Source organism: Streptomyces sp. NPDC079141, from assembly GCF_040686775.1.
GTDB lineage: Bacteria > Actinomycetota > Actinomycetes > Streptomycetales > Streptomycetaceae > Streptomyces.
Genome location: NZ_JBFBLP010000001.1, coordinates 736,718 through 791,145, shown reverse-complemented (window position 1 = coordinate 791,145; position 54,428 = coordinate 736,718). Strand labels below are relative to the sequence as shown.

General features: G+C 70.9%; 55 protein-coding genes and 4 pseudogenes (1 of these 59 cut by a window edge). 36 read left to right on the top strand and 23 right to left on the bottom strand.

The window, feature by feature from the left end; all coding sequences use genetic code 11:
- The first annotated feature begins 314 nt into the window (after positions 1-314).
- Positions 315-608, top strand: a complete 294-nt coding sequence (locus AB0Q90_RS03675) for a DUF1707 domain-containing protein (protein WP_363158794.1) — start codon at positions 315-317, stop codon at positions 606-608.
- Positions 609-629: 21 nt separating this feature from the next.
- Here the strand turns inward: AB0Q90_RS03675 and AB0Q90_RS03670 are convergent, their stop codons facing one another.
- Both AB0Q90_RS03670 and AB0Q90_RS03665 read right to left on the bottom strand, forming a co-directional pair.
- On the bottom strand, positions 630-1,322 hold the full coding sequence (locus AB0Q90_RS03670) for a hypothetical protein (protein ID WP_363158793.1): 693 nt from the start codon (positions 1,320-1,322) through the stop codon (positions 630-632).
- Positions 1,319-2,344 (bottom strand): DUF3179 domain-containing protein, encoded by a 1,026-nt coding sequence (locus tag AB0Q90_RS03665; RefSeq protein WP_363158792.1) that lies wholly within the window; start codon positions 2,342-2,344, stop codon positions 1,319-1,321. Before AB0Q90_RS03665 ends, AB0Q90_RS03670 begins: the two co-directional genes overlap by 4 nt.
- A gap of 146 nt (positions 2,345-2,490) precedes the next feature.
- Between AB0Q90_RS03665 and AB0Q90_RS03660 the strand changes: the two are divergent.
- The 6 genes and pseudogenes from AB0Q90_RS03660 to AB0Q90_RS03635 all read left to right on the top strand — a co-directional run.
- Positions 2,491-2,811 (top strand): annotated as a pseudogene (locus AB0Q90_RS03660) (MauE/DoxX family redox-associated membrane protein); the annotation flags it as partial.
- A 208-nt stretch (positions 2,812-3,019) separates the two neighbouring features.
- The gene (locus AB0Q90_RS03655; RefSeq protein ID WP_363158791.1) at positions 3,020-3,214 is read left to right on the top strand and encodes a helix-turn-helix domain-containing protein; all 195 of its coding nucleotides are present in this window, start codon (positions 3,020-3,022) and stop codon (positions 3,212-3,214) included.
- A gap of 32 nt (positions 3,215-3,246) precedes the next feature.
- Complete coding sequence (locus AB0Q90_RS03650; protein ID WP_363158790.1) at positions 3,247-3,816, top strand: redoxin domain-containing protein; 570 nt, start codon at positions 3,247-3,249, stop codon at positions 3,814-3,816.
- A 5-nt stretch (positions 3,817-3,821) separates the two neighbouring features.
- A complete protein-coding gene (locus AB0Q90_RS03645) occupies positions 3,822-4,724 on the top strand; it encodes a cytochrome c biogenesis CcdA family protein (protein ID WP_363158789.1) in 903 nt (300 codons plus the stop codon).
- Between the two features lie 754 nt (positions 4,725-5,478).
- A pseudogene (locus tag AB0Q90_RS03640) lies at positions 5,479-6,699 on the top strand (response regulator transcription factor); the annotation flags it as partial.
- 144 nt (positions 6,700-6,843) lie between these two features.
- Positions 6,844-7,143: pseudogene (locus tag AB0Q90_RS03635) on the top strand (winged helix-turn-helix domain-containing protein); the annotation flags it as partial.
- A gap of 194 nt (positions 7,144-7,337) precedes the next feature.
- On the opposite strand, the gene AB0Q90_RS03630 reads toward AB0Q90_RS03635, so the two are convergent.
- Positions 7,338-7,628 carry a hypothetical protein gene (locus AB0Q90_RS03630; protein WP_363158788.1) on the bottom strand — a complete coding sequence of 97 codons (291 nt, stop codon included), beginning with the start codon at positions 7,626-7,628 and terminating at the stop codon, positions 7,338-7,340.
- Between the two features lie 133 nt (positions 7,629-7,761).
- Here AB0Q90_RS03630 and AB0Q90_RS03625 point away from each other — a divergent pair, with 133 nt between their 5' ends.
- The 3 genes from AB0Q90_RS03625 to AB0Q90_RS03615 all read left to right on the top strand — a co-directional run bounded on the left by AB0Q90_RS03625 (position 7,762) and on the right by AB0Q90_RS03615 (position 11,339).
- Positions 7,762-9,183: a DHA2 family efflux MFS transporter permease subunit gene (locus tag AB0Q90_RS03625; protein ID WP_363158787.1), complete on the top strand. Its 1,422-nt coding sequence runs from the start codon at positions 7,762-7,764 to the stop codon at positions 9,181-9,183.
- A complete protein-coding gene (locus AB0Q90_RS03620) occupies positions 9,180-10,127 on the top strand; it encodes a sigma-70 family RNA polymerase sigma factor (protein ID WP_363158786.1) in 948 nt (315 codons plus the stop codon). The genes AB0Q90_RS03625 and AB0Q90_RS03620 overlap by 4 nt, the downstream gene beginning before the upstream one ends.
- 93 nt (positions 10,128-10,220) lie before the next feature.
- A complete protein-coding gene (locus AB0Q90_RS03615) occupies positions 10,221-11,339 on the top strand; it encodes a hypothetical protein (RefSeq protein WP_363158785.1) in 1,119 nt (372 codons plus the stop codon).
- 162 nt (positions 11,340-11,501) lie between these two features.
- On the opposite strand, the gene AB0Q90_RS03610 is transcribed toward AB0Q90_RS03615, so the two are convergent.
- On the bottom strand, positions 11,502-12,617 hold the full coding sequence (locus tag AB0Q90_RS03610) for a hypothetical protein (RefSeq protein ID WP_363158784.1): 1,116 nt from the start codon (positions 12,615-12,617) through the stop codon (positions 11,502-11,504).
- A 231-nt stretch (positions 12,618-12,848) separates the two neighbouring features.
- Between AB0Q90_RS03610 and AB0Q90_RS03605 the strand changes: the two genes are divergently transcribed.
- A complete protein-coding gene (locus tag AB0Q90_RS03605; RefSeq protein ID WP_012895409.1) occupies positions 12,849-13,226 on the top strand; it encodes a nuclear transport factor 2 family protein in 378 nt (125 codons plus the stop codon).
- Between the two features lie 41 nt (positions 13,227-13,267).
- On the opposite strand, the gene AB0Q90_RS03600 is transcribed toward AB0Q90_RS03605, so the two are convergent.
- Positions 13,268-14,941: a helix-turn-helix domain-containing protein gene (locus tag AB0Q90_RS03600; RefSeq protein ID WP_363158783.1), complete on the bottom strand. Its 1,674-nt coding sequence runs from the start codon at positions 14,939-14,941 to the stop codon at positions 13,268-13,270.
- A 263-nt stretch (positions 14,942-15,204) separates the two neighbouring features.
- On the opposite strand from AB0Q90_RS03600, the gene AB0Q90_RS03595 reads away from it, so the two are divergent.
- From AB0Q90_RS03595 to AB0Q90_RS03580, 4 genes are all read left to right on the top strand, one after another.
- Positions 15,205-15,690 (top strand): hypothetical protein, encoded by a 486-nt coding sequence (locus AB0Q90_RS03595; RefSeq protein ID WP_363158782.1) that lies wholly within the window; start codon positions 15,205-15,207, stop codon positions 15,688-15,690.
- Between the two features lie 29 nt (positions 15,691-15,719).
- Positions 15,720-17,018 (top strand): amidase domain-containing protein, encoded by a 1,299-nt coding sequence (locus AB0Q90_RS03590; protein ID WP_363158780.1) that lies wholly within the window; start codon positions 15,720-15,722, stop codon positions 17,016-17,018.
- Positions 17,019-17,191: 173 nt separating this feature from the next.
- The gene (locus tag AB0Q90_RS03585) at positions 17,192-18,202 is read left to right on the top strand and encodes a helix-turn-helix domain-containing protein (protein ID WP_363158779.1); all 1,011 of its coding nucleotides are present in this window, start codon (positions 17,192-17,194) and stop codon (positions 18,200-18,202) included.
- Positions 18,203-18,514: 312 nt separating this feature from the next.
- Positions 18,515-18,901: a DUF4440 domain-containing protein gene (locus tag AB0Q90_RS03580; RefSeq protein ID WP_363158778.1), complete on the top strand. Its 387-nt coding sequence runs from the start codon at positions 18,515-18,517 to the stop codon at positions 18,899-18,901.
- A gap of 81 nt (positions 18,902-18,982) precedes the next feature.
- On the opposite strand, the gene AB0Q90_RS03575 is transcribed toward AB0Q90_RS03580, so the two are convergent.
- Positions 18,983-19,513 carry an NUDIX domain-containing protein gene (locus AB0Q90_RS03575; RefSeq protein WP_363158777.1) on the bottom strand — a complete coding sequence of 177 codons (531 nt, stop codon included), beginning with the start codon at positions 19,511-19,513 and terminating at the stop codon, positions 18,983-18,985.
- Between the two features lie 61 nt (positions 19,514-19,574).
- A complete protein-coding gene (locus AB0Q90_RS03570) occupies positions 19,575-19,850 on the bottom strand; it encodes a hypothetical protein (RefSeq protein ID WP_363158776.1) in 276 nt (91 codons plus the stop codon).
- A gap of 102 nt (positions 19,851-19,952) precedes the next feature.
- Here AB0Q90_RS03570 and AB0Q90_RS03565 point away from each other — a divergent pair, with 102 nt between their 5' ends.
- The 4 genes and pseudogenes from AB0Q90_RS03565 to AB0Q90_RS03550 all read left to right on the top strand — a co-directional run bounded on the left by AB0Q90_RS03565 (position 19,953) and on the right by AB0Q90_RS03550 (position 22,198).
- The gene (locus tag AB0Q90_RS03565; RefSeq protein WP_363158775.1) at positions 19,953-20,411 is read left to right on the top strand and encodes a PLP-dependent transferase; all 459 of its coding nucleotides are present in this window, start codon (positions 19,953-19,955) and stop codon (positions 20,409-20,411) included.
- Complete coding sequence (locus tag AB0Q90_RS03560) at positions 20,408-20,605, top strand: hypothetical protein (RefSeq protein ID WP_363158774.1); 198 nt, start codon at positions 20,408-20,410, stop codon at positions 20,603-20,605. The genes AB0Q90_RS03565 and AB0Q90_RS03560 overlap by 4 nt, the downstream gene beginning before the upstream one ends.
- Positions 20,606-20,647: 42 nt before the next feature.
- Positions 20,648-21,697, top strand: a pseudogene (locus AB0Q90_RS03555) (amidohydrolase family protein); the annotation flags it as partial.
- A gap of 120 nt (positions 21,698-21,817) precedes the next feature.
- Complete coding sequence (locus tag AB0Q90_RS03550) at positions 21,818-22,198, top strand: nuclear transport factor 2 family protein (RefSeq protein ID WP_363158773.1); 381 nt, start codon at positions 21,818-21,820, stop codon at positions 22,196-22,198.
- Between the two features lie 27 nt (positions 22,199-22,225).
- Here AB0Q90_RS03550 and AB0Q90_RS03545 read toward each other — a convergent pair whose 3' ends face one another.
- From AB0Q90_RS03545 to AB0Q90_RS03525, 5 genes are all read right to left on the bottom strand, one after another.
- The gene (locus AB0Q90_RS03545; protein WP_363158772.1) at positions 22,226-23,503 is read right to left on the bottom strand and encodes a hypothetical protein; all 1,278 of its coding nucleotides are present in this window, start codon (positions 23,501-23,503) and stop codon (positions 22,226-22,228) included.
- A gap of 96 nt (positions 23,504-23,599) precedes the next feature.
- Positions 23,600-23,800 (bottom strand): hypothetical protein, encoded by a 201-nt coding sequence (locus AB0Q90_RS03540; RefSeq protein WP_363158771.1) that lies wholly within the window; start codon positions 23,798-23,800, stop codon positions 23,600-23,602.
- Entirely contained in the window at positions 23,797-24,390 is a 594-nt protein-coding gene (locus tag AB0Q90_RS03535; RefSeq protein ID WP_363158770.1) for a DUF6875 domain-containing protein, read from the bottom strand. The genes AB0Q90_RS03540 and AB0Q90_RS03535 overlap by 4 nt, the downstream gene beginning before the upstream one ends.
- A gap of 317 nt (positions 24,391-24,707) precedes the next feature.
- Positions 24,708-25,247, bottom strand: a complete 540-nt coding sequence (locus AB0Q90_RS03530; RefSeq protein ID WP_363158769.1) for an EF-hand domain-containing protein — start codon at positions 25,245-25,247, stop codon at positions 24,708-24,710.
- Between the two features lie 121 nt (positions 25,248-25,368).
- A complete protein-coding gene (locus AB0Q90_RS03525; protein WP_363158768.1) occupies positions 25,369-26,346 on the bottom strand; it encodes a zinc-binding dehydrogenase in 978 nt (325 codons plus the stop codon).
- Between the two features lie 138 nt (positions 26,347-26,484).
- On the opposite strand from AB0Q90_RS03525, the gene AB0Q90_RS03520 reads away from it, so the two are divergent.
- The gene (locus tag AB0Q90_RS03520; protein ID WP_363158767.1) at positions 26,485-26,829 is read left to right on the top strand and encodes a helix-turn-helix transcriptional regulator; all 345 of its coding nucleotides are present in this window, start codon (positions 26,485-26,487) and stop codon (positions 26,827-26,829) included.
- Between the two features lie 30 nt (positions 26,830-26,859).
- On the opposite strand, the gene AB0Q90_RS03515 is transcribed toward AB0Q90_RS03520, so the two are convergent.
- Positions 26,860-27,552: a CDP-alcohol phosphatidyltransferase family protein gene (locus AB0Q90_RS03515; RefSeq protein WP_363158766.1), complete on the bottom strand. Its 693-nt coding sequence runs from the start codon at positions 27,550-27,552 to the stop codon at positions 26,860-26,862.
- Between the two features lie 170 nt (positions 27,553-27,722).
- Here AB0Q90_RS03515 and AB0Q90_RS03510 point away from each other — a divergent pair, with 170 nt between their 5' ends.
- The 7 genes from AB0Q90_RS03510 to AB0Q90_RS03480 all read left to right on the top strand — a co-directional run bounded on the left by AB0Q90_RS03510 (position 27,723) and on the right by AB0Q90_RS03480 (position 32,937).
- Positions 27,723-28,298, top strand: coding sequence for an SRPBCC family protein (locus AB0Q90_RS03510; protein WP_363158765.1), 576 nt, complete (start codon positions 27,723-27,725; stop codon positions 28,296-28,298).
- A gap of 70 nt (positions 28,299-28,368) precedes the next feature.
- Positions 28,369-28,800, top strand: coding sequence for a MauE/DoxX family redox-associated membrane protein (locus AB0Q90_RS03505; RefSeq protein ID WP_363158764.1), 432 nt, complete (start codon positions 28,369-28,371; stop codon positions 28,798-28,800).
- Complete coding sequence (locus AB0Q90_RS03500; protein WP_363158763.1) at positions 28,797-30,359, top strand: radical SAM protein; 1,563 nt, start codon at positions 28,797-28,799, stop codon at positions 30,357-30,359. Before AB0Q90_RS03505 ends, AB0Q90_RS03500 begins: the two co-directional genes overlap by 4 nt.
- A complete protein-coding gene (locus tag AB0Q90_RS03495) occupies positions 30,346-31,143 on the top strand; it encodes a methyltransferase domain-containing protein (protein ID WP_363158762.1) in 798 nt (265 codons plus the stop codon). Before AB0Q90_RS03500 ends, AB0Q90_RS03495 begins: the two co-directional genes overlap by 14 nt.
- Before the next feature lie 91 nt (positions 31,144-31,234).
- On the top strand, positions 31,235-31,720 hold the full coding sequence (locus AB0Q90_RS03490; protein ID WP_363158761.1) for a hypothetical protein: 486 nt from the start codon (positions 31,235-31,237) through the stop codon (positions 31,718-31,720).
- Positions 31,717-32,619, top strand: coding sequence for a Crp/Fnr family transcriptional regulator (locus AB0Q90_RS03485; RefSeq protein WP_363158760.1), 903 nt, complete (start codon positions 31,717-31,719; stop codon positions 32,617-32,619). Before AB0Q90_RS03490 ends, AB0Q90_RS03485 begins: the two co-directional genes overlap by 4 nt.
- Positions 32,620-32,649: 30 nt before the next feature.
- The gene (locus AB0Q90_RS03480) at positions 32,650-32,937 is read left to right on the top strand and encodes a thioredoxin family protein (protein ID WP_363158759.1); all 288 of its coding nucleotides are present in this window, start codon (positions 32,650-32,652) and stop codon (positions 32,935-32,937) included.
- On the opposite strand, the gene AB0Q90_RS03475 is transcribed toward AB0Q90_RS03480, so the two are convergent.
- Together AB0Q90_RS03475 and AB0Q90_RS03470 are read right to left on the bottom strand one after the other, a co-directional pair.
- Positions 32,938-33,219: a hypothetical protein gene (locus AB0Q90_RS03475; protein ID WP_363158758.1), complete on the bottom strand. Its 282-nt coding sequence runs from the start codon at positions 33,217-33,219 to the stop codon at positions 32,938-32,940.
- A 217-nt stretch (positions 33,220-33,436) separates the two neighbouring features.
- Positions 33,437-34,093, bottom strand: a complete 657-nt coding sequence (locus AB0Q90_RS03470) for a peroxiredoxin-like family protein (protein WP_363158757.1) — start codon at positions 34,091-34,093, stop codon at positions 33,437-33,439.
- Between the two features lie 122 nt (positions 34,094-34,215).
- On the opposite strand from AB0Q90_RS03470, the gene AB0Q90_RS03465 reads away from it, so the two are divergent.
- A complete protein-coding gene (locus tag AB0Q90_RS03465; RefSeq protein ID WP_363158756.1) occupies positions 34,216-34,809 on the top strand; it encodes a TetR/AcrR family transcriptional regulator in 594 nt (197 codons plus the stop codon).
- 45 nt (positions 34,810-34,854) lie between these two features.
- On the opposite strand, the gene AB0Q90_RS03460 is transcribed toward AB0Q90_RS03465, so the two are convergent.
- Positions 34,855-35,481 (bottom strand): XRE family transcriptional regulator, encoded by a 627-nt coding sequence (locus tag AB0Q90_RS03460; protein WP_363158755.1) that lies wholly within the window; start codon positions 35,479-35,481, stop codon positions 34,855-34,857.
- 221 nt (positions 35,482-35,702) lie between these two features.
- On the opposite strand from AB0Q90_RS03460, the gene AB0Q90_RS03455 reads away from it, so the two are divergent.
- Positions 35,703-36,437, top strand: a complete 735-nt coding sequence (locus AB0Q90_RS03455; protein WP_363158754.1) for a translation initiation factor IF-2 — start codon at positions 35,703-35,705, stop codon at positions 36,435-36,437.
- A gap of 222 nt (positions 36,438-36,659) precedes the next feature.
- Here AB0Q90_RS03455 and AB0Q90_RS03450 read toward each other — a convergent pair whose 3' ends face one another.
- Positions 36,660-37,046 carry a hypothetical protein gene (locus AB0Q90_RS03450; protein WP_363158753.1) on the bottom strand — a complete coding sequence of 129 codons (387 nt, stop codon included), beginning with the start codon at positions 37,044-37,046 and terminating at the stop codon, positions 36,660-36,662.
- Positions 37,047-37,147: 101 nt separating this feature from the next.
- Between AB0Q90_RS03450 and AB0Q90_RS03445 the strand changes: the two genes are divergently transcribed.
- Positions 37,148-38,701, top strand: coding sequence for a hypothetical protein (locus AB0Q90_RS03445; RefSeq protein ID WP_363158752.1), 1,554 nt, complete (start codon positions 37,148-37,150; stop codon positions 38,699-38,701).
- Here AB0Q90_RS03445 and AB0Q90_RS03440 read toward each other — a convergent pair whose 3' ends face one another.
- Complete coding sequence (locus AB0Q90_RS03440) at positions 38,702-39,151, bottom strand: GNAT family N-acetyltransferase (RefSeq protein WP_363158751.1); 450 nt, start codon at positions 39,149-39,151, stop codon at positions 38,702-38,704.
- A gap of 18 nt (positions 39,152-39,169) precedes the next feature.
- Positions 39,170-39,940: a transglutaminase domain-containing protein gene (locus tag AB0Q90_RS03435; RefSeq protein ID WP_363158750.1), complete on the bottom strand. Its 771-nt coding sequence runs from the start codon at positions 39,938-39,940 to the stop codon at positions 39,170-39,172.
- A gap of 347 nt (positions 39,941-40,287) precedes the next feature.
- Here AB0Q90_RS03435 and AB0Q90_RS03430 point away from each other — a divergent pair, with 347 nt between their 5' ends.
- The 3 genes from AB0Q90_RS03430 (at position 40,288) to AB0Q90_RS03420 (ending at position 43,249) form a co-directional block, all read left to right on the top strand.
- A complete protein-coding gene (locus AB0Q90_RS03430) occupies positions 40,288-40,569 on the top strand; it encodes a hypothetical protein (protein WP_363158749.1) in 282 nt (93 codons plus the stop codon).
- Positions 40,570-40,648: 79 nt separating this feature from the next.
- Positions 40,649-40,951, top strand: coding sequence for an antibiotic biosynthesis monooxygenase (locus AB0Q90_RS03425; protein WP_363158748.1), 303 nt, complete (start codon positions 40,649-40,651; stop codon positions 40,949-40,951).
- A 522-nt stretch (positions 40,952-41,473) separates the two neighbouring features.
- Positions 41,474-43,249, top strand: coding sequence for a subtype B tannase (locus tag AB0Q90_RS03420; RefSeq protein WP_363158747.1), 1,776 nt, complete (start codon positions 41,474-41,476; stop codon positions 43,247-43,249).
- Positions 43,250-43,268: 19 nt separating this feature from the next.
- On the opposite strand, the gene AB0Q90_RS03415 is transcribed toward AB0Q90_RS03420, so the two are convergent.
- Genes AB0Q90_RS03415 through AB0Q90_RS03405 form a run of 3 tightly spaced genes read right to left on the bottom strand, consistent with a single transcriptional unit; the run spans position 43,269 to position 51,369 of the window.
- Positions 43,269-44,168, bottom strand: coding sequence for a hypothetical protein (locus AB0Q90_RS03415; protein ID WP_363158746.1), 900 nt, complete (start codon positions 44,166-44,168; stop codon positions 43,269-43,271).
- Between the two features lie 2 nt (positions 44,169-44,170).
- Positions 44,171-45,877, bottom strand: a complete 1,707-nt coding sequence (locus AB0Q90_RS03410) for a sulfite reductase flavoprotein subunit alpha (RefSeq protein WP_363159083.1) — start codon at positions 45,875-45,877, stop codon at positions 44,171-44,173.
- 5 nt (positions 45,878-45,882) lie between these two features.
- Positions 45,883-51,369 carry a glutamate synthase-related protein gene (locus AB0Q90_RS03405; protein ID WP_363158745.1) on the bottom strand — a complete coding sequence of 1,829 codons (5,487 nt, stop codon included), beginning with the start codon at positions 51,367-51,369 and terminating at the stop codon, positions 45,883-45,885.
- Positions 51,370-51,661: 292 nt separating this feature from the next.
- Here AB0Q90_RS03405 and AB0Q90_RS03400 point away from each other — a divergent pair, with 292 nt between their 5' ends.
- The 3 genes from AB0Q90_RS03400 to AB0Q90_RS03390 all read left to right on the top strand — a co-directional run bounded on the left by AB0Q90_RS03400 (position 51,662) and on the right by AB0Q90_RS03390 (position 54,002).
- Positions 51,662-51,823, top strand: coding sequence for a hypothetical protein (locus AB0Q90_RS03400; protein WP_363158744.1), 162 nt, complete (start codon positions 51,662-51,664; stop codon positions 51,821-51,823).
- On the top strand, positions 51,820-53,265 hold the full coding sequence (locus AB0Q90_RS03395) for a glycosyltransferase (RefSeq protein WP_363158743.1): 1,446 nt from the start codon (positions 51,820-51,822) through the stop codon (positions 53,263-53,265). Before AB0Q90_RS03400 ends, AB0Q90_RS03395 begins: the two co-directional genes overlap by 4 nt.
- 92 nt (positions 53,266-53,357) lie before the next feature.
- Positions 53,358-54,002 (top strand): glyoxalase, encoded by a 645-nt coding sequence (locus tag AB0Q90_RS03390; RefSeq protein WP_363158742.1) that lies wholly within the window; start codon positions 53,358-53,360, stop codon positions 54,000-54,002.
- 74 nt (positions 54,003-54,076) lie between these two features.
- Here AB0Q90_RS03390 and AB0Q90_RS03385 read toward each other — a convergent pair whose 3' ends face one another.
- Positions 54,077-54,428, bottom strand: the final stretch of a protein-coding gene (locus tag AB0Q90_RS03385; protein WP_363158741.1) for a phosphotransferase. 449 nt of this gene lie beyond the right edge of the window; the window shows 352 of its 801 coding nt (coding positions 450-801); its start codon lies beyond the right edge, outside the window; its stop codon occupies positions 54,077-54,079.

Sequence of the window (54,428 nt, the reverse complement as noted above, 5' to 3'; positions counted from 1 at the left end):
AGGCCGAGCGGGGTGGTGATCTGTCCGAGTGCCCGGAGGCGGCGGGCCGCCTGCCGTACCGACCGGTCCGCGGCCTGCCGCAGGAAACGTGCGACGGGGTGCGGTCTCCAGCGGTCCTGCTTCAGCGCCCCCCAGCAGGGCGTTGGTCGCGGCGCGGCTGTCGGTGAGGTCGGATACGGGCACGACGGCCGCCCCTTCTTCAGGTGAGGGATGCGGCTGCGCTCACGGTAGGCGGCCGGCCCACGGCCGGAACGTGAGCGCGCTCACCCAAGGGCCTGTGTACGGCGCAATATCCTGGAAGCAGGAGGCGCGCCATGTCGTCACTGCGCATCGGACACGCCGAACGGGAACAAGCCCTCGAACGCCTCAAGACGGCGTACGCCGAGGGCCGGTTGGACGAGGCGGAGTTCGAGGGCCGGGCGGAACGGGCCATGCGGGCTCGCTCGCAGGATGACCTGAGCCCACTGCTGGACGACCTGCCCGCGGACCCGGCCGAGCCCTCCGAGGTCGGCCCCGTGTCGCTGCGCGAGCGCGTCGGCGACCGGCTGGTCCGGGCGTTGCGGTGTGCGGTCTTCTGCTGGCTGCCGCCACCACGCGCCCGCGATTGATCCCCGGCGTGTCCCCGGTACTTACGGCTCCGGACGATCGCCGCCCTGCTCGGAGATGGGAGCTTTCCCTGCCCGGGCAGGGGCGGGGGGCGTGCCCAGCCGGGACGTACCCCACACCAGCGTGCCGATCAGCAGCACCAGCGTGAGCGGATAGAACACCGGGCGCAGCGGGATCAGCACCGGCAGGAGGGCCGCGGCGGTGCCGGTGCCGAGGACGAGCAGGAAGGTCGGTACGCAACAGGCGAAGCCGAGGAGGAACGCCGGGAGGACGCCGAGAAGCCGGGCGTATCGGGTGCGCCGGCAGGAGGCTGCCTGCCGTGCCGCGAGCCGGGCGACCGCGATGTTGCAGCCGACGAGCGCGGCGACGACCGCGCCGAGCAGCAGGTTGACCGGGCTGAGGAACACCGCCACGTGCGGGGTCGGATGCCAGGCGAGTACCGGTTCGAACAGGTACGGGGCACGCGCGTGGAAGAGCTTCCCGGGGGCGGACCGGAAGACAGGGACGCCGGTGAACCGGCCGGAGGCCGACACGGCGAGATCACCGATGGAGAACAGGTACCCCATCAGCACCAGCGCCGCAGCCGCGAACCCGACCCGCCGGTGACGGCGCACGGCGAGAGCGGCGCGTACCTGGCGCGGGGTGGCCGTGGTGGCGGCGAGGGTGGCGTCCCATGCATCGCCGGCCCTGGCGAGCGCGGTCACGAGCCTGCTCATTGCCGGACCTGGGTGTTCGGGTAGAACGCGTACCAGGCGAACCACATGGAGTCGAGGGAGTCGGCGGGCTCCCACTTCTCGCCGACGCGCTGGAGGACACGGGCCGTGGCGAGCCTCTCGTCCCAGCGCGCGACGACCTGCGTGCCCGCGACCTGGACGTGTACGGTCCCGGCCGTACGGACGAGTTCCTTGCGGATCGCCAGCCGCTGCTCGCCGACCCGCAGGCCGATCACGACGTCCTTGTCGGGGAAGCGGTCGCTGGTGACCAGTACCGGGAAGAACGGTCCTCCCTTGACGTAGTAGCCGCTGTGCCCCGGGTAGGAGCCGTAGGGATCGCTGCCGTAGCTGCGCAGGGCGCCGGTGTCGGTGGACAACACCTGGGTGTCGGGATGCGCGGCCCGCCAGTCCTTCCACGTGGTCCACACCAGGGGGACGGTGTCGAGCTTCGTGCCCTTGAGCGGGCCGCTGATCGCCTGGCCGAGCAGCTGGGGCCACTCGGAGCCGGTCTGCCGGTCGTACATCAGCAGGTTGGAGTTGACGAGCTTGCCGGTGGTGCCGAACGTCAGCTCCTGTGTGCCGGGCGGCGCGTTGAATCCGATCACCGTGCCGGTGAGCGGGCAGTAGGTGACCGCCAGCGGCTCGCCGCCGACGGTGTCGTTGACGATCTCGTGCCACACCAGCACCTGCTGCGGATAGGCCCTCACCTCGCCGCGGTACTCCAGACCGAACACCATCTCGTCGTCCGCGAGGAAGCCCGCCTCGCGCGCTGCGACGAACCGGGGCCGGTCGACGGAGGGGATCCCGTCCTTGCCCGGTCCGCCGGAGACCGCCGCATCGGCCAGCGTTTCCAGCGATGGATCCTGGTCCTGCTGCACTGCCGGCACCGTCTGGGACGGGCGGTCGGAGACAGCCTGCCAGCCCAGGACGCCCCCGCCCACGAGCAGAGCGGCAAGCCCCCCGATCACCCCGGCTCCCTTGATGACCTGCCGACGATCCGGCTTGGGCTTTGGCTGGGCGTTCACCGGGCATCACCCCTGACCACCCGGGATCCGCGCGATGTGCACTCGTCGAAGACGGGTCCCGTGCTGCTGATGTTCTCGCGCGTGGGGTGTCTGTTCGGTGAGCGCGCTTACAGTTCTCGGCTTCCGGCGCTACTTACGTTCAGATCATGGTGCTGCGGATCGTGCTGGGTGCGGTGTATATGGCGATGGCGGTCGGCCAGCTCGCTTCGTTCGGGCACATGCCCGGGATTCTGGACGCCTACGGGCTGGTCGACGGCGCCGCCGCGACCGCGCAGGCCGTGGCGCTGATCGCGGGCGAGCTGGTGTGCGGGGTCTGGTTTCTGGCCCGCCCGCGGTCGAAGGCGCTTGTTCCGGTGTGGGTGTTCACGGCCGTCTCGGTGCTGTGGACATTCCTCGCCGTGCAGGCGTACGCACGCGGCCTCACCGTGACCAACTGCGGCTGCTTCGGCAGCTACCTGTCCCAGCGGCTGAGCTGGTTCGTGCTCGCCCAGGACGCGTCGACGCTGCTCCACGCGGGGCTGCTGCTGCGCGGGGCCCGCCGGGCTCCTGCCTCGCCCGCCGGACGCGTCTGGCCGACGCCCGGATCTCCGCCCGCATCACCGCGATCCTCGGCCGCCGCTGTGGCCCGGCGCCCGTCACCCGCAGATCGCCCTCACCCACGAACAACTCGCCGCGATGGCCGGCAGCTCCCGCGAGACCTGCACCGAGGTCCTGCGCGACTTCGCCGACCACGGCCTGATCCGGCTCGCCCGCCGACGCATCACCGTCCTGGACCCCGAACGGCTCAAAGACGCATCCGGACAGCCGTCGGCGTCACACATTCGTAAGACCACGGCCCGGCAGCAGCGGCCGTCCATCGCTCTATCGTGAGAGCCCCCTTGAACCGCCGTCAGGAGCCCTGCATGCGTGCCCGCGTCCTCGCCGCAACCCTGCTCACCGCCACCGCGCTCACCCTGGCAGGCTGCGGCACGGACACCGGCGACACGGCATCCACCGGCCCGGCCGCCGACAGCAACACCACGGCGTCCGGCACTCCGGCCGATACCGCAACGGCGCCCGCCGCCGTGCCCGCGGCCCTGCGGTTCACCGCAACGACCACCGACGGCAAGCCCTTCGACGGGGCAACACTGACCGGAAAGCCCACCGTGCTGTGGTTCTGGGCCCCCTGGTGCCCCACCTGCCGTGGCCAGGCGGCGGAAACAGCCAAGGTCGCCGACCAGTTCGAGGGCAAAGCCCATGTCATCGGCGTGGCCGGACTCGACGAACAGGCGGCGATGAAGGACTTCGTTACCTCCACGAAGATCAGCGCCTTCCCCAACCTGTCCGACGAGCCCGGCGACATCTGGAAGAAGTTCGAGATCACCCAACAGAGCACCTACGTCCTGCTCGACAAGGACGGCAAGACCGTCTTCACCGGGGTCCTGCCCGGCGGCCAAGGACTGGCCGACAAACTCGCCGAACTCACCGGCTGACGCCCATGGCCGACCTGCCCCTCGCCCTTGCGCTGACCGCCGGCATGCTCGCCGCGGTCAACCCGTGCGGCTTCGCGCTGCTGCCCGCCTACCTCTCCCTGCTCGTCCTCGGCGACGACTCGCCCACCCGCCGTGCCGCCGTGGGCCGAGCCCTGGCCGCGACCGCCGCCATGACCGCCGGATTCACCGGCGTCTTCGCCCTCTTCGGCCTCGCCATCGCCCCCGTCGCCGGCCAGGTCCAGCAACACCTGCCATGGTTCACCATCGCCTTCGGTCTGCTGCTCGTCCTGGTCGGCACCTGGCTCCTCGCCGGCCGCACGCTGCCCGCCCTACTGCCCAAACTCCGCCGCGCCCCCGCCGTCACCCGGTCTGTGCCGTCCATGGCACTGTTCGGCGCCGCCTACGCCATCGCCTCGCTGGGCTGCACCATCGCCCCCTTCCTCGCCATCGTCGTCTCCGCGTTCCGCAGCGGCTCCACCGGCGACGGCGTGGTGCTGTTCACGGCGTACGCCGCCGGAATGGGCGTAATCGTCGGGGCCGCCGCCCTCTCGGTGGCACTCACCCGCACCGCCCGCGTCGGACGCCTGCGCCGCCTCGGCGCAGTCGCCTCCCGCCTCGGCGGCGGCCTGCTGCTCCTGGTCGGCGCGTATGTGGCGTACTACGGCTGGTACGAAATCCGCGTCCTGCGCGGATCACCCGCCGAAGACCCCGTCATCGACGCGACGAGCACCGTGCAGCGGTGGATCGCCGAAACCCTCGACGGCATCGGCGCACCCCTGATCGCGGCCCTGTTCGCAGGTCTGCTGCTCGCGGCACTGGCACTTCACCACCTCCGTCACAACCGGACGCAGGAACAGGCCGGAAACGACAACAGCCCCACGCCCCGGCGCGCTCAGCGAACCTCCTGAGTCCTGGGCCGGTAGGAGGCGCAGGCCCGGCCCTGGCACAGGACGCGATCGCAACTCGTCGCGGTGGTCGTGGCCCATCCGGTCAGCGCGGGGCGGTGTCGGCAACCTCACCGGGAAGAACCTGACGGACCGTGAACACTGCGCCCCGGGCCAGTCGCTCAGACACAGGGCATCGCCCCGCCCAAGGCGCGCGGCTCGGCCGTCGCCACGCACACCGGGTCATAGCCGGGCAGTTCCGGGGGCGCCCCAGCCGGGCACTCACGGTGGTGCTGGCGATCGCCTCGGCCGGCTCCGGGGTTCCCGACTGGCGCCGGCGCTACGTTGATTGCGCATCCTTGCCGGTGGGCGCCGTTCCAGGGGACGGTAAGCGAACCGCTTCAGGTGATGAGGACCCACACACCGCTCAGCTCCTCTCTTGCGATCCATCGGCGACTCGCGGATCCACCGCGTGCGCGTCGCGACAGCTCGCGATGGTCGCGGTCGCTGTCGAGAGGAGGTGGCCGATGTGCCGGACCTCGGAGCCGGACGATCCGGGCACGGACGCGGAGGGCGATGAACCCTCCTCGGCCGGTCCTGGAACGCCTATGAGGTGGCATCCGCGGAATGTGAGCTCGTGGTGGATGGGATTACGAGTCGTGCTTGTGGTCGTGGACACGGTGGCGGCCCTGAAACAGCACGAGGCCCTTGCCCATTGGGCAAGGGCTCTCATCGCGGTTGGTGACATGGTCGTCGACGCCGGCAAGCACGAGCGGCCATGAAACCCGGGGGCCTGATCGTCGGAAGGCGGTCAGGCCCTCTGTATCCAAGAGAACATGGACCGCTGAGCCCAGCCAAGGGGCGCTCTCCCAATTGCACCCAACAGCGCGTCACGAAAGCGGGTTTCGTGTCATGCTCGCGGTCCATACGAGGAGGAGACCGCGTCATGGGGATGACAGACCGGGAGTGCCGGGAGTGCGGCGGGCCGTTGCCGCCCGCCTCGGACACCGGTCGGCCACGCCGGTACTGCTCGGACCTCTGCAGATCGGCCGCTCGGCGATCCCGAAACCGGCAGAAGGAATCTGCCGGCGCTGCCGCTTCGCGCCAGTGCTCCACGGACATCGCCGGCCGCCGCTGCGACCGCAACGCCCGGCACACCTTGATGGTGGAAGGCACCCGAAGCCAAGTCTGCACCGAGTGCTACGACATGACCATGTCGTTCCTGATCAACGGCGGCGTACGGGCCTCCTCGGTCGAGGTTCGCCCGCTGCCCGAGGAAGTGGACGACTCCAAGGCTGACGACGGAGCGACGGCGGTCGCGCCGGCGCCGGCCACCGTCGTCCGCCGGCGAGTCGTTCTCCTCATCGAAGACGATCCGCACGTCGCCGCGGCGCTGAACGTGGTCCTGACCCGGAACCGCTACACCGTCATCCCCGAGAGGTCGGGATCGGCCGGCCTGCGTGCGGCATACGCTCGACGGCCCGACCTGGTACTGCTGGATCTCGGGCTCCCCGACACGGACGGCTACGACATCCTGACCCGGCTGCGGGCCGTCAGTGACGTGCCCGTCATCGTCGTGACGGCCCGCAGCGATGTCCGGTCACGTCTGCACGGATTCCACCTGGGGGCGGACGACTACCTCGTCAAGCCCTATGAGACCGCGGAACTCCTTGCCCGCATGGCGAGGTTGTTGCACCGCGCGTCGCCGCAGCGGTGGACGGAAGACGTCTACGACGACGGCCTACTACGGCTCGATTCCCGAAGCTTCGAGGCCAGCGTGGCCGATACGCCGCTGAAGCTGACGCCCATCGAGTTCCGCGTACTTGACCTGCTCGTACGTAACACGGGAGTCGTCCAGCGTTTCGACAAACTGCTCGCAAGAGCCTGGGACGACCCCACCGGGCGGGACACGGCAAAGGTCAAGTTCACCATCTCACGCCTGCGAGGAAAGCTGGAGTCAACCGCTGTCGGCAGCGCAGCGATCGTATCCGCCCGGGGCGAGGGCTACTTCTACCGAACGCCGGGGTCATCGGCGGCGGGCAACCCGGCGGTGCCCGACTCCTCATCGTCCCGGTCAGGCTACGGGCACGCGGGCAATGTGCTCGGCATCCTTCAGTCACAAGGCCCCGACAGCGCCGGCGGTGAGTCGGCTCTGCGCCTGGGCCCCGTGCGCATCGAGCCGGCCACCAGGCAGGTCAGCGTGAACGGATCGGTCGTCCCACTCACTGCCAGGGAGTGGGATCTGCTCGCCCTGCTGGCCCACCGCCCCGGCGTGGCCATCAGCCGCGAGCAGATCATCAGCGAGGTCTGGCACAGGAGTTGGGTGGCGCCCGGGCGGACCCTGGAGGTGCACGTCGCCTCCCTGCGCGCCAAGCTGCGCATGCCGACCCTGATCGAGACCGTACGCGGTGTCGGCTACCGTCTCGTCGCCCCGGACGCATAGCGGGGGCCGGAACGTCCGCTCCGAAGGTGAGGTGGCAGGGCGCATGAGCTGGTCCTTGCGCACTGCCGCCCCGCCTCAACCCCGCACGTGACCCAGGCATCGCACGCTGCGATCGCCGTCCCCGTGCGGACTCCTGACCGTGGGCGTGGGGAGTTGCCCGGTTCTCCTCGTTCCTCCTGCGGAAGACCAGGCGCTTATCGTCGCGAGCGATCGGGACGGTAGGAGCCGATCAGGGCGGCCTCCTCACGAGTGAGGTCGTCGGCGAGCCTGGTGCCGAGGTCGCGCTGGAACTCCTGGAAGGCGGCCAGCTCGGGCAGGCCCTCGCCGTCCACGACATGCACGAAGGTGACTCCGTCGGCCAGCCGGAAGCTGCTGTACCGCAGCCCGGCCGGGGCCGCCGCCAGTTCGGCGAAGACGTTCTCGATCAGTCGCTGGTTCTCGTCGGCCGATTCCGGTTTGGTCCGGTAGCGGATCACTGCGCTCATCGGGCTCTCCTCGGTGCGTTCGGTGCACTGTCACTGGTTCTGACAACGCGAACGCCCGCGAATCATCGGCGCGATGAGTCGGAGCCCTCTGGGTTGTCAGTACCAGTGACAGCGACTTATCGGAGGACCTCTCGTGGGCAGCAAGGACCGGACAACGGCCGGGCAGCGCTGGGTGCTGGGCCTGGCCTCGCTCGGCGCCGTGATGGTGGCGCTCGACGTGCTGGTGGTGGCGGCGGCGCTGAGCAGCATCAAGCAGAGTCTCGGCGCCTCGATCGAGCAGCTGGAGTGGACGGTCAACGCGTACACCCTCAGCTTCGCGATGTTGTTGATGCTCGCGGCGGCGCTGGGCGACCGCTGGGGCCGGAGGCGGATGTTCGCGGCAGGCCTGGGCCTGTTCTCCCTCGCCTCGGCCGCCTGCGCGCTGGCCCCGTCGGTCCCGTGGCTGATCGCCGCCCGGGCCGTACAGGGGATCGGGGCGGCCGTCGTGATGCCCCTGGCGATGGGCCTGATCGGGGCGGCCTTCCCGCCCGAACGCCGGGGCTGGGCGACCGGTGTGTTCAGTGGGCTGACGGGCCTGGGCGTGCTGGCCGGCCCGGTTGTCGGTGGCGCCGTGACCGAGGGTCTCGCCTGGCAGTGGATCTTCTGGATCAACGTGCCCGTCGGCGCGGTGGCCATCCCGCTCGTCCTGCTGCGGATCGGCGAGAGCAGGGGCGCGGCTCGCCGCCTGGACCTGCCCGGCGTTGCCCTGATCACCATCGCCGTGCTCGGCATCGTGTGGGGTGTGGTCCGTGGTGCGCCGGCCGGCTGGGCCAGTGCCGAGGTGATCGGTTCTTTGTCGGCCGGAGTCCTGCTGCTCCTGGCCTTCCTGGTCTGGGAGAGCCGCGCACCGCAGCCGATGGTGCCACTGGACTGTTTCCGGTCGAGGGCGTTCTCGGCCGGGAACGCGGCGGGCTTCTTCCTCACCGCGGCGCTGTTCGGCGCGGTGTTCTTCATGGCCCAGTACATGCAGGCGGCCTTCTCCGCAGGTCCGCTGGAGGCCGGGCTGCGGCTGCTGCCGTGGACCGGCACGCTCTTCCTCGTGTCGCCGCTTGCCGGCCGCCTGGTGGACAGGGTCGGTGAACGCCCGCTGGTTGCGGCGGGTCTCGGGCTGCAGGCCGTCGGCATGTTCTGGATCAGCATGGTGAGCAGCGGTACGGCGCAGTACGGGGACCTGATTGCGCCGTTGGTCCTGGCCGGGTGCGGCGTGTCCATGGCGCTGCCGGCGGCGCAGAGCGCGAGTGTCGGAGCACTGCCCCGCGAAGCCGTCGGGCTCGCCTCCGGTGTCTACAGCATGATGAGGCAGCTCGGCGGTGCTGTCGGAGTGGCCGTCCTGGCCGCCGTCTTCGCCGCCGCCGGGGGCTACGCGTCCTTCCCCGCCGGCTTCACCCGGGCCTTCGCCGCAAGCGGCGTACTGTCGCTGCTCGGCGCGGCGGCGGGACTCTGCATTGGCGTACGGCACAGCGCGGAACCGGGTGCCCCGATGGCACGCCCGGAACCGGTCAAGGAGCTTCGATGAACCTGGAGGACGAGTTCGCGCAGGTCCGCGGCGGGCTGATCGCGCACTGCTACCGGATGCTCGGCTCGCTGCACGACGCGGAGGACGTCGTACAGGACACGTATGTGCGCGCCTGGAAGGGCTTCGCGGAGTTCGAGCAGCGCTCCTCGGTCAGCACGTGGCTGTACCGGATCGCCACGCGGCTCTGCCTCAACGCCCTCAAACACAGCAGCCGCCGCCTGGTGCCCTCGGCACTGGGCGCGCCCGGAACCGATCCGGACGACCTGGACGCGCCGATGCTGGAGGCGAGCTGGCTGGAGCCGTTCCCCGACCATCTGACGAGCGCCGACCCGGCTGCCGTCGTGGGCACTCGGCAGAGCCTGAGGCTGGCCATGGTCGCGGCGCTGCAGCATCTGCCTCCGCGCCAGCGTGCGGTACTGATTCTCCGGGACGTCCTGGTCTGGCCGGCCTCCGAGGTCGCCGCCGTGCTCGGCACCACGTCCGCGGCCGTCAACAGCTCGCTCCAGCGCGCACGGGCCGAACTCGCCCGGGTCGCCCCGGCCGAGGACCAGTTCAGCGAACCGGACGAGCCCCGGCGCCGGGCCCTGCTCGATCAGTACGCCAGCGCCTTCGAGCGGGCGGACCTGGTCGCGCTCGAAGGGCTCCTGACGCAGGACGTCCGGTGGGAGATGCCCCCGATCCCGACCTGGTTCAGCGGCCGAGGGGACGTACTGCGCCTGCTCGCCGCCAAACTGGTGCCCGGCGAGGGACGGCGCGTCATGGTGGAGACGTCGGCCAACGGCCAGCCCGCGTTCGCCCTGTACACCCGCGGTAGCGACGGACTCTTCCACGCCCGCTACCTGCAGGTGCTGACGCCGTCCGCAGCAGGGGTGTCCGCGGTGCTCGCGTTCCACCGGCCCGACCTGTTCCCGTCCCTCGGTCTGCCGCTCGAACGTCTTGCCTGACTCCCGTTCAACGGACAGCTCTCTTAGAGGAGGGCGAGCGTAGATTTCTGGGGCCTCGCCCCGGCATACGATCACCGCCGAGGGGGTGGTCACATGGCCGAGGCGAGACGTTCCTGGGCCGGGCTCGGGGGATGGTTCGGACGGTCGGCACGGCGGCGTTCGCAGGAGCTTGCCGCGGTGGAGGCGAGGATCACGGCGTTCGGGGTCGCGCTGGACGAGCACGACTTCTCGCCGGGGGAGGCGGGGGCCACCGACGCGATGCGCGCTGACCTGGGGCTGGCCCTCGACGCGTACGAGGAGGCCAAGCGGGCCTTCATCGGGGACCGGGACCAGGAGGACGCCCTCGACGTGCTGCCGGCGTTGGACGACGGATGGCATGCGCTGGCCTGTCTCGACGCCCGCCGGGCGGGGCGGCCGCTTCCCCGTCGGCTGCCGCTCTGCTTCTTCGACGCCCGGCACGGGCGGGCCGTGCGGGAACTGCCCTGGGCCCCGGCGGACGGGGCGGCTCGCAATGTCGCGGTGTGCGCCGCGTGCGGGGTGCGGCTGGAGGAGGGGCGCGGCCGGGGAGGAGGGGCACTTCCCGTTCGCCGGGGAGCCGGGTCCGGGCCTGTGGTCCGGCAGCCGGGGCGGGTCCGGACCGACACCCCTCCCGAGCCGGGCAAGCGGACGTCCGGGCAGGGCCCTGGATCCGCGCGGGTGAGCCTGCCGGTCGTGGGGCGGCCGGCCGTCCTGGTGGTGCGGACCGACAGCGTCGAGCAGTTGACCGTCGTGCTGCTGCTCCGCGGCAACCAGCGCAAGGGCTACACCCTGGGCGACGGCTTCGAGCCGGTGCACGCGCGGGTGCCCCTACGACGCTCGGGCAACCGCGAAGTGGCCCGGTTCCAGGTGGAGTTCCGGGGCGGGGCGCGGGCCGACTGGGAGGCGTGGGCCGAACTCGTCGACGCCCTGCCGGAGTTCACCGAACAGATCCACGGGCGCGGCGGGGACCTCGTACGGTACGCGGGCCCGGGCGGCCCGGCCGTGCTGCGGCACCGCGGCCGCGGGGACGTACGACTGCTGGCCCTGGACGACGACCTCGCCGAGTGGGCCGAGGCAGCCCGCGGCAAGGGCGACGCCGACCTGCCGTTCCGCCTGCCGGGGCCCGGGGTCTACCAGGTGCAGGCGCGAGGCAGCTGGGTCATCGAGGCGGCGGGGGCGGACGCGGAGGCGTGAGCCGGCCCGGCCGCTCGACGTCTTCTCACCGATCGGGCACGAGCCGGACGCCATACCCTCCAGTTCACCGTTGGACACCATGCTGGAGCGGCTGCGGACGGCTCTGCGCCGTTGCGAGGACTCCGAACAGCGGAGAGCCCGGGCTCAGCCGGTCTCGTTCCGTCAGCGGCAGAACAAGGCGGCGCCCGACGGTGTCCCGGTGCCGCAGGGCAGCAGGCGTCGGGGCTGTTCGTGACGCGGACCCGTCGGTGTCGACCGCGGAGCGGCGGCGGTCGCGTTCGGCCCGGGCTCCCCGCCCGGCAGGGCTTCGACACGGCCGATGGCGTTGCCGAACAGTTCGGTGAACCAGACGTTCCCGTCAGACCCGGTGGCGATGTTGAAGGGCACCTTGTCCGCGCCGCCCGGCACCGGGAACTCGGTGATCTCCCCGGTCGGGGTGATCCGCCCGATGTGGCCGAACTGGTCGGCGTACCACATGTTCCCGTCGGGGCCGCGGGTGATGCCGTCGGCGCCTCCGCCCGGATTCGGGCGGGGGAAGAGCGTGATGGTGCCCGTCGGGGTGATCCGGCCGATCCGGTCGGACGCGGTGAACCACATCCCGCCGGGACCGGCCGCGATGTCGGACGGGAACTCGAAGCCGGTGGGCAGCGGATACTCGGTCACGTTGCCGGAGGCGTCGACCCGGCCGATCTTGCCCGCGATCAGCTCCGTGAACCACACACCGCCGGGCCCGGCCGCGATGTGGTACGGGAAACTGTCCGGCGTGGGGATGGCGTACTCGGTGACGGTTCCGTCGGGCTGCATCCGCCCGATCCTGTTCGTGCCGTTCTCGGTGAACCAGAGGGCGCGGTCGGCACCGAGCGTGATGCCCGTGGGGAAGCTGCCCGCGTCGGGCAGGGGGAACTCCGTGACCTCGCCCGCGGTCGTGATCCGCCCGATCTTGTCGGCAAAGCCCTCGGTGAACCACAGGGCGCGGTCGGGACCCTGCGTGATGTCGAAGGGAAAGGCCGACTCGGTGGGTACGTCGAACTCGGTGACGGAGCCGCCGGTCGTGATGCGTCCGATCTTGTTGGCACCGGACTCGGCGAACCACAGCGCCCGGTCCGGTCCCGCCGTGATCCCGGCGGGGAAGCTCTCGGGGGTCGTGATCGGATACTCCGTCACATCCCCCACGTCGGCCCGGGCGGGAGCCGCGTGCATCGTGACCGCGAGCACCGCGCCCAGGGACGTGGCGAACAGGCGGTTGAGTCGTCGTCGGATCGTCGGCGTGCCCGGCATGGACCAGCCCCTTTGCGGTGAGCGACGGGAGAATGACAAGTGACGGCCTATCAGCTCCCGGGCGGGCCTGCCCGACCCGCGCCTCGGAGTCGGCCGCGAACCAGCCGACTGCCGTAGCAGGCCGGCTGTTCCACTGTTTCGGCCCGCCAGTGCTGTGACCGGGATGGTTCACCGTGATCGGAAGGCGGCTCGTGGGACGAGCGCACGCGAAACGGCTGGTATTACTGGGGTATGCAGGAAGAGACCGCACGCTCCGCGATCGACACGTTCATCTCCGCGTTCAACGCCTCGGACGACAGCTATGTGACTGCCCTGCTCTCCCAGGCCCTGACCTCAGACGTGGTCTTCTGGGGACCGTTGGGTCGCAGCGAAGGAATCGCGGCGGTCGAGCGGTTCGTGCTGGACATCCGGCGCCACCCGGCGGGGACCGGCACGATGGTGCGCTGCTCGGCGGTGGACATGCCTGACGAATGGGCCCGGTACCAGTGGGTCTTCACCACACCTGATGGAGGCCCCCGCCTGACGGGAACGGACGTCGTCCACCTGCGACGGAGCCTCATCGACCAGGTCATCGTCTTCGCGGGGGAGATCGAGCCGTCCGCCTCCTGAGTCATCCTTCTGTCGCTGTCCTTCTGCTGAACTTTGCACCCTTAGGAGATCAGCACCGGGCTCTCGGTGACCTGGAGGGAGCCGCCCGCGGGGAGGTGGCGTACCGCGCCGTCGAGCTGCGCGACCGTCACCGCGTCGGGCCCGACCGGGGTGTTCGCCCGGCCCGTGTGCGTCCAGCGGATGCGTGCCGTGTGCGTTCCCTCGGAGTCCTCGACGAGGAACTCGCACTGCCAGACGTTGTCGGGCATGTCGATCTGGTGGCCGCGGCCGCAGGAGTGGATGCGCGCGTTTCCGATCCACTGCTGGAGGCGTTCCACGTTCAGCGCCGGGCGGGTGGGGGAGCCCCCTTGAGGCTGGAGCACGATGGGGACGCGGTCATTGCCCCAGGCGTACAGGTACATGCGTTGCAGGTCGTAGCGGCGGGCGTACAGACCTGTCAGATAGAAGCGGACCGCGTAGTCGGCGGCCTGGGCGCGGCTCGGCTTCTTCTGGAGGCGGAGACTGTACGTCGTGCCGGTGTTCCACAGCTCCGGGTGCACGCCGGCCTCGTGGAACGCCTGGTCCGCCAGCTCCAGGGCCTGCAGCATGGTCTCCGGCGGGTCCTGTGCGTTGCGCTGGTAGAGCTTGACGCCCGCCGCGTCGCAGTACTGGTAGCCGCCGAGCCGGGCGAACTCCTTGAGGATCCGCCGTCCCTCCGCCTCCCACAGGCGGCTCATGGAAGGACAGACGATCACCGCCCGCTCGTCGTGTGCGCGGATGATGCGGGCGGCGCGGCGGGTCATCTCGACGAGGGTGGTCACGCTGCCGTCGTAGTAGTGGGGATCGTTGGCCATCACCCACAGTTCGTACGCGTCGATACGGCCGTGCGACCGCTGGACCAGGGCCCGTACGAACGTGTCCCAGTCGTCGACGTCGTCGGGCGGTGCGACCCGTGAGCCGTCGGGGTAGGCGGCCTTGCGCCCGTCCGGCGCGGCCCAGGCGGGCGTGCCGCCGAGAACGAAGAGGGTGGGCAGGCCCGCCCGGTGGGCGCCGTCGAGGAGCCGGTCGAGCGTCGCCCAGTCGTAGGTGCCGCGCTCCGGCTCCAGGTTGGCCCACCGCGTCTCGCTGTCCCAGAAACGCACGCCTCCAACCCGGAACGTGGGCATGGCACCGCTGCTGCTGTTCATGGTGACCCCGAACATCGCCCGCGGCACGGGGAAGGGGTCCTCCTCCCAGCTCGGGGCGGGAATGCTCGGCGGAGCCGGGCCGCCGCCCGTCACCGAGGGCTCGGTGGAGGTCCCGAGCTGTCCGCTTGCGACGGCCGTGAGGGACAGGCCCAGGGCCAGTACGAGACCGAGGACCCACCGAGCCGGGGCCCGGGCGCGGCCTGCCCGGCGCGGGGTCGACTGCGGGGGCTCGGGGGGACGGACCGGTGGGGCATCCGTGCGCGGGGGATCTGCGGCGCCCGGAGCTCCGGCACCTGGGTCTCCGGTACGGGTGGCCGCCTGCCAGTACTGAAGGAGTCTGTTGAGGTCTTCCGGTCCGGCACCGCACTCCTGGGCGAGCTGGACGACGACGGCGTAGTCGTTGGGGACGCGTGCGCCGCTGCAGAAGCGGTGCACGGTGGTCCGGCTCAGGAACGTTCTGACCGCCAGCTCCTGGTAGCTCAGTCCGCTGCGCCGCTTCAACTCCGCCAACAGTAAGCCGAGTTCACGTGCCCCCGTCGCCTGGTCCAAGACGCCCTCCCCCGAGACGGCCACCAAGGGGGACAGCATCCCACGGGGTGTCCCCGTTCCCAGGGGAAATAACAGGTCACAGCGGTTCAGTCCGTTCCCGCCCAACTGGGAACAGCTCCCTCATTGATCCGGCTCCCGGCCGCCGGGAGTCTGAAGCGGTCGGCCGGGAGGGGCCTGGGGGGAGCCCCTCCCGGCCTTCGGCACGACCGGCTGCGGCACCGCGACCACGGAGCCGTACGGACCACAACACGGGGGACATTCATATGCGCAGGCACTCCAGGACGCTGTCCGCGGCCGTCGCCGCGACGGTCGGCGCCTTCACCCTGCTGATCGCCCTGCCGAGTTCCGCTCACGCGGCCGGCGAGGGCTGCAAGGACAAGGAGGGCGACCCAAAGCTGTGCGGCGAAGTGTCGAACACCTCGCATCTCACGATGCACAGCACCATCAACCTCGGCCGCGGTTCCGACCGCTGCGACGTGTGGAACTACGACGGCGGAGACAAGGAGAAATGGGTGTACGCCAAGTGCACCCAGAAGCCCCTCGCGTCGGGCGGGCGGCGCGGAGGCCGCGGGGTGGACGTGGACGCGGTCACGTTCAACAGCGAGGACTACATCCTCGACTTCCACGGTGATCAGTCATGGAAGACGAAGGGAGTCTGGACGAAGATCCGGGACAACGAGACGGCGACCTGTGGAACGGACGCCCGCTTCGGGGTGCCCTTCTGCCGGATCAGCTGGGATGTCCGGTGACCGGAACCACTCGGGTGCAGGGGGACGGAATGGAACCGAACAGACGGAAGTGCGCAGTCGCCGCGGGCCTGCTCCTGGCGGTCGTAGCGGGTACGGTGCCGGCCCAGGCGGCCGGCACCGGTGGACATGCGCCCGCAGGCCAGGGGCAGAAGCAACGGATCATGCGGCTGGTCCACGACTACTTCGTCGCACGGGACAAGGGCTGGCTCCTGACGGAGGACACCGCCGCGACGCGCCTCGGAGACGGCGAGATGGCCGACGGGCCTCGGCGACTGGCCGCCCACACGTCTCGTATCGCGGCGGAGGTGGAGGCCGAAAGCGGGCTGCGCGTCGAGGAGGTGAGCACGGGAACCTCGCGCAAGCCCAAGGTCGACATCCGTGGCCGCCGCGCGAAGGTCACCGTCACCTCGGCGAGCACCCTGAAGTGGAGCAACAAGGAACTCGGGGAATCCGTGTACAGCGATCCGTACGTCGTCGAGTTGGAGCGGCCGAAGAAGTCGAAGAACTGGCGCATCGTGAAGGTCAGGTACGCGACCGTCCCACTGACCGATGCCGATGAGGAGGTCTCCGGACTCGCCACCGGGCCCCGGCAGCGCACGGGCGTCGCCGACCAGCCCGTGGGAACCCTGGACACGAAGACCTTCGACCGGCCGGCGGCCGGTGAGTACGCCCGTTACTGGTCCGGGCAGTCCGTCTACCAGCAGTCGGACGGCACCTACTACATCGAGGACCGCTACAACTCGACGTACGACAGGGCCAAACAGGACAACAACTGCACCAACTTCGTCTCGCAGGTACTGCACAGCGGTGGCTGGGAGCTGGCGGACGGAGTCGACCCGGGCGACGAGGAGAACTGGCACTACGACCTCTGGGGGCCGGCGGGACCCTCGCGGAGCTGGTCGGTCGCCTACGAGTTGTGGAAGTACACGATCGACTCGGGCCGGGCCACGCGGCTTCAGGACGGTCCGCCGGGCGAGGCGGACCTCTGGAACCTCAAGCCGGGAGATCCCCTCTTCGTCGACTGGTGGAACGAGAACCTGGAGGACGACCCGGCCACCTGGAAGGACGAACGTGCCGTTCCCGACGGCAAGATCGACCACGCCATGGCAATCTCGGGAAGCTACACGGAACTCGGCTTCACCGAGCCCACGTACTCGCAGAACTCACCGCATCGCAGCAACATCCCGCTGAGCGTGGGCATCAAGATCGCAACCGCGCCGATGGTGGACCCCGACGGTGACGGCCGGCCCAACGACTGGCCCGCCGGCCGGGAGATGAAGGTCCACTTCTACCCGGTGCACGTGAACGACACCTTCGAGACGGACTGATCTCGGTACGGCACGGGCGGGTGTGCCGTGAGCGTTTTGCCTGTGCCCGCCGAGGCCTGTCGCAGGCGAGACTATTTGTCCCATGAACTCACATTTGTCACCACAATGCCCCGCACTGACAATGGGCCGTGCACGAGGCGGTACCGGGAGGCGATCCGACAGGGGGAAACGCTGTGCTCGTCCTGGACACGAACGATGTGCCGGTGAACGAACGGATCGCCGCCTATCGTGCGGTTGCCATCGGGGAAGGCGGCGTCGACGCCGTCGAGGAGGAGGAGCCCGAGGCCAGACTCTGGCGAAGGACCGAGCTGTGGAGTCTGGGAACGCTCACCCTGTTCTCCAGCCAGGGCACCGGCATGCACATCTCCCGGTCCCTCCGGCAGGCGCGACGGGACGGCATGGACACCGTTGCGATCAACGTTCATCTCCAGGGCAACGGCGGCTTCGCGTGGAACGGCCATGAGCAGCGCATGGCGCCGGACAGCCTGTCCCTGGCGCACATGCCCAGCGGATACGAATACTCCTGGTCCGACATCGGGGGCACGCTGGCCTTCATGCTCGACACCGAACGCCTCACTCTGCCGACGGACACGGTGCGCGCGTCGATTCCCCTCCTTCGCCACAGTCCCGTCGGCAGGCTGCTGGCGAATCACGTCCGGGGTCTGCACGGTATCGCCGACCAGATCGGTGACGGCCCGGAAGCCGAGGCCCTCGCCAATGCGACGACGGAACTCACCCGCGCCTGGATCGTGTCCGTCGCTGGCAGCGATCGCATCCGCGCCCAGGTCGCGCGGGAGACGCTCCTCGCGCGCGTTCTGGCGTACATCCGTGCTCACCTCAGAGAGCCCGACCTGACCCCCCAACGCATCGCCTGGGCGCACAACACGTCCGTGCGGACCCTGTACCGGCTCTGCGAGAGCGGCGGGTTCAGCCTCGAAAAGTGGATCATCCGCCGCCGGCTGGAAGGCGCCCGCGGCGACCTGGCCGCGCCCACCCTTCAGCACCGCACGATCGAGTCCGTCGCCCGCTCCTGGGGCTTCACCAGCCCGGCGTATTTCTCCCGCCGATTCCGCGAAACCTACGGCACGACTCCCAGCGAATGGCGCCGACTGTCCAGCACGGCAACGACAGTTTCGGCCGCGACCGGGCGAATCCTTCCAACCCCACGAACTCCACACCCGTGAGCGATGGTCATCGATCGCCGGAACCCATTCGGGCGAGGCCGGATTGGCTGTGGGGTTGATGTCGCAGGCTGTGGCTCGCCTGGTCGGTCAGGCCACGGCGGCGAGGACATCGTGATGGTGGATGTCGGTGTCCGTGTGGGCGGACACCTCAGCGGCACCCCGGCGAAGGCCCGGCGCACCGGGAAGTCCTCGCCCTCGAAGCCTTGCTGAGCTGTCGTCAGGCGGCGGACGGGTCAGTTTGCGGTGCGCGCTGGGTCCGGCTCGGGCGGGCGCGGTTGCGGTAAGGCTGGCGGCTTGGGCAATGATGCGGATGTGCGCGCTGAAACAGATGAGGTGGACGAGGCAATCGAGGGCGAGTTGCGGCTCATGGACCCCAACGTGCGAACGTCGCGTGGGCTGTCCCGGCAGCTGCTGGACCCGGAGTTCGTAGAGGTTGGTGCCTCAGGCCGGCGGTGGTCCTACGAACAGATGCTTGCCGAGTTGCCGGACATGTCAGGCAGTTCCGAGGAGGGTCCTCGATACGAACCCTCGGACATGACGGGTGTCCTGCTGGCCCCTGGGTTGGTGCATCTCACTTACGAGACCACGATCGGTGGACGGCGGGCGCGCCGGAGCTCGTTGTGGCGCAAACGCAGCGAGGAGACGGGCTGGCAGATGTACTACCACCAGGCCACCCCGGTCCCGCCCGAGGCCGAGTAGCCATGCAGATCACAGCACCGATGGAGTGCGGCTCGCCTTCGAGACCGTAAGCCATCAGCTTGTCCTCGTTGATGCCCGTGGTCACGTGCGTTGCGACGGGCGTTGATGATCCACGCCAGCGTGCGCTCGATCGGCGAGATACCGATCGAAGATCTCCTGGCTGTCAGGAGTGAAGGTCCACTGCTGCAGAGCTCGCCGCAGTTCGGACTCGGTCAGCCACCCGTGCCAGGCCACCTCGCCCGGATCGGGGGCGGCGATCTCCGGAAGCACGGCATCGCACACCCCAAGCCAGTGGGGGCTGAGCCCGCTCCGGTTGAGGAATTTGAACCGAAGGCACACTGCCGCCGGCGTTCCCAGCTCCTCGCTGAGCTCGCGGGCAGCTGCCTGCTCATAGGACTCGCCGACTCCTGCAGCGCCCCCGACGCCGAGTTCGTAGTGCCCTGGGAAACGGGACAGCTGCTCGGCACGCCGATGGACGAGAAAGCGGCCTTGCCCATCACGGCAGACCACCGTGGCAACTCGGTGCAGCCAGCCCTCCCGAACGGCCTCCCACCGACCGACCACCCCCAGCGCGCGGTCCTGAGCGTCCACACGTTCCACGAGTTCATCCACGACGCACACGATCGCAGAACCCACTGACGTCAGGTGAGGGTGGCACGTCGGGGATTGACGGCTACGTATGGCGCATGACCTGGTAGATGGTCTCCGAAGTCGGCGCGGGGTGAGGCGTGTTGTGCCAGCCGATCTCCTTCGCGCGCTTCACGATGGCCTGGCGGGCGGCTGCGGCAGCCGCTTCGTCCTCGAAGAACGCGACGGACAGTCCGTTGCCGGTGGCCGGGTCGACGAGGTGGTACGCAGCGTGGACGCCCGGGACTCCGGCCGCCGCGTCCAGCACCCAGTCCCGGTCGTCGTCCGGCATCGGTTCCCACACCGCTACTCGTGCGATCATGCTTCCCCCTCCGTGGCGTGTCGTTGTTCCCGCGGCCTGAGAGGGCCCATGGCCCTGTCGCGCGAGGAAGTTGCTCCTCGGTGAAAGCCGTGTCGGTCGACTGTGACAGATGACCGTGACGCTTCGGGGCGGATTGACCGGAACTGCGGTCGGACGTGCGCGGCGCACTCAGATCCCGGCCGGAGCGGCTTCGGCGGGGTGCTCGGCTTCGAATTCGCCGGTGGTTTCGAGACGGCCGACGCCTTCCTCGGCCACCTGCGCTACGCACGCCGCTCGGCCAGCCTCGGCGGCGTGGAATCCCTGGCCGTGCATCCGGCGTCCATGTGGCGCGGAATGCTCAGCGAGGAACAGCTCTCGGAATCGGTTCCGCCGGGCCTGGTTCCGGGTTGCCGCGGGCACCGAGGACACGCCCGACCTGGTCGCCGACGCACTCGCCGCGGCCGACGCCGTACTCGCCGACACCGCGACCGGCTGAGCGACCTGCAAGTGAGCGGCGCCGCGCCGGCCGAACAGCACGATCTTGAGCAATGCACAGCTTTTCCAAAGGAGTTCATCTCATGAAGACCCTGCTCACCGGTGGCACCGTGGTCAGCATGGACCCGGCCGTCGGCGATCTCGACCGCGGCGACGTGCTGATCGAGGACGGCGTCATCCTCGACGTGGCCCGGCGCATCGACGCGCCGGACGCCGAGGTGATCGACGCGACCGACCGGATCGTCATGCCCGGCTTCGTCGACAACCACCGCCACTCCTGACAGACCGCGTTCCGCGGCGTCGGCGCGGACTGGACGTTCCCCGAGTGGGCGGCGGCCATGCACGGCACCGTCAAACCCCACTACCGGCCCGAGGACGTCTACGCGGGCACCCTGCTCGGCCGCCTGGAGGCCCTGCACTCCGGGGTGACCATGATGCTGGACTGGTACCACGTCGCGCAGGGCCACGAGCACGAGGACGCCGCCGTCGCCGCGCTGCGTGACGCGCCGGGGCGGTCGATCTTCTGCCTCGGCGCCGGATGGGGCACACCCGACCCCGTCGACGCCGACATTCGCCGCGTCCGCTCCGACCTGGCCGGGGACGGCCCGGTCGCCATGGCGCTGGGCTTGCGGGGCCCCGAGGCCACCGGCATGGACACCGTCGCCCGGGAGCTGAAGCTGGCGGCCGAACTCGGCCTGCGCACCAGCCTGCACGTGGAAGCCGATGGCACGATCACCGCTCTGCACAGGCACGGTCTCCTCCGGGACACGACCACGTTCGTGCACGCCAACGGGATCAGCGACGAAGAGCTGCGCCTGCTCGCCGACGCGGGCAGCTCGATCTCGGTGAGCCCGGACGTCGAGTTGAAGATGGGGTTCGGATGGCCGATGACCGGCCGGGCGCTGGCCGCCGGCCTGCGCCCCACGCTGTCCGTCGACGACGTTCCGTCGGTCGGCGGCGACATGTTCTCCACGATGCGGACCGCCTTCGCCGTGCAGCGCGGCCTGGACGGCGGCCTGCGCTCCCGGGACCTCCTTGAGTTCGCCACCATCGACGCCGCCCGGTCGTGCGGGCTCGCCGCCCGAACGGGCAGCATCACGCCCGGCAAGGATGCCGACATTATCCTTCTGCGCACCGACGACCTGACGGTGTTCCCGGTCGCCGAGCCGGTCGCCACTGTTGTCAGCGCCGGCCATCCCGGCCTGGTGGACTCCGTCCTCGTCGCCGGCCGCGTGGTCAAACGCGACGGTGTGCTGGTGGACGTGGACTTGGCAGCCCTGCGGTCGAGGCTGCTCGAATCACGCAATCGGATCGCGGCGGCCGCGGGCATTCCGCTCGACGGTACGTGGCGTCCCCGGCCGGAATCGAAGTAGGAGTCGCCGCCGACCCGCACGTCCACGCGCGTACGCCGTCGCCGTGAACGACGTCCACGCCCGCCGCCGGCCTGCCGCGCTCGCCGTGCTGCGACCGGCGCCTGACTCTACGGTGACATCATGAGCGACCCCGAGCAGAACAAGGCCACGGCCAAGGGTTTCTACGAGCTGATGTTCAACCAGTGCCGCCCGGCCGAGGCCCTCGACCGCTATGTCGGTGACACCTACATCCAGCACAATCCGCACGTGGCCGACGGCAAGCAGGCGTTCGTGGACTACTTCGAGCGGATGGCCGCCGAGTACCCGGGCAAGCGCGTCGAGTTCAAACGGGCCTTTGCCGAAGGCGATCACGTCGTTCTGCACTGCCACCAGTTCTGGCCCGACGAGGAGTACGCGGGCATCGACATCTTCCGTTTCGACAGCGACGGAAGAATCGTCGAGCACTGGGACGTCCTCCAGGTCGTTCCCGGCACATCCGCGAACGACAACACCATGTTCTGACGGGGAGGCGGCGGGCCTGGGTGATGTCTACGGGCGGGTTCGGAGCGAGGACCAGATCTCCTGGAGGAGGGCGGGGAAGTCCTCGCCGTATGTGACCACGGCCGCGAACACCGCGTCGAGGGCTGCCTGGAGGGGGTCGGGCTCGGCGGCCGCGGAGAGTGCCGGCAGGGCCATGTGCGGCTGGGACATGGGCAGGGAGTCGTCGGGCGGGCCGATGGTGACCAGCAGCCTGGGCCGCGTTCCTTCGGCGTCGGCACAGGGCTGTGGTTCCAGTGGCTTCACCATGGCGGCAGCGGGGCCCACGACCTGGGGCATCGCCGTGTCCGGAGCGTCGTGGCCGGGTGGCTGGAACGGGGGCCGCCGGGGCGGGACGGCGCGGCCCACGGTCCTGTCGGGGACGCGGGGATCGGAGTCCAGGGCCTGCCACATGCGTTCGGGGTCGTCGAGGGGCTGCGGCAGCGGCCGCTCTTCTGCCAGGGCGGTGAGTCCTGCGGCGATCCAGTCGAGGTCGGCCAGAGCGGCCGCCTCGCAGGCGCGGCGGGCCGCCAGCAGGGCCACGGCACGCTGGGCGGCGGGGTCGGCGGCGTCGAGGGCATGGACGAGGGCGGGATCGAAGTCGAGGAGGCCGTGTACGTTGCCACCGACGTTGCGCAGGGCCTCGCTGGGCAGTTGCCCGCCCCACTCCCATCGTTCGTAGGCGAGCTGACGCTCTTCCTCCTGCTTCTCCTGCGCCTCGCGGGCCTGACGTTCGGCTTCGGCGCGTTCGGCGGGGGTGGGAGGGGGCGGCTGCCGGCGGGCGTAGTCGTGCCAGTAGGCGGCGATCGTGGAGGTCTGCTTCACGATGCGGTCGGGGGTGGGCGCGGCCGGCCAGAACTGCAGGAGATAGCGGTCCTGTTGGGGCTCTTCGTCGAGGCGGGTGTCGAAGTCGTGTGCCTTGTCCATGCCGTGGGCGCAGTAGCGCACGCGGTAGTCGGTCTCCGCCAGGTCCAGCTCCCAGGAGTCCTCGGCGGCCCACTGCACGAGCGAACTGCTGTCCGAGACGGGCCGGAAGGATGCCTCCACCACGTCCTCCCACACTGGATCCAGCGGCGGGGCGTGGTCGTGGACCTCGACGGTGAAGCCGACGCTGCCCGTGTGCAGCCCGGTCATCAGCCAAAGAGCGCCGGGGACCGCCGCACCGCACAGCCCGGATTGCTGCCCCGCGAACGCCTCCGCGAGATCGAGGCCGAAGTCGTCCGGATCGCTCTCGACGTAGATCTGGCCGTAGTGAACGTGCACTTCGCCATCGACCGGCCTGCGCACCATTGCCCCCCTCGCCTCCGTCGCTTCGCCCGTTCCTCGGAACGGGCGCCATATCCGGAGACTACGGCGCGGCACTGACAACGACGGCGACCGGGACAGTCAGGCCTCCTGCCCGGCCTCCGCCGGTGCGGCAGCCTCGACGTCGGCCCCGCCGGTCTGCCCAGGGTCCGTCCCCGCGGTCCCCTCAAGGAAGCCGACTGCGCTGGACCTGTCGCGCTCGGCGGCCCGGTGCCGGACCGCGGCGATGAAGGCGGCGATGCCGGTCGCACCGCCGCCGCCAACGACCACCCTGCGCCTCATCGTTCGGCCTTTGCGGACCGGGTGCCGTAGCGCGCCCGGTAGGCCGCCAGGTGACGTGGGTCGCCCGACAGGAACGGCAGGTCGGAGGGGACCATCAGCCGGATCACGAGCATGGGCACCGGGCTGTGCAGCGGACGGAAGCCGGCGTTCCACAGCCCTGGTGCCGGCGGCGGGCCGTCGTGGAACTCGCCGATCATCAACCCCTGTTCGGCGAACTCGGACTTGAGCGTCCGCTGCACCCCGTCGATCGCCCAGGCGACATCGGCCCGAGGCACCGCGGGGAACAGCACGCACAGCGCCCGATGCCGGTCCGGCACCGCCGAGGACCGCCCGTGCCGCAGGAACCAGTCCCGGTAAGCCCGCATGATCATGGCCACCTGACCGGCCGACGTCGGCCGGTGCGGCCACACCGCTGCCTGCAGCCCGTCGCGGGCGAGCGCCCCGGCCACAAAGGGGCAGACCGGCCCAGGGCGGCCCAACTCGGCGTGCGGGCCGGTCAGATACGTCTCGGCCCAGTCCGCGACGCGGCGCCAGACGACCGCGTCCGGTGCACGGGGCGGCACCGCCCGCAGCGGCCGGGGTGCGGGCAAGCGCGTCGGCGCTGCTGTGGTGGCGGCTGCGGACCCGTGGCCCGGCGCCGCCGTTGGGGCGGCTGTGGACATGTGCTCCGGCGTTGCCGTTGGAGCGGCTACGGGCCCGCGCGCCGACACCGCCGTTGGGGCGGCTGTGGACATGCGCTCCGGCGTTGCCGTTGGAGCCACCGCGGACCCCCGCTCCGACACCACCGTCGGAGCAGCTGCGGACCCCCGCGCCGACACCGCCGTAGGAGCGGATGCAGACATCGGCCCGGGACGGTCGCAAGCGCGGCGGTGACCGGTGCGGTCCGGCGCCGGGCCGACGGGCATGCTCAGCGTGCCATCGCGAAGTCCCGGCTGGGCTCGTCCGCGGTATAGAAGCGCACGGCGGACTCCAGCACCTCGTCCAGCGTGATCACGCCGTCGTGGTCCGCGTCCAGCGCGGCGGCCTTGGCGTGCGCCCGCTCCGGGGTCGCGCGCATGGCCCGCAGCATGCGCTCCCACTCCGGGACCGTCACCTGGCCGTCGTCGTCGGCGTCCGCCACCGCGATGACGGCGCTCGCCCAGGGCTGCACCATGCGCTGGAACGCGGCACGGTCGTTGTACAGGTACGTGGTCGCGGCCTCGACGAACTCCTCCCGGCTGACGCCGGTGTCGGCGTTCATGTCGGCCATGCCGGACAGACTGCTCCAGAAGTGCTCCGCGCCCGACATCAGTCGCCGGCCCTTCGGGCTGTCCTCGGACAGGCCGTACTCGTCCAGGATGGCTACGGCCAGGGCGTCGAAGTCCGCGACGGTCACGGCTCCGTCGCCATCGCGGTCGAACGTGTCGAACCGGGTGGCGATCTTCTCCTGGTAGTCGGCAAGGCTCATCAGCGTCTCCTCGCTGTGATGGCGGCGCGGTGTCTGACCCGCGCCATGCACATCCACCCCTATCGACGACCTCGACCCGTCACCACCTGAATCCGCGGCAGCCCATTGCGCCGTTCGAGGCTCAGTCGGCCACCCGCAGCAGCAGCTTGCCCGTCGAGGTGCGCCCGCCCATGAGCCGGTGCGCCTCGGCCGCCTCGGCCAGCGGGAACTCGGCGGTGACCGGCAGGTCCACGGTGCCGTCGGTGACCTTGGCGAAGGCCCGCTCGGCGAGCGCGCGCAGCGCCTCGGGCGCCGTCTGCGCCAGGGCCAGGATGGAAAAGCCCGCGACCGAACGGCCCTGTGCGTAGAGCTCGGGCTGGCCCACCTGCCAGGGCTGGTCCCCGCTTGCGTTGCCGAAGGACACCAGGCGTCCGAAGACGGCGAGCGAGTCGAGGCCACGGCGCAGGGTGTCGCCGCCCACCGGGTCGAGCACCAGGTCGACGCCCCTGCCGCCGGTGACGCGGCGGACGTCGTCGGCGAAGGTGTCGGCGGTGAACACCTCGTCGTAGCCGTACTTGAGGGCGTGGTCGGCCTTGGCGGGGGAGGAGACCACGCCGTACACCGCGCCGGCGCCCGCGGCCCGGGCCAGCTGTCCGGCCACCGTGCCGATGCCGCCCGCCGCGCCGTGCACCAGCACGCTCTCCCCGGCGCGCAGCCGGCCGACCTCGTGCAGGAGGGCATGCGCGGTCGGCACGACGGTGGGCAGTGTGGCCGCCGTGCGCAGGTCGAGGCCTTGCGGGAGCGGGAAGACGGTGGCGGCGTCGGCCACGACCACCTCCGCGTAGGCGCCGCCGCCGACGAGGGCGGCGACCTCCTGACCGGGGCGCAGTCCCTCGACGCCGGGACCGACGGCCCGTATGCGTCCGGAGACCTCCAGGCCCGGTCGGAAGGGCAAGGATTCCACCCGGTAGCCCTCGGCGCGCGCCTTGAGGTCCGCGAAGTTCACGCCCACATAGGCGGTGTCGACGGTCACCTGGCCCGGCCCCGGCTCGGGGGTCTCGGCCTGCACGATCTTCAGGACCTCGGGATCGCCGTACTCCCGGAACTCAACTGCACGCATCAGTGGAACGCACCCCTCGACTGAGTGTTCAATGGAAAGCGAACAGTGGGACTGTAAGATATTCATCGAACACTGGGCAAGGGGCTGTGACACTTCAATGAGTGGCGCGGCACGGATGCGCACGGCAGGGAGAGGGGCATGACGAAGCAGGCCGCGGGCGGCAGTCACCGGGCGGCGCCGGTCCACACCGATCCCGGGGACGTCTCCGTCCTGACCGCGCTCTCCGCGGTCGCCGACCCCGTACGCATCCAGCTGATCCGCGAGCTGGCGGGCTCCGCCGAATGGACCCGCAGCTGCGGCAGCTTCGACGTCCCCGTCGGCAAAGCCGCGCTCAGCCATCACTTCTCGGTCCTGCGCGGCGCCGGGCTGGTCGAACAGCGCGACGAGGGGCCCAAGCGGGTCAACCGCCTGCGCCGCGAGGAGTTCGACGCGCGCTTTCCCGGGTTGCTCGATCTGCTGCTGCGCGCCGACAGCGTGGACTGACGCGGCCGGAGGGGCAGTCCTGAGGGTCGTTCACCTGCGCGGCAGCGCGGGCGCCGTGCCCGGGCGAATCCGCCGCAGCCGGCGCAGAGCGACAACGGTCTGCAGCGCGGCCGCGGGGCGCAGCAGCGCGGGGCGGGGTCGGTCGGGCATGGCACCCCGGCCGATGCCGGCGGCGGTCATCGCCGTGACCGGCACGGCCCAGGCGGCGACGGCAGCCGCGCGGAGCGTGCGGCTGGGCTCGTGCCGGACGGTGAGCCAGGTCCAGAACGCGGCGTCGGCGAGGGAGTCGGCGTAGTCACCGAACGGGGTCACCGTGGCCTGGCGGCGGGCCAGACGCCCGTCGGCCACATCGAGGGCGACGGCCAGCACCCCCGACCAGTGGCTCGCCCCCACGGCGGTGGCCGGGAGATTTCCCCGGATCAGGGTGAGGACGTCGGCCGGTGCGAGCCGGTCGCGGTGCTCCAGCAGACCCAGATGCAGGACGACCAGGCTCCAACTGGTCAGCACCCACCGCCGACCCGCCCGATGCCGTGCGACGACGAGGAGCACGCCGTGCACGGCGGTGGCCTGCGCGAGCGCCCGGGGCCGGAGGGACGCCTGCCGCACCGACCGGCGGGCGGACGCCGCCAGGAACCGCCCGAAGGCGCCGGGTCTCCAGCGGCCCTGCGGCAGCATCCGCAGCAGGGCGTTGGTCGCGGCGCGGCTGCTGGTCAGATCTGACACGGACACCTTGAACGATCCCTTCCGCGCGCGCGGGCCGACGTCGGCTGGACCCACCATAAGGAGGCAGGCCGCGAGGAAACGTGAGCGCGCTCACCGATGACCCGGCGGGTCGGCCGTAGCGTCGTGCCCGGAGAGGTTCGGGACGACGTGGACGACAAGGAGTGCTCCTCGTGGCGTGGTTGCGGCGGACGGCGATGGTGGCGGCGGCGGGCGGGGGGCTGGCCGCCGGGTATCTGGGGCTGGTGACCGGGGCGCTGCCCGTCGACCTCGGAGTCGGCAGGCGTACCCGCCCGCTGGGGCCGCAGACGGTGGACATCTCCGCTCCCCGGGAGCTCGTGTTCGAGGTCGTCGCGAGGCCGTATCTGGGCCGCACGCCGCGGGCCATGCGGGAGAAGCTGAACGTCCTCGAACGCGGCAGCGACCTGGTGCTGGCCGAGCACTTCACCCCTGTCGCGGGCGGACGCCTGACGGCGGTCACGGTGGAGACCGTACGGTTCACCCGCCCGGAGCGGGTCGACTTCCGGCTGGTGCGCGGCCCCGTGCCGTACGTCACCGAGTCCTTCGTGCTGAGCGAGCGCGGGGCGGGGACGCGGCTGGTGTACGAGGGGCGGATGGGGACGGACCTGTGGCGTCCGGGCCAGTGGTGGGGCGCGGCGGTGGCCGCACGGTGGCAGGACACGGTGGCCGCGTCGCTCGACTCCGTCCGGACCGAGGCCGAGCGCCGGGCGGCGGCCTCGGGGCGGTGAGCGCATCCCGGCCCGGTTCGGTGAGCGCGCTTACAGTCCCCGCCGCGCCGGCGCCCATAGCGTCGTAGGCATGGTGCTGCGACTGGTGCTCGGCACGCTCGCCACGGCGATGGCCGTCGGCCAACTCGCCTCCCTCACCCGGATGCCCGCCATCCTCGGCGCGTACGGCCTGGTGCACGGGACGGCGGCGGCCCTGCTCGCCGTGCTGCTGATCGTCGGGGAGCTGACGTGCGGGCTGTGGTTCCTCGGCCGGCCCCGCTCCATGGCGGTCGCACCGGTCTGGACGTACACGGCCGTGTCGCTGACCTGGAGCGCGCTGGGCGTGCAGGCGTTCGCGCGCGGGGTGAGGGTGGACAACTGCGGCTGCTTCGGCCTGTACCTCACCCAGCGGCTCAGCTGGTTCGTCCTGGTGCAGGACGCCCTGACCCTGCTCTACGCCGCGGTACTGCTGCGCGGCGCCCGACGGCACCCTCACACCCCCCTCACCCTGGAGGCCCGATGACGACCACACCGAAGAAGCAGGACAGGGACGAGGTGTTCATCGAGTTCACCAAGTCGATCTGCCCGTTGTGCAAGACGCCGGTGGACGCGCAGGTCAACATCCGTGCGGGCAAGGTGTATCTGCGCAAGCGCTGCCGCGAGCACGGCGAGTTCGAGGCCCTCGTCTACGGGGACGCGGAGGAATACCTAGCCTCGGCCCGGTTCAACAAGCCCGGCACGATCCCGCTCACCTTCCAGACCGAGGTCCGCGACGGCTGTCCGAGCGACTGCGGGCTGTGCCCGGAGCACAAGCAGCACGCCTGCCTGGGCATCATCGAGGTCAACACCGGCTGCAACCTCGACTGCCCGATCTGCTTCGCCGACTCCGGCCACCAGCCCGACGGCTACTCCATCACCCACGAGCAGTGTGCGGCCATGCTGGACGCCTTCGTCGCCTCCGAGGGCGAGCCGGAGGTGGTGATGTTCTCCGGCGGTGAGCCCACCATCCACAAGCATCTCCTCGACTTCATCGACCTCGCCCAGGCCCGCCCGATCAAGAACGTCACCCTCAACACCAACGGCATCCGCCTCGCGAGCGACCGGCGGTTCGTCGCCGAGCTGGGCGAGCGCAACCAAGTGCCGGGCCGGTCGGTGAACGTCTACCTCCAGTTCGACGGCCTCGACGAGCGCACCCACCGCGCGATCCGGGGCCGGGACCTACGAGCGGTCAAGCAGCGGGCCCTGGACAACTGCGCCGCGGCAGGACTGACCGTCACCCTGGTCGCGGCCGTCGAACGCGGGCTCAACGAACACGAGTTGGGTGCCGTCGTCGAGTACGGCGTCGATCATCCGGCGGTGCGGGCGGTCGCGTTCCAGCCGGTCACCCACTCCGGCCGGCACGTCCCCTTCGATCCGCTGAACCGGCTGACGAACCCGGACGTGATCCGCCTCCTCCAGGAGCAACTCCCGGGCTGGTTCCGCAAGGGCGACTTCTTCCCCGTTCCCTGCTGCTTCCCGACCTGCCGCTCGATCACCTACCTGCTGGTGGACGGCGACCCGGGCAACCGCACCGTCGTCCCCATTCCACGGCTGCTCCAGGTCGAGGACCACCTCGACTACGTCACCAACCGCGTCCTGCCCGACAGCGGCATCCGCGAGGCGCTGGAACGGCTCTGGTCGGCCTCGGCGTTCATGGGCACGGCCACCACCGAGGAGAAACTGCGCGCCACCGCCGAGGCACTCAACTGCGAGGACGCGTGCGGCATCGACCTGCCGGCCGCGGTGAAGGACCTCGACGACAAAGCGTTCATGATCGTCGTACAGGACTTCCAGGACCCCTACACCCTCAACGTCAAGCAGCTGATGAAGTGCTGCGTGGAGGAGATCACCCCGGACGGCCGGCTGATCCCGTTCTGCGCGTACAACTCCGTCGGCTACCGCGAGCAGGTCCGCGCGGCCGTCTCCGGCGTTCCCGTCGAGCAGGTCGCGCCGAACGCGCTGCCCCTCGCCGACCGCCTCACCGACACGCCGTACGGCTCCAAGACCGCCACACGGAAGGCGGCGGACGATGACCACCGATGACCACCTCAAGGCGTGCTGCGCCGCCGCGTACTCCTCGGACGCCGTCGCCCTGCTCCTCGGCGACTCCTACCACCCGGGCGGCACCGCCCTCACCCGGCGCCTCGCCGACGGCCTGTCACTCACCCCGGAGCACCGGGTCCTCGACGTCGCGTCGGGGCGCGGCACCACCGCCCTGCTGCTCGCCGACGCCTACGGCTGCCACGTCGACGGCGTGGACTACGCCCCGGCCAACACCGCCCTCGCCCAGGGCGCCGCATCGGCCGCCGGTCTCACCGGGCGCACCGCCTTCACCACCGGCGACGCCGAGCAACTGCCCTTCCCCGACGGCGGGTTCGACGCCGTGGTGTGCGAGTGCGCCCTGTGCACGTTCCCCGACAAGGCTCGCGCCGCCGCCGAGTTCGCACGCGTCCTGCGGCCCGGCGGGCGGGTAGGTATCACGGACGTCACCGCCACCCGCGACCGGCTGCCACCCGAACTGACGGGTCTCGGCGCGCGGATCGCGTGCATCGCCGACGCCCGCCCCCTCGACGAGTACGCCGCCCTGCTGTCCGCCGCCGGACTGCGCACCATCCGCACCGAGCGGCACGACCAGGCCATGACCCACATGATCGACCAGATCGAGGCGCGGCTGGACCTGCTGCGTCTGACCGCCGGCACCCGGCTCGCCGCCACCGGTGTCGACTGGGAGGCCGCCCCGCACCTCCTGGCTGCGGCGCGCGCCGCCGTCGCCGAGGGGCTGCTCGGCTACGGCCTCCTCGTAGCGGAGAAGACACGCGACAGATAACCGCCCTCGTACGTAAGCGCCCTCACATACCCGCACCGGGCTGCCCTCCTAGCGTCGAGAGGAGCAGACACCAGCACGAGAGGACCTCATCATGACCACCACCCTGCGGGTCTCGCCCACCGCCGCCGTTATCCCTGTCCATGCGCTGTACGGCGCCGTCGCCGGGCTCGTCGGAGGCGTCGGGTTCGGCATCTGGATGTCGGTGTCGCGGCCGATGGCGGACACCGCGATGATCACCATGGTGGCCGGGCTGCTCGGCTCCACCAACGCCTTCGTCGGCTGGCTGATCCACCTGGGCATCGCGCTCTTCGCCGGGGTCGGCTTCGGTGTCCTGCTGGGCGAGTTCGCCCGCAGGCCCGTGCCCGCCGTCGTACTCGGACTGGCCTACGGTGCCGTGTGGTGGGTGCTCGGCGCCCTGTGGATCATGCCGGCGAACATGGGCATGCCGGTCTTCGACTGGAACGACGTCACCCGTTCCAGCCTCGGCGGCCACCTGGTGTTCGGCCTGCTCGCGGGCCTGACCTACGCCGGCATCGCACGGGCGACGGGCGGGCGCGCCGGCTCGTCCGGCCGATGACACCGGCCCCGCCCACGACGCCGGACGACCCCGGCACCGCGCCGGGGGGCGCCACACAGCGCGGCGGCGGCCCCCTGTCGTACTGTCTGACCGAGGACGCCGATGCCCTGGCCACACCGGTCTGGGGCGCCGCGCCCCCGCCCTGGGCCCCCGGGCGACGCGAGGAGACCCACCGCATGATCGACCGCGACGACGCAGCCGACGCCCCGGACCGCACCTGGTGCATCTCCGAGGTCGACATCTTCCGCGACCTCAGCGAGGCGGAGATGGACGCCATCGCCGCCGCGGCCCCGATGAAGACGTACACGGCCGGAGAGATCCTGCACAGCCCGCAGCAACCCGGCGAGGTCCTGTTCATCCTCAAACGCGGACGCGTCCGCATCTTCCGCGTCTCCGCCGACGGCCGCGCCCTGACCTGCGCGATCATCAGCCCCGGCACGATCTTCGGCGAGATGGCACTGCTGGGCCAGCGCATGTACGACAACTTCGCCGAGGCCCTCGACGACGTCACGGTCTGCGTGATGAGCCGAGCCGACGTGCACAAGTTCCTGCTCTCCGACGCCCGGATCGCGGCCCGGATCACGGAGATCCTGGGCCGGCGCCTGGCCGACCTCGAACAGCGCCTGTCCGACAGCGTGTTCAAGTCCGTACCGCAGCGCCTCGCCACCACCCTGACCACGCTCGCCACCCGCGACGACACCGCGACGGCCCGGCTCCGCCCCGGCGCGCGCCACCCCCAGATCAGCCTCACCCACGAGCAGCTCGCAGCCCTGGCCGGCACCTCCCGCGAGACCTGCACCAAGGTCCTGCACGACTTCGCCGACCGCGGTCTGCTCCGCCTGTCCCGCGGCCGGATCACGGTTCTGGACCTGCCCCGCCTGAACGACGCGGCCGGCTGACACCCGCAACCGGACCGAGGGAGGCACCCGATGCGACTGACCGTGCTGACCGTCCCCGACTGCCCGCACACCCCACTGCTGCGCGCCCGCCTGGACGAGGCCCTCGCGGATCGCCCCGACGTCACCGTCACCTGGCGCGAGATCACCGACCCCGAGCAGGCCGAGCGGACCGGAATGCACGGCTCGCCGACCCTCCTCGTGGACGGGAGCGACCCCTTCTCCCCACCGGGCCAACCACCCAGCCTCTCCTGCCACGTCGGCGACCCACCGACGGTACGGCAGATCCGAGCGGCCCTCGCCGCCTCCCACCCCGAGTAGTCAGCGGGCGAGGTGCCGCCGCACTCCCGCGAGAGTTCCCGCCATGACGGAGAGCACGAGCAGCGCCAGCCCCGCGAAGATCACGGGATTCACCCAGTCCGGCACCAGCTCGGTGCCCACGCCGTCCGACGTGACGCACTGCGCGCTGACCGGCAGGGTGCCCCGCGTCACGACGTGATCGCCCCGTACGCCCTGCGCCGCGCACATCTGGTCCGGGTCCAGGATGTAGAAGCCCGACATCACGCCCCACGCGTACGCACCGAACGCCGCCGCGCCGGCCATGACCGCGACCAGCGCGCACGACGCGACGCCCGGCAGGTGCCACCCCTGGCCGGCCGCTTGCAGGCGCGCCGGGCGAGCGCCACGGCGGCGATCACACAGACGACGGGTGCCAGGAACGGCCCGAGGGTGAGGGCCAGGAACAGAACGCTTTCCATGCTTGGCCAGACAGCGCGGGGGGAAGATCGGTTCCGCGGCCCGCGCCGCCCGCAACGCCCTTTCAGCCGAGCGCGTCGAGCGCGTCGAGTGCGTCCAGGATGTCGGCGGGTTCGGCGCGCGTGGTGTAGTCGGTGTCGACGAAGGCCCAACGGATGGTGCCGGTCCGGTCGATGACGTAGGTCGCCGGGACGGGCAGGGTGCGTGCGTGGCCGGCGTTGGAGCGGTGCAGGTCGATGCCGAAGCCTTCGTAGACGGCCGCGAGGTCGTCCGGGAGGTCGAAGGCGAGGCCGTACTGCTTGGCCGTGTCGCAGCCGAGGTCGCTCAGCACGTCGAAGGCGAGCTCGTTCTTTTCGGCGTACGACAGGGACTCGTCGGGGATCTGGGGTGAGACGGCGACCAGGCGGGCGCCGCGGGCGGTGATGGCGTCGTGGTGCCGCTGCAGCGAGCGCAGGGCGATGTTGCAGTACGGGCACCAGGCGCCGCGGTAGAACGTCAGCACCACCGGGCCTTCGGTGAGCAGATCGTCCAGGGCGAGGGTCTCGCCGGTGGCCGCCGGCAGGGTGAAGGACGGCGCCTTGGCGCCCACGGCCAGGGACCGGTCCGCCTGGCCGGACTCGGCCAACTCCCGGGCGGCCCGGTGCATTACGGCGCGGACGTCGGCGGGGATCTGTTCCTGGCGGCTGTCGAAGAAGGCGCGCAGTTCGGCGTTGACGCTCACGGGTTCTTCCTTCCGATCAACTTGGAACGACTGTTTCAAGATAGGGCTTGGAGTGCGCTCCACGTCAACGGTTCAGGCGCTATCTTGGAATTGGCAGTTCAAGATGGCGAGGTGGGGTGGCTATGCCGGACGTCAAGCACTTCGACCCGGACGCCGTGCTCGGTACAGTGACGCGGCTGTTCTGGCGGCAGGGCGTGGCCACCACCGGGATCCAGGACATCGTCGAGGCAACGGGACTCAACCGCTCCAGCCTGTACGCCACCTTCGGCGGCAAACAGGAGCTGTACCGCGCCGCCCTCGAACGCTACGTCGAGGACCGCTCGGGCCCGAACCTCGCCCGGCTCCGCGAAGGCGACGGCGGCCTGCCTGCCATCACCGAGTTCTTCACCACGCTGATCGAGACCCGGTGCGCCGGAGAGTTCGCACAGTGGGGCTGTATGGTCTCCAACGCGCACGCCGGCACCGAGAACGACGACCCACAAGTACGCGCGCTCCTCGACCGCCAGCACCAGCGGCTGCGCGATGCCCTGCACACCGCGCTCCGGGCAGCACAGACCCGGGGCCAACTGGCCGACGGGACCGATCCGGAATCCGCGGCCGACATCCTCGCCCTCCTCGCCCACGGCGTGAACCTGCGCTCCCGCGCCGGGGCCGATGCCGAGCAGCTGCGCCGGACCGTGGTGGCGGCGATCGGCTCCGTGACGCGCACGCGATGAGACCTGACCGGTCACACGCCGACCGGTCAGGTCTGCTCCTCACATCTAGTGCGTACTGCCGTCGTCGAGTCCAGCGATGACTACGACGTCCGCTTCGGACATGCCCAGAACCTTGGCGATCTCCTGAGTAAGAGACGGCTCCGGGTTATGCCTTCCGCTGCGAAGCATGTGGATGGTGGACATCGATCGTGCGGTTTCCCTCGCCATCACTCCGACCGGAATGCCGCGCAGGTCCATCAACCCGGTGAGGACCCTGGCGAACGGATGTGGCTCCAGCCGCCCAGCAGGGGCAACGGCAGGACCGAGGACCACGTCGCCCATCTTTGCTTGAAACCGGATCAGTTGGTCACCCGCAAACCCGACCTTCGCAACAAACGGCAGGCTCTCGCCCTCGCTGGAACCGACCGTGCCCGGCACCGACACCTCTGTGAACCTTGAAGGGTGACCGTGGTGATCACTCTCGATCTCCAGGGGATGGCCCGGCTCGACGTGGCTGACCTTCCAGTCTCGATTCCACCAGGGAAGTCCCCGCAACACCTCGTTGAAGAAAGGGGGTAGGACACTGAGATCCACCGGGTCCGGAGGGTTCTTCTGACCTCCCCAGATAACGCCGGGCCAGTACGTCAGTGCCGCGATCACGTCCACCGTCAGCGTGCGGTTGGCCATCTCCATGGCCACACCCTCCCACCAGCCGACAGAGCAATCTCCCGAGCCCTCCTGCCTCTGCGGCGTCGCCGCCCCCCGATGAGGATCGAGATCGGGGCGTACGCCCGCCGCCCGAACTTCACGGGGTGCGCCACGTCCGATCGTCGCACCGGCTGAGTACGATCACCTGTGCCGGTCTGGGTACGCGAGCGGTTGCCCGCCTCGCGGGGCGCCGGAAGGGTGGACGCATGCGTCGACTGCTGTTGCTCGCCCCGCTGTTGCTGTTCACGGTCGGCTGCGGGGTCGTGCAGTCCTCCGAGGACGAGGCGACGGATGCGGCACGGGAGGTGGCCAGGAAGGCGGGCGAGCGGCTGTACGGCCAGCGTCCGCGCACGGCGGAGGAGGTGGGGCGCTCCGCTTCCGGCATCGACGGGGTGGAAGTACTGCGGGTGACGGGTACCTCGACACACGACGGGGACGGCGTCGACGTGGTCGTCCGCACGTCCGGCTTGGCGTACAACGGGTGGTTCGACTCTGAGGAGGTCGCCGTGCGGCGCTGTTTCGCTGTGCGGGTGTCGCCCAAGTCGGAGTGGCGTGAGGAGCCCCGTGATGTGGACTGCCCGGATGGTCCTCCGCTGACCTTCGCCCCGCCACCCGAACCGCCTCGGCTGCCGTACGAGGAGCTCCGCGCGAAGCTTCCCCGGGTGCCGGAGGGCGGCCGGGTGGACGAGGCCGAGGTGCGCCGTAGCCTCGCCGCCCTGGACCTGCATCCGGCGATTCGTACCGAGGTGAAGACGGACGGCGGCCGGGTCGGCGTTCTCCTGTCGGTAAAGGGCAACGGCTTCGACCCGCAGGACTGCCTCCTTGCCCGTGTGGGCCCCGGCGCCACCGAGGTGTGGGTGCCGCCCCGGATCCAACGGATGCCCGGAGAGGGCGGCTGCACCGTCGGAAACGCCCTGGACCCGAGTCCGGCACCGCACTGAAAGGGGTGCCTGGCTCCCTCCGGCCACCGGCCCGCCTGCCCATCGGGATCGGTGGACCGGGGTGGCGCGGCGCGACCGCGGCGTAGCACGGGCGGGACCACGGGCGATCCGTACCGGCTGTGGGACAGCACCACAGTCGGCGCTCGGCGGCAAGATCGAGGGCCGGAGCGCCTCAGCCCAGCAAGCCCCGACCAATCGGGTCGGCCCGTGGGCGGGCCCGGTTCAGAGGGGATTACGGCGCCCCCAGCGCAGGTTGGCCAGCGGTGCCGCCGTCCCGGCCGCCATCATGACCGCGGCAGCGACCCAGTACCGCGTTCCCTGCCCCAGGGCCAGCACCGAGACGACGCCCACACCGGCGCCGAGGCTCAGGCTCAAGGAGGGCCACCAAGCCTTGCGGCGCAGCAGCCCAGGCACGGAGTAGAGCGTCACGACGGCGCCGGCCACCACCGCGAACTCGTACCACCCACCGCCCTCCGGCAGACTCCAGGAGTCCGCACGCCTGCCGTTGCCGCGCCGCTCGAAGCCCAGATGAACCGCGCCCGCCACACCCCAGCACAGAGCTACGGCCCCCGCGGCGCCGATCGCTGCCCGCCACCCCTGACTGATCATCCGCAGGATGCTACAGCCGGATCTCTGCAGGCACGCGTGGTGATCCGAAGGGGCGCAGAAATCGGTGGGCCGATCGGGCGCGGTCCAGGCAGGATGCCCCTGTGCACCATGTCCTGTGCGGGCTCGCCGCCAACCCCAGCCTTCCGCCCGAGTTGGTCGACCGGTTGATCTCGGTCGCGGACGCCGACATCGCCGTCGATCTCGCCGGGCGCGCGGACCTCAGTCGTGGGCAGGCGGTGGCGCTGGCCGCGCGGGTCGAGGGAAGTGCCGTACAACTCGCCTACGAGGGAAGGCTGACCGCCGACGACATCGATCCCGTGGCCCGGCCCGACGCCGCGCTTGCGTTGCTGGACGAGGGGGCCGGCGATTCGGAGTGGGGGCGTCTTCTCGTCGCCGATCCGGTGGTCGGGCGTCGGGAGAAGCTGGCCGGGTGCTCGGGCCTTCCGCCCGAGGTCGTGAAGGCGCTGGCCGCGGACGCCGACGTACGCGTCGTGGCGGAACTCGCGTTGTGGACGACGGCGGAGCAGGCCGCCGCCCTGGCGGAGCATCCGCATGCCGAGGTGCGCCGGGCGGTGGCGGCCAACGAGGCCACGCCCCCGGTCGTGTTGGCGCGGTTGATCGGTGGCGAGGGGCTGCCTCCCGCGGAGCGGTGCGAGGTGTGTGACCGTGAGGAGACACCGTTCGTGCACGATCCGCACTGCCCGCGGCTCGACTGCGAACTGCCGCCGGGTGCCGCGTGCGACGGCTCTCACCAGTCCACCGTGTACGCCATGCAGGAGGCGGCGCTGCGGAATCCGGCCACGCCCGTCGAAGCCGTCGTCGGTTTCGTCGACCATCCATCGGCCTTGCTGCGCTGGACACTTGCCGCCCGCGCCGACCTGCCCCCGGCGGTGGCCGGTCGGCTCGCTCTGGATCCCGTCCCCGGCGTCCGCGCCGATCTCGCCGAGAATCCCGCGATCGACGAGGCCACGATGCGCACACTGGCCGACGACCCGCACCAGGACGTGCGGCGCAGCCTCGCGCACAACCCGCACGTGCCGCTCGACGTGCTCGTCCGGCTGGCGGCCGCCACCAAGATCGGGGCCACGCTGCTGCCCCGCATCGCGGCCGCCTCGCCCGCCGAGGTGGCGGAGCTGGCCCAGTCGCCCAGCGCGCCCGTGCGGATGCTCGTTGCGCTGCGGCGTGATCTGCCGGACGAGGTCCGCGATGCGCTGGCCGACGATCCCGACGCGAAGGTCGTCAAGTCCGTCGCCGCCCATCCGGGCCTGTCCGACGGGCAGTTGCGCGCCATGGTCCGGCGGTACGGCGTCCAGGTCGTCGCCAAGGTCGCGACCAACCCCGACGCCGCACCGGCGCTCCTGGAAGACCTCACCCGGCACGAACCTCCTGTACAGAAGGCGTTCCGTGAGATAGCCCGGCACCGCCACGCCACTGCTCCGGCACTTCTTGCCTGCCTTGCGGACCGGCAGGCGAGGCCCGTCGCCGCCGGCCATCCGGGACTTCCGCCGACGGTCGTCGTGGAACTCCTCGGCGACACCGGCGAGCGGGTGGCGGAGGCGGCGGCCGCCAATCCGTCTTTGCCGCTTGGGGTGATGGTGGATCTGGTGCGGTCGGCGACGAGGGGGGAGCCACCGGTGTCACGAGAGACCTGGTGATCACCTTGTGGCTTGCGGCTTGCGCAGCATGAACACGTCCACCGGATCCTCGGTCTCCGCAGTGAATCCGTGGCGTTCGTACAGCCGCCGGGCCGGACTGCCCTGAAGTACGTTCAGCCGGACCGGGGTTCCCTCGCGGTCGCACTGTTCCAGCAGCCCGCACAGCACGGCCGTACCGATGCCGCTGCCCTGCAGGTGCGGGGCCAGGTAGAAGTGCTCCAGCCAGTGGGCGTCCGCGGCCGGCCGCAGCGACACACAGCCGGCGAATGCGCCGCCCGCCTCGATCACCCAGGTGTGCGCCGGAGCGAACCCGTCCCGCAGCCGCTGCCGCACCCGATGCTCGTCGTACCGCCCGAGCCGCTCCAGATCCGCCCGCAGCACCACGGCCCGCAACTCGGCCACCGCCTTGACGTCCGCCGCCGCAGCCGGCCGGATTTCCCAGTCCGCCATGATCGTCAGACTAGTGCGTCAGGCTCCCCGAGCCCCCGCAGACCGACGCCCGAGGACCGGCTCCGCCAGCAGCCGGGCCATCCCGCACAGCGTCTGGCCGTGCCGGGCGAAGAGTTCGTCGCGTGAGTCGAAGTGGCCGAGGTCCGCCAGGACATGGGCCGAGAGGTCGCACGCGGCGCCGTCGCTAGGGCAGGCGGTCGTGCCGTCCCAGTCGATCGCCGTGCGGGACAGCGCCTCGAAGAGCGTCTCCGTACCGGAGTTGGTGAAGCCGCCGCCACCGTTGCTCAACTCGTCCAGGCCGCCGAAGAGTTCCGAGACCGTCAGCCAGGGGGCGGTCGGTGAGAGGCCTTCGATGTGGAACTCGGGCCAGGCGAGCACCACTTGGTGGGGGACGATCCTGTGCAGCCGGGGAAAGCGCGGATACCAGAAGCTGCCGTCCACCAGCAGACCCCGCACCCGCGTGGCCACCCCGGACGCCCGCGCTACGGACTCCAGGATCGCCAGCCGCTGGCTGCACGAGCCGCGGCCACGGCGCAGCACCTCCGACACGGGCCGCTCGTCCTGCACCGAGTACACCGGCCGGACCGACGTGGCGATCCAACGGTGGGCCCGGCGCAGGGCCGCCAGCCGGTGGACGGGGTCCGCGGCGTCCGGCAGGTCGATTTGCCCGAGCAGCGAGGCGACGGACGGGTGCTCCCAGTCGAGGATCCGCGTCGGGGCGGTACTTCCCGCTGCGCGGGCCGTTCCCTCGCGGGCACGGCCTCGCGGCATGAGCAGTGAGCTCGTCATGACCGTGGTCCTCTCGTCCGGCACCCGCCTCCGGGTGACAGGACGTATCGTGCCAGGGAAGTTGAACGCGTTCAACTCGCTCCCGGCGGACGCGGTCCCGGCACCCCGGGCGCCGTCGAAGCGGTCCGCCGGGCGGCGACCTTTACGCCTTGAGCTGCTTCGACTTCTCCACGGCTGCCGCCAGGCATGGCGGCCGCGGTGCGGACCGGAAATGGGAAGTTGGGCTGACCCAACTTCCTCTCGGTCGGTAGGGGAGCCCGCGTGCGTGACAGTTCGCCGCTCCCGGGCAACCGGCGTAGCGTCGAAACAGGGGGAACGGTCTATGCGTGCGAATCGAGGAATCCGCCATGACTGTTCTGGTGCACAACCAAGCGGTGGACTGGAACCAGGAGCTCTACCAGCAGACGTTCGACCGCGTGATCCCGGACCGCGCCAACCCGCCCGCCGGCCTCATCGCCCACTTCGCCGCACCGGGCGAGGACGGTGGCTGGCAGGTTGTCGACATCTGGGAGTCGGAGGCTGACTTCCGGCGCTTCCTGGAGGAAGCCGTCATCCCCGCGGCGAAGGAAATCGGCGCCCCGCCTTTCGGCACGACGATCGTCGAACTGTACAACTCCCTCGTCCCGTGACCTGAGCCGCCGAACCCGGTGGCCGACCGGGGCATGTCGTCTAACCTTCGGTGTGGATCAAGTCCGAGGGGGAGTACGCATGTTCGCGGTGATCTATCGGTGGCGCGTCCATGAGGGGAAAGAGCAACTGCTCGTGGACGGCTGGCATCGGGTGACGGTGGCGATCCACCGTGAGTGCGGAAGCTACGGGTCTCGACTGCACCAGGCGGACGACGGCACTTGGGTGGCGTACGCCCGCTGGCCGGACGAGGAGACCCGTACCCGGTGTGCCGTACCCGAGCCGGAGGGCGAGGCGATGATGCGCGAAGCGATCGCGGAGTACTTCCCGGAGACCCGGCTGCGCATCGTCGACGACCTGCTCGCGGAGCCGAAGGTCCCCTGAAGCAGGGGGTGTTGACGAGCCCGGGGTTGGTGGCAGCGTGTGGCTCTACCCAGGTTCCCCGGGTGGAGCCAGGCGGGGTGTGGAGTAGGTGGTGACCTGGCCGTCGGTCCCGAACGAGGTAGTCGAAGTCCGTGACGTCCGGCTCGCTCGCGCAGTACCGCCGGACGCGCAGGGCAATTGTGTAGCCGCCGTCCGGGTCGACGAGCAGCACGCCGCGGATCTCGCCCTGTTCGGCGAACTCGGCCGCGAGTGCGAGGCCGAGGAGTGCCTGTTACCAGGCGGCGCTGCGGGCTGGATCTGTCACCGGCGGCTTTACGTGGCGCATCCGCCGCAGCCCAGACGTCATGGTGTCTCCGCCCGGTCGTGCCGTGGTTACAGCGGCACCTGCTCAACGTGGGACTGTGCCGTCCCGAGAAAACGTCTGCGATATTGCTGTGCATATTGTTAACAATCTTGTAGCGTGCGTCTCGCCTTGACCTGAGGCATCGGCGAAGCACTTGGTGCTCGATGAGGGGAGACCCCATGCAGCGGCACTCTGCGTCCTTCGGGCGCGAGGCACTCACGCACTCGGCGGGGATACGGGAAGGACGCCCGGTGATCCGCCACCACCTCCTGGCAGGCCTGGCGATCGCGGGCTCTCTCGCCCTCACGGCCGCCGTGGTGCCGGCCTCCGTCGCGGTGGCTGCTGCCGAGAGCCGTGACCCTGCCGCGGATCCGCAGGACTCCGCGCTGGACTTCGACTCCGCCGCCTACACGACGATCACCGTCACCGTGGACGGCCGGCCGATGAACGTGCGCTGGTACAAGGAGATCTGCTACGTCGCCAAGCCGGTCGCCGCGGCCGCACAGCAGCCCGGCAGCGGTACCACAATCCCCAACACCGCCTGCGGCTACCAGAGCATGAACGTCTTCGTCCCCGAGAGCGCCTTCGACGACCAGCGGACGCCGGTCTACTTCGCGGTGAACAACGGTGGCTGGAGAGCCAGTTACATCAGGGCAAGCGTCACCGACGGCACCGCCTACAACAGCTCGACGAGCAACGTCGGCGCCGCCCTGAAGGCCGGATACGTCTTCGTCGACGTCGCAAGCCGCAGCCGCGGTCTGCTCGGCGCCGACGGCTCCGCCCCCGGCAAGGCCCCGGCGGCGGTGGTCGACGCCAAGGCCGCCGTGCGCTACCTGCGCCTCAACGACGCCACGATGCCCGGCAGCGCCGAGCGGATCGTCGTCAACGGCACCAGCGGCGGCGGCGCACTGGTGTCGATCCTGGGCGCCTCCGGCAACAGCGCCGAGTACCACCAATACCTCGCCGCGGTCGGCGCCGCCGGCATCGACGCCAAGGACCGCAGCACCCTGCGCGACGACGTCTTCGCCGTCAACGCGTACTGCCCGATCACCGACCTCGGCAACGCCGATGCGGCCTACGAGTGGCTGTACAACGTCCTCGCCACCCGTGACACCGTCGGTTCGAACCCGTCGCCCGAGGACGCCGCCGCGATCGCGGCGCAGTTCGCGGCGTACGAGAAGAGCCTCGGGCTGCGCAACCCCGACCGCTCCCGGCTCACCGCCGCGACCATGCTCGACACCATCAAGGACGAGGTCATCCGCTCCGCGGAGACCTATCTGAAGGCCGATCCCGCCCATACGATCCCGCCGCTGGGCGGCACCTTCGAGATCACCTCCGGGCGCCCGCCCACCACCAAGACGTACGTCAACGACTGGATCGACGTCGACACCGCAACCGGCAAGGTGCGTTCCCTCGACATGGCGAAGTACCTCGCCTTCGTCGCCACCCAGGCCACGCTCAAGACGACCCCCGCCTTCGACGCGGTGGGCGTCAACGGGAACACCACCAGCGGCACCGAGACCGACCTCTTCGGCCCGCCGGCGCAGAAGTACATGAACTACACCGAGTTCAGCTGGAATCACAACGATGTCGCCGGCGACGGCAGCGGCCTCGACGACACCGGGCTCACCTGGGACCAGTACACCAGCAGGAAGAGCACCACCGTCGACGACCAGGTCCACCTGATCGACCCGATGGACTTCATCGGCACCGGCGCCGACACCGCACCGAACTGGTACGTCCGCCACGGCACCCGTGACCGGGACACCGCATTCACCGTCTCGGTCAACCTCGACCGGGCGCTCGCCGCCGACAAGCAGGTCAAGGACCTGAACTACCAGCTCGCCTGGAACCAGCCGCACGCCGGCAACTACGACGTGCCCGAGGCCGTGGCCTGGATCGCCAAGGTCGTCGGCGAGGCCGGCGACCCGCTCGACACCGGCCGCCAGGGATAGCCCGGCCGCGGACGACCGGTCAGGCGTCCGGCATTGACGCCGCGAGGTGTTCCCACGCCGCGTGCACGTCCTGCGCGACGATGCCGAACTGCGTGATGACGGCGACGCAGCGCCCGTCCTCGTCGTCGAGTTCGAGCGCCGAGGTCGGGCCGTGGGCCGCCGTCGAGCGGACGAGGTGGCAGGCCCGGACACGCGCCAGGTCGATCTCCACCGAGCTCTCGGCGACCGCCGCGAACACCCGCCCGCCGACGGTCCGGTCGGTGACGTGCACGCGGCCGCTGCACGCCTGCATGGCCGCCGGGGCGAACACCGCGACGCCGATCGGCAGCCCGACGGAGCAGACATGGTCGAGTACGGCGGGCAGGACGCCGGCGTCGATCGGCCGGTGCTCGCCGCGGTACCGGTCGAACGCCGCGCGCCGGGCGCGGCCGCCGTCCACCAGGACCGCGTCGAGCTGGGCGAGCTGGTCGCCGTACTCCCAGTCCGGCACCGCGGGGGCGACCTGTGCTCCCGTGACCTGTGCTCCGGCGTGGACCGTGCGGGCGAGCCCGACCAGCAGCCGGTCCCCCTCGGACAGCAGCCGCCCCTCGTGCACGGTCCGGCCGTCCGCGTCGAACAGGTGCAGGGCCACCGAGCCGGTGCTCTCGTCCCGTGCGACCACCGCCGACGCCACACCGGCACCGTCCAGGCGCAGCGCGATCGAGCCCGGGCGGACGGCGAACGCGTCGCCGCGCAGGCTCGGGACGTCGTAACTGCCGGCCTGGTCGATGCGCGCGACCGGACCTCCGGTGACCGCCTGTACGTGCTGGAAGAGCGTCAGGCACTGGGCCAGCTCCGGCATCCGCGCATCGATCAGCCGCACGCGGCTGTTGCGCCGGCCGCAGCACCCCTCGAACGCGCAACCATCCTGCTCCGTCATGCTCAGTACACGTCCCGTACGTAGCGCTTGGCCCGGCGCAGGTCCGCCAGGTACTCCGCGGCGTCGTCGTCCCCGCGTCCGCGTTGCTCGGCGATGACGCCCAGCAGGGCCGCCTCGACGTCCTTGGCCATGCGGGAGGCGTCACCGCAGACGTAGACGTGCGCTCCCTCCTCCAGCCACGCGTACAGCTCGCGCGACCGCTCCCGCATCCGCGTCTGCACATAGATCTTCTCGGCCTGGTCGCGCGAGAACGCCAGGTCCAGCTCGGTGAGCACGCCGCGCTTGTGCAGCTCGGTGAGTTCGTCCTCGTAGACGAAGTCCGTGGCGCGGTGCTGGTCGCCGAAGAAGAGCCAGTTGCGCCCGGCCGCGCCGCGCGCGGCCCGTTCGTGCAGGAAGCCGCGGAACGGCGCGATGCCCGTGCCGGGGCCGATCATGACCATCGGGGTGTCGTCGTCGGCCGGGACGCCGAAGGAGGCGTTCGGCTGGACGTAGAGGCCGATGGCGCCGTCGACCCGGTCGGCGAGGTACGTCGACGCGACGCCCTCGTAGCGGCGCTGTCCGGTGCCGTAGCGGACCGAGGCGACGGTGAGGTGGATGCGGTCCGGGTGGGCGAGCGGGCTCGACGAGATCGAGTACTGCCGTGCCTGCAACGGCCGTAGGAACGGCAGGAGTTCGCTGAGGCCCGGGGACGCGGAACCGGCGTCCCGGAGCAGGTCGAGGATGTCCCGGCCCCACAGCCAGGAGTCGAGGTCGGAGCGGTCGCCGTGCGCGACGACCGAGGCGAGCTCGCTCGCCGGTGCCCGCTCGACGAGGTCGGCGATCAGCTCCTTCGACGGGGCGCGCAGCTCGCGGCGCAGCAGGTCGGCGACCTCCTCGTCGTCGCCTCCGCCGAGGTGCTCCAGGAGCTCGTCGACGAGCCTGGAGTCGTTGACCGGTACGACGGCCAGCGCGTCGCCCGCCTCGTACGTGATGCCGCTGTCGCCGAGGTCGAACTCGTAGTGGCGGATCTCCTTCGCGCTGCCCGGCGAGGACAGCAGCCGGTTCTCGGCGAGCCGGGAGCGGTAGGGGTTGCGCTTGTTCCACGCCGAGCGGGCCCGAGGGGCCGGGTCCGCCACGGCCACCGGGGCAGCGCCGGTTTCCGCGGCCAGCCGCTCCAGCACCGCCGCCGTCCACTGTGCCGCGGGCTCCTCGAAGTCCACGTCGCAGTCGACGCGTTCGTGCAACCGGGACGCCCCCAGCTGCTCCAGCCGCGTGTCGATGAGCTTCGCCGCCTGGCAGAAGTCGTCGTAGCCGCGGTCGCCGAGCCCGAGGACCGCGTAGCTCAACTGCTCAAGGCGCGGAGCCGTTTCGGCCTGGAGTGCCTCCCAGAACAGCATGGCGTTGTCGGGCATCTCGCCCTCGCCGTACGTGGAGGTGACGACCAACACGTGGGACATCGCGGCGAGTTGTTCGGGTGTGATGTCGTCGAGTGCGGTGGCCGTGCCGCCGAGGCCGCGGGCGCGGGCCCCGGCGACGAGTTCGCCGGCCAGGAACTCGGCGTTGCCGGTCTGGGTGCCGTACAGGACGTCGATCGTTGCCGTGGGTGTGTCGGAGGCCGCGCTGCTGCGGCGTCCGGCGGCGGCGATGCCGGCGATGAATCCGGCGAGCCAGGACTCCTGCGCGGCGGAGAACGGCGCGTCGGCCGGGATGAGGGCTCCGGTCGGGGGCATGAGGGTCACGCGGTCACCGCCTCGGTGGGGGCCTGCGGGATGCTGCGGCCCGCGATGTCGTCGAGCGCGGCGGTCGCGAGCAGTTCGTCGAACCGGGCGGCGCGGACGCGGCCGGCGTTCTTGGTGTTCTGGTGCATGATCCAGCCGTAGGTTCCGGGGGCGTCCACGCTGAGGTTGTTGCGTTGCCGCAGCGCGCTCTTGTAGTCGTCGAGGCGCTTGACCGCGATGAGGGTGGCCAGCTCGTCGTCGGCGAACCGCTCCAGCGTGCCGCGCAGGTACTTCACCACTCGCTGCCTGACGAAGAAGTCCTCGGTGAGGACGAGGTTGCGCACGGCCTCGGCGACCCGCGGATCGTCCGGGCCGCTCGCGCCGGGCACCCGCTTCAGCGCGAGGTCCTGGGCGACGCCGAGCACCGTGTACGAGGACAGCAGAGCGAACATGTCGTCGCTGCCCTGGTCGCCGAAGGCCGGGGCACGGCCGCCGAGGACGGTGCGGCGGTCGCGGTAGTCGACCTTGAACGCGCGGAGCTTGTCGGAGGCGATCGAGGTCGCCAGCTCGTCGAGGAGTTCGCCTCGGGTGGCCGCGGCGAGGATTTCCCCCGCGTCCTGGTAGAGCAGCAGCGCCCGGGGCATCCCGCAGTACACATGCTCGCGCTCGGCCTCCCAGTCCTCCAGCAGCCGGGCCGCCAGGGGCGATCCGGTCGCCTCCAGGTGCCAGGCCAGGAGCAGCCGTACGGCGGCCTCGTGGAAGGCGCCGTGCTCGGTGTCCGTCACCGGGAACACGAGCAGCGAGTCGGCGCTCACCCGGCCGGACAGCTCGCCCGAGGGGTCGTACTGGTAGAGGAATCCGCCGCTCATGCCGTTGCCGAGGCCCTTGCCGAAGCCGCCGAGGTTCAGCACGGTGCCGCCGGTCATGTACTCGCAGCCGAAGTCGCCCAGGCCTTCGACGACCGCGGTCGCGCCGGAGTTCCGTACCGCGAACCGGTCACCGGCCTCGCCCTGCACGAACGTCCGGCCGCCGGTCGCGCCGAACAGCGCGAAGTTGCCGACGAGCACGTTCCCGCCGCGCTCGGCGCTGCCGCCGCCCGGGGCGCGGACGACGATCCGGCCACCGCTCTGGCTCTTGCCGACGCCGTCGTTGGCGGTGCCGGTGTGTTCCAGCGTGATGCCGTCGTTGCAGAACACGCCGTACGACTGCCCGGCGGAGCCGGTGGTGCGCAGGCGCACGGCGCCGTCGACGAGGCGGCGACGGCCGCGGTCGTCGGCGGTGACGGCGGGAAGGCCGCCGCTCACCTCGTGGTTGAGGAGCCGCTCGACGTCGATCGAGAACTGCCCGCCCACCGACTTGTCGCTGTTGCCGAGGCGGATGCCCTCGATGAGCACGGACGGCTCGCGCCGTTCCACCAGCGCCGTGCGGATCCGCTCGATGAGTGCGTCGTCGGTGGTGAAGTCCTTCTCCAGGTACTCCGGGTCGTCCACGACCTTCTCGGGCACGCGCGCCAGCAGTCGGCGCACGTCGAGGCGGCCGACGCTCGCCGGGTGGTCGAGCAGTTGCAGCAGGTCGGTGCGGCCTCGTGCCTCGCGCAGGGAGCGCAGGCCCAGGCGGGCGAGGATCTGCCGTACGTCGTGCGCGATGTTGAGGAGGTACTGTGCCAGCGCGCGCGGGTCGCCCTCGAAGACCTCGGGGTTCGTGGTGAGCCCGGCGGGGCACTTGACGTTGCAGTTCTTCGCCATGACGCAGCCGAGCATCATCAGCGCGGTCGTGCCGAACTCGAAGCTGTCGGCCCCGAGGAGAGCCGAGGTGACGACGTCGCCGCCGGTCTGGTGCGCGCCGGAGCAGCGCAGGACGACCTTCTGCCGCAGCCCGTTCGCGACGAGCGCCTGATGCACCTCCGCGACGCCGATCTCCGCCGAACGCCCCGCGTACTTCAGGCTGGTGACGGCCGCGGCACCCGTACCGCCGGTGTTCCCGGCGACGTTGATGACGTCCGCGCCGGCCTTGGCGACACCGACCGCGATGGTGCCGATGCCCTCCGAGGACACCAGCTTCACGATCACCCGCACCCGGGCGGCCTTGCAGTCGTGGATGAGCTGGGCCAGGTCCTCGATGGAGTACGTGTCGTGGTGCGGGGGAGGGGAGATGAGCTCGATGCCCGGAGTGCCGCCGCGCGCCGCCGCGATGTCCACGGTGACCTTCGGCGCGGGCAACTGCCCGCCCTCGCCCGGCTTCGCACCCTGACCGATCTTGATCTCCAGCTCTTCGAGCATCGGGTCGGCGAGATAGCCCGCCCAGATGCCGAACCGGCCGGACGCGAACTGCTTGATCCTCGATCCGCGGATGGTGCCGTAGCGGGAGTGGTGCTCGCCGCCCTCGCCGCTGTTCGACATGGCGCCGACCATGTTCGTGCCGTGCGCAACGGCCTCGTGCGCGGTCGCCACGAGCGCGCCGTGGCTCATCGCGCCGGAGGCGAGGGAGCGGGTGATCTCGTGGGCGGGCTGGACCTCGTCCAGGGGGACGCTGTTGGGGGCCTTGGCGAGCAGGGTCAGCAGAGGGGCGGAGGTGACGACGACGCTGTCCTCGGAGACCTCCAGTGTCTCGACCTCGCCGGGGTAGGCCAGGGCGAGGCCTTCGGCGAGGGCGGTGTGGCGGTCGATGCCGCCCTCGTGGAGGCTCAGGCGGGCGGTGTCCCCGATGGTCACGGTGACGCCGCGCACCGTCACGCTCGCGTTCCCGCTCGTCGAGAACCGCCCCAGCTCCCGCGCGAAGTCCTCCGGCGTACGCAGCCCGGTCACGTCCGCGGGCAGCGCCAGCACGTCACGCAGGGCGGCCGGGCGACGCGACCGCTCCTCGTGCGTGGTCCGCAGGAAGGCGCGGTACCCGGGCGTGATTCGGAACGCGTCGATCTCGGCGTCGCTCAGCGCGTCGTACCCGGTGTTGCGGTACGCGGCGTCGGTGATGCCGAAGGCGTCGTCGAGCTGCCCGAGGGTGAGGAGCCGCAGCGCGTCCGGGTCACCGTCCTTGCCGAACTCGGGCTTCTCCTCGGTCATGTCGCCGAAGCCGCGCACGGCCGTGACGCCGAAGGAGTGCCCGGCGCCGTCCGAGCGCTCCTTGAACAGCCCGAGCAGCGGGATCTGCTGTTCGGTCGCCACGGTACGGGCCCGCTCGTGCCACTCCGTCGCGGCCTGGGCGATCCGGGCGAACCCGACGCCGCCGACCGGGGCCTCCATGTGCGGGAAGATCCGCGCGAAGATGTCGTCGCGGGTGTCGAGGTAGTTCGGCTCGAAGAACTCGCCGCCGATATAGCTCTCCGCGGTGCACAGCCCGACCCGGCCCATGGTCTTGGCGAGGGACTTCTCGGCCGCCTTGCGGAACTTGGCCAGCGCTCGGTCGGTGCCGGTGATCTCGCCCGCGGGTGCCGGTGCGCTCGGGTACTTCTCCTCGGCGCGCAGCCGTGCGCTGAGGCTGTAGACCGCCGAGGCGCCGAAGCCGAGCGCGGTCGCCACATGGTGGGAGGAGGCCAGCTGACCGCTCTCGGCGACGATCGAGACGCGCAGCCGCAGCCCGGTCTCGATGAGGCGCTGGTTGACGGCGGCGACGGCGAGGACGACGGGCAGCGGTGCCCGGGTCGAGGAGACGGCCCGGTCGGTGAGGAGGGCGATGCCGCCCTGCTCGCCCGCGAACCGCTCGACGTCGTCGCAGAGCCGTTGGACCGCGTTGCGCAGCGCGTCGGCATTCGCCGCCTCGTCCCCGGCGACGGGGTCGTAGAGCATGGCGAACCGCTGCAGCGGCACGATCCGCTGGTCGCGCAGGCGGACCATGTCGAGGTGCCCGAGCACGGGCGAGGACACCACGAGCTGCCGCTCGTCCGTGCTGCCGGTCCCGTCGGGCTTCGGGCCGAGGGCGACCCGCATGCTCATGCCGTCGGCCTCGCGGATGCTGTCCAGCGGCGGGTTCGTCACCTGGGCGAAGCGCTGCGAGAAGTACTTCGCCATGCCGCCCTCGGTGTCGCTGAGCGCGTTGATGGCGTTGCCGTAGCCCATCGCGGAGATCCGCTCCGACCCGTCGGCGAGCATCGGGTCGAGCATGAACCGGAAGCTCTCCTGGTTCAGCGAGTACGCCACGTACCGCCCGGCGAGCGTGAGGTCGCCGTCGTAGCCGAGCGTCGTGGTGCCGCGGTAGTAGTCGGGGGCGGGCAGGTCGTCGAGGTTGACCCGCGCCGAGGCGAGCAGTTCGCTGTACGGCCGGCGCGCGGCGAGGGCGTCGAGGACCTCGCGGGTGCGCATCCGGCGGCCGGTGCGGTGGTCGACGACGAGCATGCCGCCGGCCTCGATACGGCCCCGGTGCACGACCTCGTCGTCGGGGAACGCGACCTGCCCGGCCTCGGACGCCACCATCAGGTACTCGGCGGTCTCGACGGTACGCAGCGGGCGCAGGCCGAGCCGGTCGAGGCGGGCGCCGACGACATCGCCGTCGCTGAAGATCACGGCGGCCGGGCCGTCGTTCTTCTCCTCGTAGAGGGAGAAGTACTCCAGCATGTCGCGGACGGCGTCGGGCAGGGTGCGGTCGTTCTCCCAGGCGGGCGGCATCAGCGACACGACCGCCTCGACGAGGTCGAGACCGTCGTCGAACACCCGGCTCTGCAGGGTCTGGTCGAGCCGCGAGGAGTCCGACTGCCCCGGCGGCCGCACGATGCTCCGGGTGCGGGCCCGGGCGAGGGCCTCGTCGCTCAGGCGGTTCTTGCGGTCGGTGTTCAGCTCGCCGTTGTGCGCCATGAGGCGGAACGGCTGCGCCATCGTCGGGTGCGGCTCGGTGTTGGTGGAGAACCGGGTGTGGAAGTACAGGGAGCGGACGGAGTGCCGCGGATCGCACAGGTCGCGGAAGTAGCCGATGACTTCACCGGAGTTGAGCCGTCCCTTGAGCACCTGCGTCCGTGCGCTCAGTGACAGCGGGTACAGCCCGGCGTAGACGTCGTCGGCGTAGGCGGCGGCCTCGATCGTGAGGAGCGCGCGGTTGGCGGCGGCGTCGACCTCGGCCCGCGCCCAGCCCTCGGGCGCGCGGAACACCCACTGCACGATGGGCAGTTGGTACCGCTCGGCGGCGGGCCGGGTCACGGAGTGGTCCACGGGTACGTCGCGCACGAGCAGCGTCTCGAAGCCCTGCTCGGCGATGCACCGGCCGACCAGGCGGAGGGCGTCGTCGCGGCGTTCGGCATCGGTCGGCACGAAGCAGTTGGCGACGCCGAAGTGCCCGGCGCGCAGCTCCTCGCCGGTGAGGGCGCCGAAGAACTCCACCGACAGGTCGACGCTCACCCCCGCGCCGTCGCCGACGCCCTCGGCGGACTTGCCGCCGCGGTGGGGGATGGTGCAGAGCGCTTCGTGGCCCTTCAGGATGACGTCGTGGCTCGGCACCCCGTCGAGGCGGGTGAGGAAGCCGACGCCGCAGTCGCTGTGGTCGCGGGCAGGGTCGTACAGACCGAAGGTGTCGTGATTCAAGTGCGGGTCCTGTGAGCGAATACCGGCTGGGGGTACCTCCCAGACCTTTGAGGCACTGGGGGAGGATCGGCCAGGCTGCGTCGGTGGAGCGCTCGCCGCGGGCGGACCGGGTGAGACGGTCGAGGCCCTGGGTGGTGCGACTAGGGATAGTAAGGGTCGCCTAACTGCCACCGCAAGGAATGTCCGCCCTGTGGTCAAGTGCGCACGGCCCGGCCGTCGGGACCTTGGTCCTGGCGATCACCGGGGGCCGTGCCGTAACGAATAAAAGTCGTACTTTTTAGGGAGCGGACTTATGTCGTACGCGTCGATCTCGACCGGAGGCGGCACGCTGGCCGCCACGGGCCTGGCCACCGGCCAGCTGTGGCTGGTCGCGGCCAGTGTCTGCGCCGTGGTGGTGGGCGCGGTCGCGGTGCGTGTGGGGTTCCGGCGCGGGCGTGGGCCGGTCGAGCGGTGAGCGCCGGCGTCGTCGAGGCGGGGTCGGCCGAGCGGACGGAGGGCTCCGCCGCCTCCGGGGACTGGCCGGGCGTGCCCCCGCTGCCCAGGGCCCGGCATCTGTCCTCGCGCGGTCTCGTGCTGCTGGGCGCGCTGCCCCTGACCGCGTTCCTGGCCTGGGGCGTCGCGCACACCGTCAGCCTGATCACCTCGCTGACCACCGGGCACACCGGGAGCATGGCCCTGCCCTGGCTGGTGTCGTTCCTGCTGCTGTGGTGGGTCCCGGTGTCCTGGCTGGAGCGCCCGCGCACCGCCGCCCCCGACGCACAGGCCGGACTGGACGCACTGAAGGTCACCGTCCAGATACCCGTCTACAACGAGGACTCCGACGCCCTGCGCGCCTGCCTGCACTCGGTGCTGATCCAGACGCGGCCCGTGAACCGCATCCGGGTCGTGAACGACGGCTCGGTCCACCCCGACGGCACGCCGATGACGTACGACGACGTACGCGACGAACTCTTCGCACGCGCCGCCGCCCACGGCGTCGAGGTCACCTGGGACCGCACCCCCAACCGCGGCAAGCGCCACGCCCAGATGCACGTCCTAGCCGACGACGACGCGGACGTGTTCGTCACGCTCGACAGCGACTCGGTCCTGGATCCCGAGGCCGTCGCCGAGGGACTGAAGCCGTTCGCCGACCCGAAGGTCACCTCCGTCGCGGGCCAGGTCGTGGTCCTCAACCACGACGCCAACGCCCTGACCAGGATGATCAACCTGCTCTACCTGCCGTTCACCCGCGGCCTGCGCAGCGCCCAGTCGGTGCTCGGCCGGGTCACGATCAACTCCGGGACACTCGCCTTCTACCGCGCGGACATCGTCCGCGACGCGGCCGGGGTCTACGAGCATGAGACCTTCCGCGGCCGGCCCATGCAGATGAACGACGATTCGATGCTCACCTTCTACGGCCTGCTCGCCGGCGACACCGTCCACCAGCCGTCCTCGCTGGTGTTCACCCTCGCCCCGGAGCGGTGGCGGCACTACCTGCGCCAGCAGATGCGCTGGATGCGCGGCACCACCGTCCGCCATCTGTGGTGGCTGCGCTACATGCCCGCGAACGGCATCGTGTTCTGGACCACCGTCGCCGAGTACGTCCACATCGTCCTCGGCATCGCCATTCCCGTCGTGGTGCTCGCCGACCCCGGCCTGCGCGGCCACCTCGGCTCCCTGCTGGTCGCCGGTCTGGTCATCGGGACCGCCATGAGCTACCTCATGTCGCTGCGCCTGTTCACGGTCCGGCGCAGTGACATGACCCTGCGCCAGACCGTGCTGCTGTTCGCGCTCGCCCCGCTCACCATGCTCTGGCGCGCCCTGGTCCTGAAGCCGATGTACCTGTACGCCATGGCCACCTGCCACCGCATCAACCGCTGGGGCACCCGCACCAGCGTCGAGGTCGGCCTCGGGTAGGGCGGCCTTCAATGGGGAGGGTGTGTACCACCGCATGTCTCAGGACCGGTCAGGAATCGAGAAGCCCCGGCCGCCGCGCGGACCCTAGCGTGATGGGCATGGCAACCACCGCTTCCACCGCAGCCACCACGTCCCTCGCGTCCGTCACCCTTGAGGTGGCCGACCCCGAGGCCGCCCGCCGCTTCTACGTCGCCTTCGGCGTGGACGCGTACCTGCGCCTGCGGGCGTCCGAGGCCCACTCCACCGGATTCCGCGGCTTCACCCTGGCGCTCACGGTGTCCGGCCCGGCCACCGTCGACGGCTTCATCGGCGCCGCCGTGGACGCCGGGGCCACGGTGCTGAAGCCCGCCGCGAAGTCGCTGTGGGGCTACGGCGGCGTCGTTCAGGCCCCCGACGGGACGATCTGGAAGATCGCGACTTCGGCGCGGAAGGACACCGGCCCCGCCACCCGCGAGATCGACGAGGTCGTCCTGCTGCTCGGCGTCGAGGACGTGAAGGCCACCAAGCAGTTCTACGTCGGCCGGGGCCTGACCGTGGCCAAGAGCTTCGGCGGCAAGTACGCCGAGTTCGCCCCCGGTCAGTCCAGCCCCGTCAAGCTGGCGCTGTACAAGCGCCGTGGCCTCGCCAAGGACCTCGGGGTTCCCGCCGACGGCACCGGCTCGCACGGCATCGTCCTCGGCAGCACCGCCGACACCTTCACCGACCCGGACGGATTCGTCTGGGAGGCCGCCGCGTAGGGCGGCGGGCCGAGGCCTGCCCGGGGCGGAACCGAAGAGGTGGGACCCGAAGCCGCCGGAACGCCTGGGGCCGGTCAGTTCAGCAGGGCGTCCGTGAACGTCTCACGGCGGTCCGCCAGCCAGGTCTGTATCCGGTCCCAGCGTTCCCATCCACCACGCTCGGCCAGCGCCTGGAGATAGACGGGGTCGCCGTCGGCCACGCGGCGGGCGACGAAGGCCCGGCAGACCTCGGTGGCCTGCTCCACCACGCCGGGCAACCCGGCGCGGTCCTGCAGCGAGAGTCCGTAGCTGTCGGCAAGGATCCGCAGCCGCGCGGGCGCATCCAGCCCCGCGGGATAGAGACCGGCCGCAGATACGGGATCGAGCATCGGCACCCAGTAGCGGGCGGTCATGGCGACGTCCCAGAGGGGACGGCCCGGGGCCGCC

Excerpts from the sequence above, each read along its gene's own strand:
- AB0Q90_RS03675 (WP_363158794.1), top strand. The coding sequence starts at position 315 with ATGTCGTCACTGCGCATCGGACACGCCGAACGGGAACAAGCCCTCGAA.
- AB0Q90_RS03670 (WP_363158793.1), bottom strand. The coding sequence starts at position 1,322 with ATGAGCAGGCTCGTGACCGCGCTCGCCAGGGCCGGCGATGCATGGGAC.
- AB0Q90_RS03655 (WP_363158791.1), top strand. The coding sequence starts at position 3,020 with ATGGCCGGCAGCTCCCGCGAGACCTGCACCGAGGTCCTGCGCGACTTC.
- AB0Q90_RS03650 (WP_363158790.1), top strand. The coding sequence starts at position 3,247 with ATGCGTGCCCGCGTCCTCGCCGCAACCCTGCTCACCGCCACCGCGCTC.
- AB0Q90_RS03645 (WP_363158789.1), top strand. The coding sequence starts at position 3,822 with ATGGCCGACCTGCCCCTCGCCCTTGCGCTGACCGCCGGCATGCTCGCC.
- AB0Q90_RS03630 (WP_363158788.1), bottom strand. The coding sequence starts at position 7,628 with ATGAGCGCAGTGATCCGCTACCGGACCAAACCGGAATCGGCCGACGAG.
- AB0Q90_RS03620 (WP_363158786.1), top strand. The coding sequence starts at position 9,180 with ATGAACCTGGAGGACGAGTTCGCGCAGGTCCGCGGCGGGCTGATCGCG.
- AB0Q90_RS03615 (WP_363158785.1), top strand. The coding sequence starts at position 10,221 with ATGGCCGAGGCGAGACGTTCCTGGGCCGGGCTCGGGGGATGGTTCGGA.
- AB0Q90_RS03610 (WP_363158784.1), bottom strand. The coding sequence starts at position 12,617 with ATGCCGGGCACGCCGACGATCCGACGACGACTCAACCGCCTGTTCGCC.
- AB0Q90_RS03605 (WP_012895409.1), top strand. The coding sequence starts at position 12,849 with ATGCAGGAAGAGACCGCACGCTCCGCGATCGACACGTTCATCTCCGCG.
- AB0Q90_RS03595 (WP_363158782.1), top strand. The coding sequence starts at position 15,205 with ATGCGCAGGCACTCCAGGACGCTGTCCGCGGCCGTCGCCGCGACGGTC.
- AB0Q90_RS03590 (WP_363158780.1), top strand. The coding sequence starts at position 15,720 with ATGGAACCGAACAGACGGAAGTGCGCAGTCGCCGCGGGCCTGCTCCTG.
- AB0Q90_RS03570 (WP_363158776.1), bottom strand. The coding sequence starts at position 19,850 with ATGATCGCACGAGTAGCGGTGTGGGAACCGATGCCGGACGACGACCGG.
- AB0Q90_RS03560 (WP_363158774.1), top strand. The coding sequence starts at position 20,408 with ATGAAGACCCTGCTCACCGGTGGCACCGTGGTCAGCATGGACCCGGCC.
- AB0Q90_RS03550 (WP_363158773.1), top strand. The coding sequence starts at position 21,818 with ATGAGCGACCCCGAGCAGAACAAGGCCACGGCCAAGGGTTTCTACGAG.
- AB0Q90_RS03545 (WP_363158772.1), bottom strand. The coding sequence starts at position 23,503 with ATGGTGCGCAGGCCGGTCGATGGCGAAGTGCACGTTCACTACGGCCAG.
- AB0Q90_RS03540 (WP_363158771.1), bottom strand. The coding sequence starts at position 23,800 with ATGAGGCGCAGGGTGGTCGTTGGCGGCGGCGGTGCGACCGGCATCGCC.
- AB0Q90_RS03530 (WP_363158769.1), bottom strand. The coding sequence starts at position 25,247 with ATGAGCCTTGCCGACTACCAGGAGAAGATCGCCACCCGGTTCGACACG.
- AB0Q90_RS03525 (WP_363158768.1), bottom strand. The coding sequence starts at position 26,346 with ATGCGTGCAGTTGAGTTCCGGGAGTACGGCGATCCCGAGGTCCTGAAG.
- AB0Q90_RS03520 (WP_363158767.1), top strand. The coding sequence starts at position 26,485 with ATGACGAAGCAGGCCGCGGGCGGCAGTCACCGGGCGGCGCCGGTCCAC.
- AB0Q90_RS03505 (WP_363158764.1), top strand. The coding sequence starts at position 28,369 with ATGGTGCTGCGACTGGTGCTCGGCACGCTCGCCACGGCGATGGCCGTC.
- AB0Q90_RS03500 (WP_363158763.1), top strand. The coding sequence starts at position 28,797 with ATGACGACCACACCGAAGAAGCAGGACAGGGACGAGGTGTTCATCGAG.
- AB0Q90_RS03495 (WP_363158762.1), top strand. The coding sequence starts at position 30,346 with ATGACCACCGATGACCACCTCAAGGCGTGCTGCGCCGCCGCGTACTCC.
- AB0Q90_RS03490 (WP_363158761.1), top strand. The coding sequence starts at position 31,235 with ATGACCACCACCCTGCGGGTCTCGCCCACCGCCGCCGTTATCCCTGTC.
- AB0Q90_RS03485 (WP_363158760.1), top strand. The coding sequence starts at position 31,717 with ATGACACCGGCCCCGCCCACGACGCCGGACGACCCCGGCACCGCGCCG.
- AB0Q90_RS03480 (WP_363158759.1), top strand. The coding sequence starts at position 32,650 with ATGCGACTGACCGTGCTGACCGTCCCCGACTGCCCGCACACCCCACTG.
- AB0Q90_RS03475 (WP_363158758.1), bottom strand. The coding sequence starts at position 33,219 with ATGGCCGGCGCGGCGGCGTTCGGTGCGTACGCGTGGGGCGTGATGTCG.
- AB0Q90_RS03465 (WP_363158756.1), top strand. The coding sequence starts at position 34,216 with ATGCCGGACGTCAAGCACTTCGACCCGGACGCCGTGCTCGGTACAGTG.
- AB0Q90_RS03460 (WP_363158755.1), bottom strand. The coding sequence starts at position 35,481 with ATGGAGATGGCCAACCGCACGCTGACGGTGGACGTGATCGCGGCACTG.
- AB0Q90_RS03455 (WP_363158754.1), top strand. The coding sequence starts at position 35,703 with ATGCGTCGACTGCTGTTGCTCGCCCCGCTGTTGCTGTTCACGGTCGGC.
- AB0Q90_RS03450 (WP_363158753.1), bottom strand. The coding sequence starts at position 37,046 with ATGATCAGTCAGGGGTGGCGGGCAGCGATCGGCGCCGCGGGGGCCGTA.
- AB0Q90_RS03440 (WP_363158751.1), bottom strand. The coding sequence starts at position 39,151 with ATGGCGGACTGGGAAATCCGGCCGGCTGCGGCGGCGGACGTCAAGGCG.
- AB0Q90_RS03435 (WP_363158750.1), bottom strand. The coding sequence starts at position 39,940 with ATGACGAGCTCACTGCTCATGCCGCGAGGCCGTGCCCGCGAGGGAACG.
- AB0Q90_RS03430 (WP_363158749.1), top strand. The coding sequence starts at position 40,288 with ATGACTGTTCTGGTGCACAACCAAGCGGTGGACTGGAACCAGGAGCTC.
- AB0Q90_RS03425 (WP_363158748.1), top strand. The coding sequence starts at position 40,649 with ATGTTCGCGGTGATCTATCGGTGGCGCGTCCATGAGGGGAAAGAGCAA.
- AB0Q90_RS03420 (WP_363158747.1), top strand. The coding sequence starts at position 41,474 with ATGCAGCGGCACTCTGCGTCCTTCGGGCGCGAGGCACTCACGCACTCG.
- AB0Q90_RS03415 (WP_363158746.1), bottom strand. The coding sequence starts at position 44,168 with ATGACGGAGCAGGATGGTTGCGCGTTCGAGGGGTGCTGCGGCCGGCGC.
- AB0Q90_RS03410 (WP_363159083.1), bottom strand. The coding sequence starts at position 45,877 with ATGCCCCCGACCGGAGCCCTCATCCCGGCCGACGCGCCGTTCTCCGCC.
- AB0Q90_RS03400 (WP_363158744.1), top strand. The coding sequence starts at position 51,662 with ATGTCGTACGCGTCGATCTCGACCGGAGGCGGCACGCTGGCCGCCACG.
- AB0Q90_RS03390 (WP_363158742.1), top strand. The coding sequence starts at position 53,358 with ATGGGCATGGCAACCACCGCTTCCACCGCAGCCACCACGTCCCTCGCG.